Raw genomic sequence first — 57,671 nt, 5'->3', positions numbered from 1 at the left:
GACGACCTCGATGACCCGGACGGGCTCGCCGTTGAGCTCCAGGCGCAGGGTCTGGGCGATCACCCGCTCGGCGTGCTTGGCCGCGGCGTAGCCGCCCCCGCCCTCATAGGTGGTGTACCCGGCCACCGAGGAGACGACCACGACGTCCCCGCGCCCGGACGCGCGCAGGCCCGGCAGCAGGGCCTTGGTCAGTCGGACCGTGCCCAGGACGTTGACCTCGTACATCCACGACCACTTCGCCAGATCCGCCTCGGCGATGGTCTCGGTGCCGCGGGCACCACCGGCATTGTTGACCAGCGCGTGGACCGGCCCGGCGGTCTCGACGATACTGGCCACGTCCTCCTCGGAGGTGATGTCCGCGGCCAGCACGTCGCAACCGATCTCTTCGGCCAGGGCGTCCAGGCGGTCGCCGCGCCGGGCGACGGCCAGCACGGACCATCCGGCGCTCACCAGGTGGCGGGTAGCGGCGGCACCGATGCCGGTGCTCGCGCCGGTGACCACCGCGCGCAGACGCTCAGCGGATAGACCGGGAGAGGAAGTGGATTCGGTGGTGGTCGTCATAGGTCCCATTCCACCAGTCCGCCCCCCGCCGTGGGGGGCGGCAGCCGGGCCCAGCTGATCCTGGGTATGGCATACCCAGGATCAGCTGGGCCCCTCATACGGCCCCATGACCACGAGGGTGCTGGTGGACTGGTGGGGACCAATGTTGTCATCGTTCAGGAGCGACCATGCCCACCACAGCGCACGAGACGCCCCCCACCGCGCCCGAGCGGTCGCCGCTGCTCGAACGCCCCGATGCCCGCCCGGCCGGGGTGCGCGACGTTCTGCGCGACATCGCCCCGCAGTACGCCACCAACGGGGTGATCGGGCTGGTCTTCGCCGCTTCCGGGCCGATCGCGGTGACCCTGGCCGTGGGCGCGGCCGGGGGCCTCACCCAAGCCGAGCTCGCCTCGTGGGTGTGCGGGATCTTCCTCTCCGCCGGGGCCGCGACCGTGGTGATGTCCCTGCTCTACCGCCAGCCCCTGGGCTTCGCCTGGTCCATCCCCGGCACGGTGCTGCTGGGCCCGTCCCTACAGCACCTGTCCTTCCCCGAGGTGGTCGGGGCATTCTTCACCTCCGGGGTGCTCATCCTCGCCCTGGGTGCGACCGGGGTGGTGCGCCGGATCATGGCCGCGATCCCCATGCCCATCGTGATGGCCATGGTCGCGGCCGTGTTCCTGCGCTTCGGCACCGACATCGTGGCCTCCACCCAGGCCAACCCGGTGGTGGCCGGGCCCATGGTGGTCGCCTTTCTCGTGCTGACCGCAGTGCCCGCCCTGGGGCGGTACCTCCCGCCGGTGCTGGGCACCCTAGTGGCCGGGGTTATCGCCGTGGCGCTCAGCGGGCAGTTCGCGATGGAGGCCGGGGGCGGGCCGCTACTGGCCACCCCGGTGTTCACCACCCCGGAATTCACCTGGGCCGCGCAGCTGGAACTGGTGGTGCCGCTGGCCATCACCGTTCTGATCGTCCAGAACGGCCAAGGTGTGGCCGTGCTGCGCGCGGCCGGTCACCGTCCACCGGTCAACGTCTTCGCCATCGCCTCCGGGGCGTTCTCGGTGCTCAACGCCGGATTCGGGGCGGTCTCGGCGTGCGTGACCGGCCCCACCAACGCCCTGCTGACCTCGTCGGGGGACAAGCACCGCCAGTACACCGGTGCGGTGGTCTACGGGCTGCTGTCCCTGGTGTGTGCGCTGCTGGCCCCGGCCCTGACCCGGTTCATGCTCGCCACCCCCGAGGCCTTCGTGCTGGCCCTGGGCGGCATCGCGATGCTCAAGGCCCTCCAGCAGGCCTTCGTCACCGCGTTCTCCACGACCTTCACCCTCGGATCCCTGGTGACCTTCGTCGTCACCATCTCCGGGCTGGATCTCTTCAACATCCACGCCGCGTTCTGGGGCATCCTCATCGGCTACACCGTCTCCCGCCTGCTCGAACGACACGACCACTCCGCGTCACTGCAGCCTCTGTGACTGCGCAACTGCAGGAGAAGCGTCCCGGCTCGGAGGCAACACCCGCAACCTGCTCGACACCTCCAAAGCCCGCGGCATCAAGTCCCGCTCGCCTCGCGACGGCATCACGACCGATCCCGAGGCCGAGACCGAGCTCGGCGGGGCCACTGCCCAGGCCATGGTCACCATCATCTGCGCCTTCGCCCAGCTCGAGCGCGACCAGCTCTCGGAACGGACCAAGGCCTGGCATGGCAGCGGTCGCGGCCCACAGACGCCGAACGGGCCGCGGCGAGGCCATGGCCGAGCACCCCGCAGGTCAAGCGGGCGTGCGACGGCAAGGCGGCCCTTCACAAATGCGCATGGGCAGAGATGTTCCGCCACGGCAGGTTACCGCCAACGGCGAGCAGGGCGTGTATCCGGTAGTTCTCGAGGTTCCGGAAGCCGCGGGCGGCCTCCGGGATCGAGCAGGCCGGGAAGGCGGCGAGGGTCTCGGCGACGAGCTGGCGTCCCTGCGCGGGGCGGACGTGGTAGACGGCGCGCCACTTCTGGTAGCAGCGCCAGGCCAGGGACACCTCCTGGTGCGGGTCCCCGACCGCCGGCTCGGCGTTGAGCCGGGTGATCTGCTTGGCAGTGAGGTGCTCGACACCGATCTGCAGAGTCCGGCGGATCCCGTACAAGGGATCGCCGGCCCTTCCGCAGTGGCCCGGAGTGTCTTGGTGCACGCGGCGACGCACCTCATCGATGACCTGTCCGCTTAGCGTGACCACATGGAACGCCTCGAGCACGCTGCAGGACGAACACCCCACCAGGAACGGCACGGTCTCGATCACCAGGGCGAACAAGCGTGGTCCGCGTTCCACTGCGAGCACGTGGACATCGGGCAGGTCGAAGAGCGCGCACGCGGGCGTGCAGATAGCGTGAGACACGTCCAGGCCTTCATGGCTCAGGGTGCTCGGTCGCTACCCATCTTGGAGGCCTCGGCCTCCACCCAGACCACACCACACGCGCTCCGGGGCGTGCCCGAGCATTCCGCTACCCCTGATCATCTGTGAAGGGCGTGACCAGTTGTCGGGGGTGCCGCACAGGATGAACAAGCGCACGGCTGATGCGCCCCTTCCGTGCGCCCTGGCTGAGAGGGGACCATGGGAGAGCCCACGGTCCCCCAGAGTTCTTGCTCGGAAGACCCCTTGTCCCTGAGAGAAGCCATATGTTCACTGAGTTGAAGTCCACAGTAGGCCCCCAGGGTCTGGCCGATGTGAAGGCTCTGACGTTCGACGTCTTCGGGACCGTCGTGGATTATCGGAGCAGCATCGTGGCGGAGGGGCGCCGGCTGTCCGCAGCGCACGGCGTGGAGGTGAACTGGGGGGACTTCGCCGATGCGTGGCGTGCCGGGTACCGCCCGGCCATGGAACGGGCGATGCGGGATGACTCGTCGTGGGTCAACGTCGATGCGATCTATCGAGCCGTTCTGGACGATCTGCTGGAGCGGTACGGTGTGGTCGGGCTGACCGAGGAGCAGAAGGTCGAGTTCAACTTCGTCTGGCACCGGCTCCAGCCCTGGGGGGACTCCGTGCCGGGGCTGGAGAGGCTGCGTGCCCGGTACATCCTGGCCACGCTGTCCAACGGGAATGTCCGCTTGCTCGTCGACATGGCCCGGCACGCGAAGCTGCCGTGGGATCTGGTGCTCAGCTCCGAAATCGCTCGTGCCTACAAGCCGGATCCGCGGGCCTACCGGATGGCCCTGGACCTGCTGGACCTTCAGGCCGGGGAGGTCATGATGGTTGCCGCTCATCAGTACGACCTGCGGGCGGCGCACCAGCTGGGGTTCCGGACGGCGTTTGTCATGCGGCCGCTGGAGCACGGACCGCATGCCGTACCGGACCTCACGGCGGACGACTCCTTCGACGTGGTCGCCACGGACATCGTCGACCTGGCCCGCCAGCTCGGTCTCTGAGCATCCCTCCTGGTCCCTGACAGCCGCCGCGGCCCGGGAGGTCAGAACACCGTGCAACGCTATGGCGTCCGTGTGCACGCTGCGATGAGAACGACGATGGCTCCCTGGCGGGTCAGGGCGCCTGTCCCAGGGCTGTGCTGGCTGCGGCCGCTGCTTGTGCCACAACCGGACCCAGCCGGGGAACGTCGTCGGGGCCGACGCGCTGGGTGGGGAAGCCCAATCCCAGCACTCCGGCCAGCCGGCCGGAGTGATCGAAGACCGGGGCGCTGATGGACCCGACGTCTTCGTGGCGTTCCCCGAAGGCGGCGTAGTAGCCCTGATCGCGGGCCACGGCCGCCTGTGCCTCCAGCGTCTCCAGGCTGTCGGGGGTGGCCGGGGCGAACTTGGTCAGCGGCGCATCCCGGAGGGCCTCCCACGCCTCGGGGTCGTAGGCCAGGAAGATCTTCCCGGGAGCCCCGGCGTGGATGGGCATGACCTGCCCGACCCGGAAGGGTCGCATGACCACGTGGCGGGTCTCGGCGACGGCCACCACGGTGCGGAACGCCCCGTCCCTGATGTAGAAGCAGGCCGTCTCCCCGGTCTCGTCGCGCAGCTGTTGCAGGATCGGGCGCACCAGGCGCACGACGTCCAGACCCACGGTGCCCGGGGTGGCCCAACGTACGAGCCCGATCCCGATCCGGTACCTGTCGCCGTCGCGGTCCAGGAATCCCTCCCGCACCATGTTTTGGACCAGTCGCTGGCACGTGCTGGAGGGAAGGCCGGTCTTCTGGATGAGCTGCTGCAGGGTCGGCTCGGGTTCCTCGACCGAGAAGCAGTCGAGGATCTCCACCACCTTGTGCAGCACCAGGATGGGCGCCGCCCCCGCGGGCTGTTTTGTTGCCACTGTGCCTTCCTTGCTGAGCCGTACCGATGAGCGGCCCCCAGCCTAGTCAATGCCCGGTAAGGCCCCACCGCGGGGGGAGGACCCCCGGCTTCACAGGATGTGACGTGGTTGACACTCCCATTCTGCCACCCACATACTGGTTTGGCATCCCACGAAGTGGGTTTCTGCTTCATCACGCTGATCCACTGGAGTATCTGTGAGCCTGTCTGACATCACCTGCGAGACCGCCCCCGAGCCCAAGGCCGCCCGCACCTCCCGGGTGGGGCTGATCGTTCCCAGCTCCAACACCACGATGGAGACCGAGCTGCCCGAGCTCTTCCGCCGCCAGTCCGAGGCCACCGGGCAGCGCTACACCTTCCACTCCGCCCGGGCGGGGCTGAAGCAGGTCAATCGCGAGGAGCTGCTGGCCATGGTCGGCAAGGCCGGTGACTGCGCCCGGGCGGTCTCCGACGCCGACGTCGATGTCATCGCCTATGCCTGCCTGGTGGCTGTGATGGCCCAGGGCCCCGGCGCCCACACCGGCTCCGAAGAGGTCATCGCCTCCGCCGCCCGCGAGAACGGCCACCCGGCCGAGGTCACCAGCAGTGCCGGGGCGCTGGTGCGTACCCTGCAGGAGATGGGCGCGCGGAAGATCGCCATGGTCGCGCCCTACATGCTGCCGCTGACCCAGATGGTGCGCGAGTACATCGAAGGAGCCGGCATCGAGGTGCTCGACGCGATCAGCCTCGAGGTCGACGACAATCTGGCCGTGGGTGCGCTGGACCCGCACAAGCTCCCGGAGATCGCCCGGGACCTCAAGCGTGAGGGCGCCGACGCCATCATCCTCTCGGCCTGCGTGCAGATGCCGTCCCTGCCTGCCGTCCAGGTCGTCGAGGACGAGATGGGTCTGCCGGTGATCACCGCGGCCACGGCCACCACCTACGAGATCCTCAAGGCCCTGGGGCACACCCCCTCGATCACCGGCGCCGGCGGGCTGCTGGCCGGGGCCTACACCACCGCCGCGGCCGGGCGCGGATAACCAAGGGGAACCATGTCACTGTCACTCATCGCCTTTCTGATCCTGATCGCCGCCTTCGCCCTGGGCTCCTTCACCCGCGTCAACGCCGGCCTGGCCGCCACCGTCGCTGCCTTCGGGGTGGGCACCCTGGTTGCCGGGATGCCGATCAAGGACGTCATCGCCCAGTTCCCCTCGGGACTGTTCTTCATCCTGGTCGGTGCCACGCTGCTGTTCGGCATCGTGCGCGTGACCGGCACCATCGACCTGCTGGCCTACTGGGCCGAACGGCTGGCCGGGCAGCGCAGGCTCCTGGTGCCGGTGCTGATGTTCCTGCTCACCGCGGCCCTGGCCTCGGCCGGGGCGTTCACCCCGGCGGCCATCGCCATCGTCGCGCCGGTGGCTCTGGCTCTGGGCACCCGGTTCGGGATCAGCACCCTGGCCATGGGCCTGGTCATCGTCCAGGGCGCCAACGCCGGGGCGTTCTCCCCGGTCAACCCCTTCGGCGTGCTGGCCAACGTGATGCTCGACGAGGCCGGGGCCGGGGCGCAGGACACGCTGAAGCTCTACGTCTACTGCTTCGTTTTCAACGCCATCCTGGCCGTGCTCGCCTACGCCGCCGTCCAGGCGATCATGAACCGGCGCACCCCCCGGGCCAACGGCTCAGCACCGGCCCCGGCAGGAGGCTCCACCGCCGCCGAGCGTGTGACCGAGGAGGCCTGGAAGGACCCGGAGGAGGAGGCGGAGGCCGCCGGCTCCCAGACCGGGCTCCTGACCGCTGCGCCGCGGACGAAGACGGCCTCCACACTCCTGGTGGAGGGCCCCGTCAAGGTCGATGTCACTCCGATGCGTGTCCTCACCCTGGCCGGGCTGGCGGCTCTTCTGGTGCTCACCACCGCCTTCGGCCTGGACGTCGGGGTCGCCTCTCTGGTGATCGCCCTGGTGCTGATCTGCGTGAAGCCGTCCGTGCAGAAGCCGGCCGTGGAGTCCATGCCGTGGTCGGCGATCATCCTGGTCACCGGCATCGTCACCTACGTCGGGATGCTGGAGGCCATGGGGGCGCTGGAGGAGCTGCAGGCCGGTATCGCCAGCCTGGGCAACAGCTCCGTGGCCGCGCTGATCACCAGCTACGTGGTGGGCATCGTCTCGGCCTTCGCCTCCACCACCGGAACCCTCGGGGTGATCAGCCCGATCGTCACCCCGATCGCCGCCGACCCGCTGCTGAGCCCGATCGGGGTAGTCACCGCCATCGCCATCAGCTCCTCGGTGGTCGACGTCAGCCCGATGTCCACCAGCGGGGCGCTGCTGATGGCCAGCGCCCAGCCCAAGGACGAGCGGCTGTTCTTCCGGGCCCTGCTGCTGTGGGCCATCGCCATGATCGGGGTGGTGCCGCTGCTGGTGTGGTTCGTGTTCGTGCAACTGGGGATCGGCTGATCCACCGCATTGACGACCAGGGGCGCCCGGGATCATCCCGGGCGCCCCTGGGCCGTCGACGGGGTCAGGATGCCTGTCCGTCCTTGCCCTTGAAATGACCCGGCCAGTCCGCGGCCTTGATCCGACGGATCTCACGGATGGGACCTGTGGTGCCCCACTCGTTGCGGCCCAGCCGGGCCAGCGGCTCCAGCAGGTCCATCCGCGGATGGGGGCCCTCCAGCACCTCAGAAGACACCGCGGCATGGGTGACCTCCCCGAACACCAAGGTGCAATCGCCCATCGGCAGGATCCGGTGGAGCCGGCACTCCAGGGCCACCGGGGACTCCTTGACCCGTGGGGGCCCCACCGTGGCGCTGGGCTCCCGGGTCAGCCCGACCGCGTCGAACTCACTGACCTCGGCGGGGAAGTCGGTGCCGGTGGCATTGACCTCCTCGAACAACCAGGCAGGGGTGAGGTTCACGACGAACTCCCCCCGGGCCTGGACGTTGCGCAAGGAGTCCTTCTCCCCGACCGAGGTGAACTGGATGATCGGCGGGTTCACGGAGGCGACCGTGTAGAAGGAATGCGGGGCTAGGTTGTCCACGCCGGTCTCGGACGTGCTGGAAACCCAGGCGATCGGCCGCGGCACCACCACCGCCGTCAACAGCCGGTAGAAATCCCGCGACGACATCTCATGGGGATCGAAATCTGCTCGCATGATGAGTCCTCACATTCTCTGGGCAGTCCAATCCTTGTGCCGCCCTTCGCGGATGTTTCTCCTGGAACTGTACGACGAGCCCACCGAGCCCACCGAGCCCACCGAGCCCACCGAGCCCACCGAGCCCACCGAGCCCACCGAGCCCACCGGAGGGGCCTGAGGCTAATCAAGACGGTCACCGACGCTGGAGGGACCAGTCATTCCCCCCACACCCCCCGATCCCTCGTCCGGATCAGGCACTCTCGCACCGGGCTCATCACAGGACAGAAGGGCGTCCGGAGCGGAGTGCGCGCGGCGGGGGACGCACCTGATCCGGTCGATTTTGCAGGGGATGGGACCATTTACACTTCCTATAACTACTTGGAGTGCTGTGCCTCACACCGTCGAAGGAGGGACAAGATCGTGGCGGAGCCTCAGGACGCCCCTTCCTCCTCGAGGCTGCTGAGTTTTTCGACCGCCCAGATCCCGGCGAGCCACCGCATCGAGCACTGGGAGTCGCACAACGCCAAGGCGCTCATCGGCCTGGACATCCGCACCCTCGAGAATTCACCGCTGGTGGCCGAGGAAATCAATCTCCACTTCCCGGCTCTGCGCTTCGCCCGGGTGAAGGGCTCCTCCCAGATCGTGGAGCGGTCGGAGCGGATGATCGCTGAGCGTCCCACCGGTGATGTGGCGATGTTCTTCGCCCTGGGTGGGGAGGCCTTCTTCTACCACTCCACGGGAATGATCATGCTCAAGGCCGGCCAGGCGGTGCTCTACGACGCGGATCAGCCGTTCGTGCGCGGTTTCTCCTACGGCGTGCGTGAACTGGTGCTCACCGTTCCGCATGAGGAGTACGTGCGGCTGTCCCGTGGGAAGCCTTTGAAGGAACCGGTGGTCTTCGAGTTCGCCACCGGGGCGGGCACCCCCGGCAAGGACCCTGCCGCCACGAGCCTGGCCTCCCTGATCAACTCGGCCCTGCGCCGACCCCAGGAGGACCCCCACCGGGTGGAACAACAGGCCTTGGCCCTGGTGGAGCAGCTGCTGGTCCGGGCGATCGGCACAGACCACAGCTCGGCATACCGACGGGCTCTCCAGGAGATCGACCGCCGGTTCGCTGACGTCTCGCTGAACCGTGCTCAGGTCGCGGCAGCTGCGGGAGTGAGTGAACGTCAGCTCGCCCGGTTGTTCGCCGCTCGCGGGGAGACATTCGCCGAGCACCTGCTGGCTCACCGGCTGCAGGCGGCCGAAGCCCTGTTGGTCTCCGAACCTCATACGCCGGTCGCCCAGATCGCCCGCCGCTGCGGATTCGCCTCGCCGTCGCACTTCGCCCGGTCCTTCAAGGCCCGCACCGGCGTCACCCCCTCGGAGCTGCAACGCGCCACTGAGGCGTAGGCCGGGCCACATCAATTCTCCTGTCGTCTCAATGGGGTGGCGGGGGATATCGCGATGACCTCCAGGGGACACCGGCTGTCCCCCAGGGGACATGGCCTGGGCGCCGCGCATGTGAGTCAAGACACTTTTGGCATGACTTCAGCTCACCGCTTTCCGGCGCACGATCCAGGAGGATTCTGGGTCCCACCTCGATCGATGTCAGCCGGACAACGTGACCCAATGATCCCCGTGGTCATCGTCAGCCCAGTGATCTCGACGAGAAGCTAACGGCTTCACAGCCCTGGCCCACCCAGCTGATCACCGACAGCTTTCGGCTCGGCGCTCGAGTGCACGATCCCGCCGTTCCAGCCGTAGGCGCCCACAGGCACCGGCCGGAGATCATCTCACCCGCAACGACCCCCATGAAGGGCCTGTGGCGGCAGACCGGCTGCCTTTATCTCACCACTTCCACTACCCCGCACTGATGCGGGCAGTACGAGGAGGACGTATCCATGAGCGAGACCACGGCGACCGACCAGTCGGCGCCCATCGAGCAGGCTGTCGATCCCCGGGCGCTGCGCAACGCGTTCGGGAAGTTCGCCACCGGTGTCACCGTGGTGACCTGCCGGACTCCCGACGGCACCCCGCACGGGGCCACCGTCAACGCCTTCACCGCGGTGTCCCTGGACCCGCCGCTGGCCCAGGTCACCCTGATCCGCGGCAACAAGGCCTCCCAGTACCTGGAAGACGCCCCGTTCGCGATCAACATCATGGCCGCCGACCAGCTGGCGACCTGCCTGCACTTCGCCGGCAAGCCCATGAAGGACGCCCCCGCCTGGCGCTCCGAAGAGGGCATCCCCGTGCTGGAAGGCAACGCCGCGACCATCGAGTGCAAGCCCTGGAAGATCTACGACGGCGGGGACCACCTCATCGTCATCGGCGAGGTCGTGGCCCTGGAGATCAACGACGTCGACCCGCTGCTGTTCGTCTCGGGGAAGTTCCGCGAGGTCGGCCGTTTCTCCGGCGGCAGCCCCTGGGAGGCCTGCGGCGACAGCCTGGCCACCGGCTGGTTCGAGGGTGCCACCTCGTTCCCGTCCTTCTGACCCCTTGCCCTGCCTCTGACCCACCGCCGTCCGCGGGAGCCTTCCCGTCATCGGAAGCTGCTGCACCCCCGCCCCACCACCTCTCACCAGCACCGCACCACTCTCATCGAAGGAGACGAGACCATGACCACCACCCCGCAGACCGACCGCCAGACCCAGGCCGGCGACATGTCCGAGCGCACCACCCCGGCCAACCCCCAGCTGCCGATGACCGGCGACGAGTACATCGAGTCGATCAAGGACGGCCGGGAGGTCTACCTGCACGGTGAACGCGTGGAGGACGTCACCACCCACCCGGCCTTCCGCAACTCGGTGCGCATGGTCGCCCGCCTCTACGACGGCTTCCACGACCCCGCGACCTCCGACAAGCTCCTGTCGGACACCGACACCGGCTCCGGGGGCAAGACCCACCCCTTCTTCAAGGTCCCGCACTCGGTGGAGGACCTCAAGGAGTCGAAGACCGCGATCGAGACCTGGGCGCGGATGACCTACGGCTGGCTGGGCCGCTCCCCCGACTACAAGGCCGCCTTCCTGGGCACCCTCGGGTCGATGCCGGAGTTCTACTCCCCCTACCAGGAGAACGCTCAGCGCTGGTACAAGGAGTCCCAGGAGAAGGTCTCCTACTGGAACCACGCGATCATCAACCCGCCCGTGGACCGGCACCTGCCCCCGGACGAGGTCGCCGACGTGTTCATGAAGGTGGAGAAGGAGACCGACAACGGGGTGATCGTCTCCGGGGCGAAGGTGGTGGCCACCGGTTCGGCGATCACCAACTTCAACTTCATCTCCCACTACGGGCTGCCGATCAAGAAGCCCGAGTTCGCGATCATCTGCACCGTGCCCATGGACGCGCCGGGGATCAAGCTGATCTCGCGGACCTCCTACGCCCAGAACGCCGCGGTCACCGGCACCCCCTTCGACTACCCGCTGTCCTCGAGGCTGGACGAGAACGACGCGGTGTTCATCTTCGACAAGGTCCTGGTGCCCTGGGAGAACATCTTCGCCTACGGGGACCCGGAGCAGATCAACGGGTTCATGCCCCAGACCGGGTTCATCCAGCGCTTCACCTTCCAGGGCTGCATCCGCCTGGCCGTCAAACTCGACTTCATCGCCGGGCTGCTGCTGAAGGCCCTGGAGATCGGCGGCACCGCCGACTTCCGCGGCGTGCAGGCCCGGGCCGGGGAGGTCATCGGCTGGCGCAACCTGTTCTGGGCCCTGGTCGACGCGATGATGCTCAACCCCGACGAGGGTCCCAACGGGTCGGTGCTGCCGAAGATGGACTACGGGCTGGCCTACCGGATGTTCATGGCCCAGGGCTACCCGCGGATCAAGGAGATCATCGAACAGGACGTCGCCTCGGGGCTGATCTACCTTCCCTCCGGCTCCCTGGACTTCAAGAACGCCGAGATCCGCCCCTACCTGGACAAGTACGTGCGCGGCTCCAACGGCATCACCGCGGTGGAGCGGGTCAAGCTCATGAAGCTGCTCTGGGACGCGATCGGCTCCGAGTTCGGCGGCCGCCACGAGCTCTACGAGCGCAACTACTCCGGCAACCACGAGAACGTGCGCGTGGAGATGCTCATGAACGCCATGCACAACGGCACCACCGACACCATGCACGGAATGGTCGAGGACTGCATGGCCGAGTACGACCTCGACGGCTGGACCGTCCCGGACCTCTTCGACGGCTCCGACGTCAACGCCTACCTCCAGCGCGACCGCGACCGCACCACCGGCTTCGGCAACGCCGTCCGCGACCGCTGACCCGGCGTCACCCTGACTCCCTGCGGCCCCGGGACTTTCTGCCTGGGGCCGCGGGGCACCATCGAACGTCACGGCTGGCCCTTCTCATGACCTCCCCGTCGCGACGACAACACCTTTATCCAACGACAGACCACAAGGAGTGCGGAAACCATGACGAACACCCAGGCCGAGAGCTCGGCGGAAACCCGCAGGGAGAACGAGGGCACGGCTGTCGAGGCCGGCACCAAGGCCACCGAGCGGTTCACCGCCTCGGGCAAGCTGGCCAAGCTTCAGGTGCCCCAGGAGCGCGTGTCGCTGCTGGCCGGTGAGGCGATCAGGGCGATCAACGACATCGCGGTCAAGCACCAGGTCACCTACGAGGAGTACAACGCCCTGAAGGCGTGGCTGATCAAGGTCGGCACCGACGGGGAGTGGCCGCTGTTCCTGGACGTGTGGCTGGAGCACACCATCGAGGACATCAACTCCCAGGAGCGCCCCGGTGCCGTCGGCACCATCGAGGGCCCCTACTACGTGCCGAACTCTCCCGTGCTGCCCACCCCGGGCACCCTCCAGATGCGCGAGGACGAGCCGGGCACCCCGCTGCTGTTCAAGGGCCGGTTCACCGACACTGACGGCAACCCGATCCAGGGCGCGCAGGTGGAGATCTGGCACGCCGACGCCAACGGGTTCTACTCCCAGTACGCCCCGGAGCTGCCGGAGTGGCTGTTCCGCGGGACGGTGAAGGCCGACGAGAACGGCTACTTCGAGATCAACACCAAGCGCCCGGCCCCGTACCAGATCCCCACCGACGGGGCCTGCGGGCAGCTGATCAGTGCGGCCGGGTGGCACGCGTGGCGTCCGGCGCACATCCACATCAAGGTCTCGGCCCCGGGCTACCAGCTGGTGACCCAGCAGCTGTACTTCCCGGGGGATCCGCACAACGAGGACGACATCGCCTCGGCGGTCAAGCCCGAGCTGATGCTCGATCCCAAGCCGCGCACCGACGGCGGGGAGGGCGAGGAGGTCGTCTACGACTACGTCCTCGCCAAGGAGGGCCAGACCAAGTAGCGGCCGGCTCAGTCCGGAGCTCTCTCCGCTGCCGGATCTCGGCAAGTCGGTGCCGGCGGCTGTCCTCGGGATCCGTGCGCCCCGAGGGCAGCCATCAACCCGCCCAAATGTCCTGTTCGCCCACCCCAGCCTCACAACCCTCGCCCCCCGTCCCGCAATCCGACGAGAAAAGGCCTGCCCGCCCATGAAGATCGCGACCATCGAGGCGATCCCCTACTCGATCCCCTACGTCCATCCGCTGCACTTCGCCTCGGGCGCCGTCCACGAGGCCGACCACGTGCTGGTGCGCGTCACCACCGACGACGGGATCGTGGGCACGGCCGACACCCCGCCGCGGCCCTACACCTACGGCGAGACCCAGAAGTCCATCGTGGCGGTGGTGCAGGACATCTTCGCGCCCCAGCTGGTCGGCCTCGACGTCTTCGACCGCGAGAAGGCGCAGACCGTCATGGCCCGCACCGTCCACAACGAGACCGCCAAGGGGGCGGTGGACATCGCCCTGTGGGACGTCATCGGCCAGGCCCTCGGCCGGCCCGTGACCAAGCTGCTGGGCGGGTTCACCGACTCCATGCGGGTCTCCCACATGCTGGGCTTCAAGCCGGCCGCCGAGCTGCTGGACCTGGCCGTTCAGTTCCGCGAGACCTACGGCATCTCCACGTTCAAGCTCAAGACCGGCCGGCACCCGATCGGCCTCGACGTCGAGGCCGCCCGCGTGCTGCGCGAGGGTCTGGGCGAGGACGCCGAGATCTACATGGACGCCAACCGCGGCTGGTCCGCCAACGAGGCCATGGAGGTGCTGCGCCGCACCAATGACCTGGGCCTGCAGTTCCTCGAGGAGCCTGACGACGCCCGCGAGGTGCTCGGCCGGCGCCGGCTCGTGGAGAAGTCGATGATCCCCATCGCCGCCGACGAGTCGGCGCCGAACCTCGGGGAGGCCGCCCGGGAGATCCTCACCGGCGGGGCGAACCTGCTGGCGGTGAAGACCGCCCGCTCCGGGTTCACGGAGGCCGCGAAGATCGTCGGTCTGGCCGAGGGCATGGGCGTGGACGTCTACGTCGGCAACCAGATCGACACGCAGGTCGGCACCGTGGCCTCCGTGGTCTTCGGCGCCGCCTTCGCCCACACCTCCAAGCGGGCCGGGGAGCTGTCCAACTTCCTGGACATGGCCGACGACCTCCTCGCCGAGCCCGTGGTCATCGCCGAGGGCCGGATCCGCGTCCCCCAGGTGCCCGGCGTGGGCACCGCCGTGGACGAGGAGAAGCTCACCAAGTACCGCACCGACCGCTGATGTAAGAGGGCATGACGCCATTGACACGGGCCGGGACAGAGGCCGGATGCGGATGCCTGACCAGGTCCCGGCGGGAGAGGGAGGAAGCGGGGAGATCAGGTATCGCTGGTGGCGGTCTCGGGGCTGCTGGGGGCGTTGTGCGGTGGATTCCCGGTGAGGGGGTCGGGTCCGGTGGGGGGTGTGGCCGGGAGGGTAATGGTGAAGACCGTGCCCTCGCCCGGGGTGCTGTGGCAGGTGATGGTGCCGCCGTGCTGGTCGATGATGTCCTTGCTCAGGGCCAGTCCGATCCCCAGGCCCGGGATGGTGCTCATGCGGGCGGTGGGGCTGCGGTAGAACCGGTCGAAGACCTTTGTGGTGTCGGCGGGGTCCATGCCGGGTCCGTGGTCGATCACCTGGATCTGTGCGCCCTGGCCGGTGGAGGTGGCCACGACGAAGACGGTGCTGCCGGTAGGGGAGTACTTGATCGCGTTGGAGAACAGGTTGTCCAGCACCTGGCTGATGCGCACGGGGTCACCGTCGACCAGCAGGGACTCCGGTGCCGAGGTCTTGACGGTGATGCCGGCCTGGGCGGCGTGGGGCTGGGCGGCCGCGGTGGATTGTTCCAGCAGCGGCACGAGATCGAGGCGGACCCGGTGGATGCCGACGGTGGTGCGGTGGGTGTCCAGCAGGTCGGTGACCAGGTTCAGCAGCTGCTCGGTGTTGCGTTCGATTACTTCCAGCCCGGCGTGGACGTGGGCGGGCAGGTGCTCGTCCATGGCCAGCAACTCGGTGTAGCCGCGGATGGAGGTCAGCGGGGTGCGCAGCTCGTGGGAAATCCCGGCCACGAACTCGTCCTGGGCTCTCAGGGCCTCCACCAGGTCGGTGACGTCGTGGAAGGACAGTACGGTGCCCTCACGGATGAAGTGCTCGTCGGTCATCACGCGCGTGGAGACCGACAGCACCCGCTGGGCCGGAGGGGGGCCGATGCGGATGAGCTGGTTGGAGAACGCCTCCCCGGCCACGGCCCGGGATACCGGGCGCTGGTCCGGGGGCAGAGGATGATCGCCATTGGGGCCGAAGACCAGCAGCTCTGCCTCGGGGGCGTCCTCGAGGCCGGCGGGCACCCCCAGGAGGCGGATCCGGCGCTGCCGGCGGTTCATGAGGATGTCATGGCCGTGTCTGTCGATGGCCAGGACCCCGACGTCGACGGCGTCCAAGACGGTGTCCAGCAGCCGCTCCCGGCGGGCCCCGGCGGCCAGCAGCTGGCGCAACTGGGCGTCCTTGGCCTCCATGCTGTTGGTCAGCACCTGGGCCATGAGACCGATGGCCAGCATCATCACCGGGATCAACAACGGACCGGTCACAGCGGGGATGGTCACCGGTCCGGGGCGGAACACCAGTGGCGTCCACAGCATGGCCAGGGTCAAGAGCGCCCCCAGCGGGGCCGCGGTGCGGGGCAGCTGGGCGGAGGCGACCAGCCACAGCACCGGGAAGGCCGCCAGCAGCGGCACCCCCAGCATCTGCGGGAACACTCCTTCGAACAACAGCCCGATGGGCACGAAGTCCAGCACCGGCACCACCAGGAACGACCGGTAGGGCAACCGGTCCCAGGGCACGGCCGCGCACACCACGGTCAGGACCACCGTCAGCACCCCGGCCCACTGCACCAGCGGGTGGGCCAGCAGCGGGGCGTGGAAGACCGCCATGCTCAGATAGATCAGCACGGTGGTGAGGGTCTGCGGCAGCTGGCTCACCACGACCCGGCCCCGCAAGGACAGTTCGTGGAACTGGAGTCTGACGAGGCGGGGGAGGGCAACGACTGGGTCCACGGCGGGGCTCTTCCAACGGCGGGGGCACCACCCCGGGGACCAGGGGTGGCATCTGCAAATGCTAGTGCCTGCGGCCATCCCGTCCTGCCCTGACCTGCAGCGCAGCCCGCGTGGCCACAGGAGGGTCCAGGGCCCACCGTGGTGGCCCGACGCGGGGGCGAGCACCCCGGGCGGAGGGATCCACGTAAGCCCGGACCCCTTCCGGAGGCCGGGCGCAGGTGAGGGTGGGGCCTCACCGCTGTGGTGGGGGTTGCGCCCTGGTCGTGAGGAGCGGAAACACCCGTGCGCTGCATTCGGGTGGCCGTCCCCGGCGATCCACCACCTGTATCTGTATCCGCCCGCGGGTCCGTCACGGGCCCCCGAGGAGCATCCCTGTCCTTCGTGGGGTGGGGTGCGGTGGCCCTTGTGCGGACCAGGGAGAACTGGTGTGGCACATGCCATATTTACTGTGCGGTAGCATCGCGGGGTCCGGGGCCGCCGCCCCGGGCCGCAAGGCCGGGAGCTGGCTCCCTCGCGGGTTCCCGGCCTTGCACCTGGTCAGCGCATATCCTTCGCCCGGAGTGTCCCCGTTCCGCCGACCGGGGGTACTCCCGCCGATCTGCGGCCAGACGGGGGCCGAGCTCGCCGCCGACCCCCTGACCTCGGAAGCACCGCAGGGCTCAACGGGCCGATGCCTCAACCCGTCAGGCCGGGGCGATGAGTGCCCTGTTACCCGTGGTGGACGGTCAGGGGAGGATGTGTCGTAGCGCGGGTGGGGCGCCGATAGTCTTTCCCGGTGCCCGAATACCCCGCCCACTCCCACGTGTTCGTCGACGAATCCAAGGTCGGCGGCTACTACCTCGCCGCCAGCGTGGTCGCCGCCGGCGACGTGAGTGGTGCCCGGTACAGTGCGCGGACCGGGCGGCTCATAAGAGTGCCCAGGGAGTGGAAGCAGGGCCAGGGCAAGAGGGGTGGGGGTCGCTCAGCGCCTCCCACCCCTCTTGTCCATACACCGTCCTAACACCTGAAGTGAACGAGTCGCTCTGGGGCTGGCCCTTGAGGGCAGGGCGGGACGCTCCATGGCTTCGGACGTTGTGGCCCAGCGTTCTGCGGCGAGATGGCTCAGACGTCGTTTTCGTCCCAGTGGAGCAGCCACCGGATCACGGGCGCGCATGCCTGTTCTGCGTTGGCCTCCATGAGCAAGCCGTGTCCGTTGCCGTGGGTGCCCTCATCCGGTAGATGCATCCGCTCGGCGGACGCCCCTGCGTGCTGGAGAAAAGTCACCACCTCGTCGGCGAAGTCCGCGAAGGGCGAGGCACCACCGGTGACAATGAGCACCGCGGTGTTCTCGAGTCCGGGAATCCTCCGGGTCTCCGGTTCCGCTTCGCGGACCGCTTGCGCGCTCTCCAACGGCGGGTCGTAGGTGACGGGTGCGGCGGTGAGGCCCCACTCCAGTGCGCCCATGCCCGGGAATTCGACGAAGGCCGGGCCCATCGGCTCGACGCTCACGATGGCCTTCACGAGTTGGGGCCGTCGGTCGGCTGCCAGCCATCCCACCGGGCCACCGGCGGAATGGGTCACGAGAATGGCGGGACCGATCCGATCGAGCAGCCGCGACAGACGGTCGGCGTCGAGCTCCTGCGAGTACCCCAGGTCAGCGGGCAGCGGACCGAAGGCCGCGACCAGCTGGTCCAGGCCCTCGTCCCCGGGGTCGCGACCCCATGCCCATGCGGACTGCTCCTCGGCGCGCTCCGGCGGGGCGAACAGGCCCACGGCGGCCTCATAGCTGAACGGGGCCCCCATCTCACCGATGACCTCTGGGTGGTACGGGGAGCGGCCGTGGCCCGGACGATCGACCACATAGACGGGGAACCCGGCCTCCACGAACCGGTGGGCCCAGCCGGGCCGCCCGTCGACGGTGCCCAGCCAATCCGTGCCCTGGCCGCCCCCGCCGTGGACGAGCACGAGCGGACGCTTGCCGGTGAGCGGTTCTGGGGCCTCCCACTGGACGAACATGGGGCCGCGCTGGGCGGTGCCTGTGCTGGTGGCCACGGTGTCGCCGGGAACCCAGAACTGGCCGCGGCGGGACGTTACCGCCGGGATGGTCGTGTCCTGATGGGGAACGGGCATGAACTCTCCTCGAGATGCCGGAGGGACGGGACTGTCGTCGGTGCGGGCGGTCATGCGACGGCCGTTCCGGGGCCGAGGCGGTGCCAGGCGCGGTTGCAGTAGACCAGTGGGGTGGTCTCGTCGTCCGGGGAACGCAGGCACACCTCGAGCACGCGCACTGCAGTGACCGCGGAGCCGCCGACGTCGAGGGTGCCTGTGATCTCCCCCCGCATCCACGCTGCCGCTGCCAGCAGATACGGCTCGCCCGTGGGCAGCCGGGACCAGGTGGACGTGTCGGCGAACCGGTCGATGCCGCTGGTCGAGAACGTCCGGGCCAGTTCCAGCTGGTCGGCGTCCAGCAGATGAATCACCACCGTGCGCGCACGCCGGATCGCGGGTGCTGCGGAGGAGATCCCGGACAGGGAGAAGGCCACGGCCGGGGGGTCAATCGACACGGAGCACACGGAGGTCGCGGTGAGGCCGACGGGGCCGTCCCCGGCGTCGGCGGTGATGACGGCGACGCCGCCGGGGTGGTTGCGGAAGGCGGCTCGGAAGTCCGCCGACATCTCCGCCGCATCGGGACGGGGCGCGTTGTGCTGGGGAGTCTTGGGGATCGTCATCATGACATCGTCCAATCCGTGGTCGGGGCGGGCGCTCAGCCCGCCTGCTCCTGGGTATCAGTCGGGTTCTTGTCGACGAGATCGATGAAGACCCACTCGGCGTGGGGAGCCAGACCGGCGAGCTTCTTGCCGCACTTCTGCAGCACGACCGGGCCCGAGGTGACGTGCTGGGTGCCGGCGTGCATGTCCCGGAAGACCCGCTGGAGGTCCCCGGAGCGCAAGGCCGCCGTGGCCGCCCACTTGTAGACCGTCATGCAGACCTCGTGGACGGACCAGGTGGTGTTGTTGAGCATGAGCCGGGTGAGGGTCTCCTGCTCGGTGGACAGCAGCTCGCCTTGGTCCAGGGTCGCCTCGTTGTCCGCCCAGACCTCCATGGCCCAGGCGCGGGCGGCGCGCAGTTTGGCCTCCGCCTGGGCGTACTCGGCGTAGAACTGCTGGGTGTCCACCGAGGCGCCGGGGGTGCCCGTCTTCTTCTGCGCGAGGGCCTGCATCTCGTCGAGCAGGCGCCGTCCGAGGCCCAGTGCCCACCCGGTGTGGCAGATCCCGGACATGTTGGCCAGACCCATCCGGTAGATCGCCCCGCCGTTGAGCGGGTGCATGGTGGCGACGTCGTAGACGTGGGTATCGGGGACGAAGAGGTCCTCGGTGCTGTAGTCGATGCTGCCGGTGGCCTTCAGGCCCATGACGTCCCAGTTGTCGACGAGCGTGGCCTGCTCCTTGGGAAAGGTGAACACGTAGGCCTTGCCGGCCTCCTCATCGAGGGCGGCGGTGTGGATGTGGGAGGCCTGGTGCATGCCGGAGGCGAAGGACCATTGGCCGGTGATGCGGTACCCGCCCTCGACCCTGCGAGCCTTGCCGAGACGGGTGCCCTGCCCGGCGATCAGGGAGTACTGCCCGTCGGGGAAGAGGTCATCGGCGGCCTCCTTGCCGAGGTAGGCGGCCGTGGTGCCGGAGATCATCTGCAGCGCCATGAGCGCCCAGCCGGTGGAGGCGTCGGCGTAGGAGACCTTGGCGAGGGTCTCGATCACCTGGCGCGGGGAGAACTCGTAGCCGCCCAGGTTCTTCGGAATGCCGATGCGGAACACACCGGTCTCGTGCATGGCCTGGACGACCTCGTCCGTGAGCCGGCCCTGTTCCTCGTTGCGGGCGGCGCTGTCCTTCATCAGGGGCAAGATCTCGTCCAGGCGTCCCATGAGGGCGTCGAACTGGTCGCTCACGTGCAGGCCTGCGGACTGTTCAACCAGTGTGTCGGTCATGATGTTGGATCCCTTCGAAAGGAGTTGTGTGGCTGTCAGCGGGTGCTCGAAAGGGGCTCTGTGCCCTGCGTTGCTTCCACGGTAGGTGTGACTGGGGTCACATACATCCCGCAACAGTGCAGGTAGGTGTCGATCCCGTGCAGTGTCTTGGGCCGAGGCTCAGGGCTCGGTGGGAGGGGCCGTGCGGCGTCGGAGATAGCGGCGGATCATGCGGATGGAGTCGTCGTTGAAGTGGTGGTCGGGGTCGTCGTAGACAGTGAGCTCCACGGTGCAGCCCAGGGAGCGGAACGCGGTGCTGGTCGCCTCCACCCGGTGCAGGGGGACCCAGGCGTCATCCTGGGCCGTGAACAGCTCCACCACGAGGTCCGACAGGCCGCGTCCGGGCGAGGCCACCCAGGTCCGTTCGGTGGGGCCGAGGTAGCCGCCGGTGTGCAGGACGGCCCCGGCCAGGTGCGGCTGGTCGCGCAACAAGTACTCGGAGAGCAGGCAGGCGCCCTGGGAGAAGCCCAGCACCACCACCGGTGGCCCTTCCTGGGCGAGCAACGATGCCAGCTGCTCCCGGACTGTCGCCAGCGCGTCGTTCAGGGCCGGCTGGTTGTCCTCCGGCGGGGCGAGGAAGCTCTGCGGGTACCAGCTGGCCTCATGGGCAGCCGGCAGGATCCACGCGACGCCGGGCAGGCCAACACGGTCCGCGACCTCGGCCATGAAGGCGGGGGACTGGCCCCGCCCATGGATGGCGTAGACCACCAGGGCCGCCGACTCCAGGGGTGTCCCATGGTGGACGGGCTCGTGGGTCAGGTGCATGTTGGGCGGCACAGTACCTCCTGTCATTCAAGTGTCGTCCCGGCGCGGGAGCGACCCTGGCGGCGCGCCCCTGGCGGGGGCACGCCGCCGGGCGCGGTGGGTTTCAGTCCTCGTCGACGCTGACGGGCTCGAGCTGGGCCATGATCTTCTCCCGCTCGTGCTCGAACTGCGGGGGCAGCATGAACGCCCGCCCCAGCTCCTCGGGGGACTCGTCGCAGTCCCAGCCGCCGTCGTCGTGGGTGACGGCGAGTTCGAACAGCGCCCCGCCGGGGGTGCGCACGTAGTGGGACTTGAAGTAGGTCCGGTCCTTGAGCTCGGAGATGTCGGTGTAGCCGGCTCCCTCGATGTTGAACTTCACCTCTTCCTGGTTGGCCAGGGTGTCGAGGTTCCAGGCGAAGTGGTGGTAGGTGCCGGCTCCGTAGCGCCAGGTGCCCTGGGCGTCGGTGCGGTTGCCGGTGAGCTCGATGAAGTTGCCGTAGTCGTCCTTGCCGACCTGGAACCGGGCGCGGTCGCCTTCCTCGGAGATCTCCCCGCGGGAGAAGAACGCCTCGTTGCCGAAGTCGACCATCCGGTCGGCGTCGTAGACGTGGATGCCCACCCCGTGGATGCCGTGGATGGCCGCCTCTGCCGGCACACCGTGGCCGGTGAAGCCCCGGCGGGGATCCTTGGCGGTGCCCACCAGCTGGTACTCCAGCCCGCACGGGTGGAGGAAGGCCACCCGCCGCTCCCCGAAGATCTCCACCTGCACGTTCTCCACCCCGTAGGAGGTCAGGCGCTTGGACCAGAAATCCAAGGAGCCCTCGGGCACTGCCAGCAGCACCTCGCGGGCCTGGTTGGTGCCGCGGCTGCCGTAGAGCCCGGCCTGGGCCCACGGGAAGGTGGTCACCACCGAGGAGGGATCGCCATCGGCGTTGGAGTAGTAGAAGTGGTAGATCGGGGTCGCCCCGTCGTAGAGCACGGTCTTCTTGATGAAGCGCATGCCGAGGACCTTGGTGTGGAAGTCCACGTCCTCCTGCGCCCCGCCCACGGAGAGGGTCACGTGATGGGAGCCGACGAGATAAGTCATGGGGATGTCGTCCTTGTCGAGTAGACGTTCTGGGGACCACAGCTGCCCCCGCAAATCTGCGCCAGCCGCTGATCGGCGGGGTCCGTGTGGTGTGACCCAGACGCTAGCTGTGCTGTGGATCACACACATCTCGCCCGGGCGCACCGGATTGTCGATGCCGTGCAGTGCGTCCTCGTCGGCATCCGGGGTGAAGCGGTCACGCGCGCCGTGCGCGGAAACGACAAAGCGGTGCGCTCCCGCGAGGTAAATGTGTCCTGTGTCACACCTATGCTGTGGACCTGCCGAGAGCCGGTAATGAGTGAGGGAGCATCCATGAGCGCAGCCAGCACGCCCGACGCCCTGAGGCGGAGGGTGCCCCGAGTGCAGGACTTCGCCCCCCTGGTCCGCTTCCGCGGCCCCGCCCTGCGACGGGAGGAGCGCCTGCGTCGGGCCGCCGACATCTGGGACCTGCGCGCCATGGCCAAGCGCCGGACGCCGCGGGCACCGTTCGATTACGTTGACGGGGCGGCCGATGCTGAGATCTCACTCGCCCGGGCTCGCGCGGCGTTCAGGGACCTCGAGTTCCGCCCCGGGGTACTGCGCGACGTCCAGGAGATCGATCTCTGCGCCCCGATTTTCGGTCGAACGGCGCGGATGCCCGTGGGGATCGCCCCGACCGGGTTCACCAGGATGATGCAGTCGGAAGGGGAGTATGCCGGCGCGCGCGCGGCGGCCGAGTACGGCATCCCCTTCACCCTCTCCACCATGGGCACGGCCTCCCTGGAGGATGTGGCCGCAGTGGCTCCCGAAGGCGACAACTGGTTCCAGCTGTACCTGTGGACCGACAGGGAACGGTCGACGGAGCTTGTGCACCGCGCCGCTGCCGCCGGCTATCGGACGCTGGCCGTCACCGTGGACACCGCCGTGGGCGGCGACAGGCTGCGTGATGTCCGCAACGGCATGAGCATCCCGCCGGCCCTGGGGCTGTCAACCATCCTGGATGCATCCCTGCGACCAGAGTGGTGGTTCGACTTCCTCACCCGGGAGCCGCTCAGCTTCGCGTCTCTCTCCCGATTTTCCGGGACCGTCTCCGAGCTGATGAGCTCGATGTTCGACCCCACGCTCACCCTGGAGGACCTCGACTGGTTGCGGCAGCAGTGGCCCGGAAAGCTGGTGGTGAAGGGGATCCAGTCCGTCGACGACGCCGTGCGTGCCGTGGACCACGGAGCGGACGGCATCGTTCTCAGCAACCACGGAGGCCGACAGCTGGACCGGGCACCCGTTCCGCTCCAACTGCTGCCCGAGGTGGCCGAGCGGCTCGGTGGAAGCACGACCATCATCCTCGACACGGGCATCATGCATGGCGGGGACGTCGTGGCAGCCCTCGCGCTGGGCGCGGATTTCACCCTTGTGGGCCGGGCTTACCTCTATGGGCTCATGGCCGGGGGTCTCGAGGGCGTCCGGCGCACCCTGGAGCTCCTCGAGGGGCAGATGCGCCGGACCATGTCGCTGATGGGTGTTCGGACCCTGGACGAGCTGACGCCCGAGCACATCCGGCTCGACGCCGCTCGAGTGCGCGCCGCCGTGCCGGCCATCCGGTTGTAGGAGGTGTTCTTCACAGGACATGCACCCGTCACAGACGGAAGCGGACGTTGACATGCGCACCACCTCTCCGCAAGGTGGAGTGACACAAAACACACTATCTACATAGTTATCGAGCAGATCCGGGCGGCAAGCCGTCCGGCGGGGGTGGAGTACATCGTGGTACGGACAAAGGATCCTGTGGCGGAGTCCGCCGTCGGAGGCGCTTCGTGGCGTTTCCTGGTGACTGGCTCCTTGTTGCCGTTCGAGATGGATTTGTCGCGGCGGGAGGAATTCTCGGGCACAATTCGCAGCAGCAGGCTGTCTGAGCTGAGCTTCATTGAGATGGCGTGCCAGATGCACGCCGCCCACCGTTCCGTGGTGCACGTGTCCGAGGTCGAGCGGCCCGAGCTGGTGGTCTCCTTCCAGCGCTCGGGCACGCTCCATCTCGAGCAGGACGGCCGGCGGACGAAAATCTCCCCGGGGCAGTTCGCCGTCTACGACTCCTCCCGGCCTGTTGCGCTGGTGGGTTCCGATGACTACCGCTCGTTGTGCATCAAGTTTCCCATGGCCCACTGCCGGGACGGCGCGGACAGCGTCCGTGAGATCACGGCGACGTCCTTCGACGGGGGCCGAGGTCTCGGACCGGCGGTCTGGGGCATGCTCGAGAACCTGGGGGCCGGTGTCCGCACGGGGCCCCCCAGGAACCCGGGCCGAGTCGCCCACAACGTCATCGGCCTGGTCGAGCAGATGCTCCACGAGCAGCTGGACCACCGCGAGGCGGGTGAGGCGTCCGAGGTGCTCCTGAACAAGTGCCTGCGCTACATCGACGACCACCTGGGGGATCCCGAGCTGAGTCCCCAGCAGGTGGCCGCCGCCAACTTCATCTCCACCCGATACCTCCACGTCCTCTTTCAGCGGACCGACACCACCGTGGCCTCCCACATCCGGGAGGTGCGCCTTCAGCGCGTCCGCGAGGACCTCGCCGACCTCCGCTATCACACCGCGTCCGTCGACAGCATCGCCCGGCGTTGGGGTTTCACGAACATCTCCCACTTCGGCCAGACGTTCAAGAAAGCCACCGGAGAGACCCCCGCCGGCTATCGGCGCAGCATGCTGTCCGGTGGGGGTCTCGGGTAGCTCGGCTCGCCCGATCAGGGCACGCTCACCATGACCTTCATCGTCCCGGCGTCGGAGCGCTGGGCAAGATCGAATGCCTCGGCGACGCGATGGAGCGGCAGGACGTGGGAGATCAGGGAGGCGACTGCGTCTGGGCGAGAGTGCACAAGTCGGACGGCCGCGGCGAAGTCAGCACGGGCGGCGCAGCTGGAACCCACCACCGTGATCTCCTTCTCCGGGAGGATCCCGGGGGAGAAGGGAGCCGAACGGCCGGTGAGCCCGACCGCCACTACCGTCCCGGTCGGGGCCACGAGCTCGGCGGCAAGCTGCAGGACGGAGGGGACGCCCGTGGTGTCGACCACGATGTCCGGGCCGACGCCCTCGCCCCACCCGCGGATCCGGGTGATGGTGTCCGGAGCCTCCGGGTCCAGTGCCAGGACGGCACCCAGCCGTTCGGCGGTGGCCCACCGGTCCGGTTTGGGGTCAAGGACTGCGACCGTCGCACCCCATGTGGTGGCGGCGAGGAGCGCTGCTTGACCGATCGGCCCGCCGCCGAGCACGAGCAGGTGCACACCCTCTGCGCGGCCTTCCCGCAGACCGGCCTGGGACAGAGCGTGGATCGCCACGGACATCGGTTCCACGAAGGCGGCGGACTCGGGCGGCAGGTCCTGCACAGGGAAGACCGATGAGGCCGAGGCGAGCACCCGGGTCGCCATCCCGCCGTCGCGGTGCACGCCCAGGATGCGGATGGCGCTGCACGCATTTTCCTTGCCCCGCAGACAGGGGTAGCAGCGCCCGCACGTCTCCAGCGGCCACACCGCCACGAGCGCGCCGGGGCGCAGCCGCTCATCGGTCACGTCGGGGCCGATCGACTCGATGATCCCGGAGACCTCGTGGCCGGGGATCCGGGGATACCAGTCGCTCTCCCCGGTCAGTGCGCCGATGTCGCCGTGGAAGTAATGGATGTCCGACCCACAGATGCCCACGGCCGTGGGGCGCAGAGCCACCCATCCCGGCGGCGGCTCCTGTACGGGGGAAGAGGCGCCTTCGGCAGGGCCTGTGGTGACGATCCCGGGTTCGGTGATGACTGCCGCCTGCACGATCATGACGGGCCTCTTTTCCTGGATGTTCCATGCTGCTCGGGATGGGCTGGAGCGGATCTTCGTCCGTGGTGTTGGGGGAGGGGAGTGGCGGGGCGGGCAGTCAGGGCACGGGCCCCGACTGCCCGCCCGGGGCCGTCTCAGTACTGGGAGGCGTTCTCACGGGTGATCGGTGTGCCCGGGACCTCGACGTGGTTCGTCTCGGGGCGGGAACCGTCGGTGAAGTAGGTGTCCATGGAGGTGACCACCTTGCCGATGATCGTGGGCCAGTCCTGCAGGACGGTCGCGACGAAGGGGCCGTCCTTCTTGATCTCCTCGATCGCGAAGTCGTCGCCGTTCATGCTGGCGACAACGACGTCCTGGGCGCCGGCCGACTCGATCGCCTGGGTGGCGCCCAGGCCGGCGGCATCGAAGCCTGCCCAGACACCCTCCGGCGCATCCTGGCCCGGGTGGGCTTGGAGATAGTCCTGCACGTAGGTCAGGGCCTCCTCCTGGGCGGCGGCTGGAGATTGGATCTGGTGGTTGCCCACTACCTCGAAGCCGTTCTCCGCGAAGAGCTGCTCGGCGACGACCGTGCGGGCTCGGATGCCCGGGTGGGAGTCCCAGCCGATGAGCAGGACCTGGCCGCCGTCGGGGTTGGCTTCGATGATCGCCTGGGCGCTGTCTGTGGCGAGCTGAGTGTTGTCGCTGGTCACGTTGAGCGTGTACTGGTCCCAGGGCTCGACCCCGGCGTCGATGGCGAAGACGGGGATGTCCGCCTCGTTGGCGGCCCTGATGCCGAGGCTGGCCTTCTCCTGGGAGGTGTAGCCCATGACGATGGCGTCCACGTCGCGGGAGATGGCGTCCTGGACCTGGGCGTTGAGCTTGTTGTAGTCGTTGGCGCTGTCCGAGACGGAGACCTCCCACCCCTTCTCGGTGGCCTGGTCCTCGAACATGTCCACGCCCAGCTTTACGGCGGGAGTGGCGTAGGAGGCCGTAAAGACTGCGACCTGCGGCGTGTCGCCGCTGTCGGCTGCCGATTCCGCGGCGTCGCCGCCGCAGCCGGTGAGGGTGAGCGTCCCCGTGAGGGCCGTGGCGGCGAGGGCGAACATCTTGTTGATGCGCATGGGTGGTGTTCCTCTGCTGGTGGTGGATGGTGGGCCTGGACCGTGGTCGATCAGGGGTTGAAAGTCTCGGCGTTGTCCTCGGTGACGAGGACGCCGGGCTTCTCCTCGAAATTGGTCCCGGGATCTGTGCCGGCGAAGTCGGCCTCCATGACCTCGGCGAGACGGCCCACGATGGCGTCCCAGTCCTGGAAGACGGTGGCGGTGAAGGGCCCGTCCTTCTTGATCTCCGCCACGGCCTGGTCGGTGGCGTCGATACCGGTGACGGGCACCTCGGTGCGACCGGCTGAGTTCAGCGACTGGACCACACCCATGGCCGCGGCGTCCCAGCCGGCCCACACGCCGTCGAGGTCGTCCTGGTCCTGGTGGGCCTGGAGGAAGTCGTTGGTGAAGTTCAGCGCTTCGCCCTGGGACGAGGCCGGCTCGCGCACCTGCTTGACGTCCACGATCTGCGCGCCGGCCGCCTCCAGGTACTCGATCGCTTCGGCAGTGCGCAGCCGGATCCCCGGGTGGGGGTCGTGCCCGATGACCAGCACCTTGCCGGGCCCGCCCATGGCGTCGAGGAGCGCCTGGGCGCTGATCTCGGCCAGTTGTCCGGAATCGCTGGTGACGTTGAGCGTGACTCCCTCCATCGGCGCGGTGCCACCGTCGATCACGTACACAGGAACCTCGGCATCGTTGGCGGCCTTGAGGCCCACAGTGATCTGCTCGGGGGTCGGGAAGCCGAGGACGATGGCGTCGACCTTCCGCAGGGCTGCGTCCTGCATCAGCGAGTTGACCTGGTTGAAATCGAAGTCCGTGTCCGAGACGGTGACCTTCCAGCCCTTGCCGGTGCCGAGCTCTTCGAAGGCGTCGATCGCGTACTTGGCCGCAGGAGTGCCGTATGAACCGGTGATGACGGCCACCTCCGGCTGCTCCGGTGTGCCGCCCCCGGACGTGGCACTCTCTGCGTTCGAGCCGCTGCAACCGGTGAGGAGCAGGGCTGCGAGGAGCCCCAGGGCGGCGATGAGTCTTTTCACAGGATTGTCCCCTTGTGTCGCTGGTTGGTGCGTGTGGTGGTGGGTGCCTGTCGGGCAGTCAGGAAGTGCGCTTGTGGCTGAGCCGGGAGAAGGCGACGGCGGCGACGATGATCAGCCCGGTCAGGAACTGCTGGACGTAGGTGCTCACACCGAGGATGTTCAAGCCGTTGCTGAGCACACCGAGGATGCCGACGCCGACCAGCGTCCCCACGATGTTGGCGACTCCCTCGCGGGAGACCGTCATGCCGAGGAAGACGGCGGCGATGGCGAGCAGCATGTATGGATCCCCGCTCGTGGCGGTCGCGCTGGCCAGGCGACTGGTCAGTACGAGGCCGGCCAGGGAGGAACCGAGCCCGGCCACGACGAAGGCGGTGAACCGCATGCGGTCGACGTTCACGCCGCTGAGTTTGGCGACCTCGTCGTTGCCGCCCACGGCGTGCCAGCGTCGTCCAAGGGTGGTGGAGTGCAGGACGAACCACACGATCAAAGCCACTCCGACGGCGACGAAGACGGGAACCGGGAGGCCGAGCCACCGGCCCTGGCCCAGCCCGAGGAAGCCCTCCGGAAGGCCGTACAGGGTGGTGCCATCCGTGACGATGAAGGCCATGCCCGAGACCGAAGTCATGGTCGCCAGCGTGGCCACGAAGGGTGAGAGCTTCAGATAGGCCACCAGATAGCCGTTGACGGCACCCACCAGCACGCCCACGGCCAGCGCGGCCGCCACGGCGGTGAGCGTGTTGGCTCCGTTGACCATGAGCTGGGCGACCACCGCCCCGGACAGGGAGGCGGTGGCGCCGACCGAGAGGTCGAAGCCGCCGACCACCATCACCACGGTCTGTACCGCCGCGATGATGGCCAGGATCGCCACCTGCTCCAGTACGTTGCGCATGTTCCCCAGGCTCAGGAAGGTCTCGGGGCGCAGCACGCCGAAAGCCGCCAGCAATAGCAGGAAGCCCAGGACAGTTCCCCCGGATTTGAGGAGTTGCAGTGCCGAGGCTGAGTGCCGGGACACATGGCTGGTACGGGCGGATGCGGTTGCGCGCGGGACGTTCTCGTCCAGCGGTGTTTTCTGAGCGGTGCTCATCGATCTGCCCTTCCGTAGCAGTAGCGGAGAAGTTGTTCCTCATCGGCCCCGTCGGCCGGCACCTCGCCGGAGACGCGGCCCTCGTGCATGAGTACGATGCGGTCCGCCAGCCCGATCAGCTCCGGAAGCTCGGAACTGACCACGACCACAGCCGTGCCCCTGGCGGCCAGCGACCGAATCAGTCCGTAGATCTCGGCCTTGGTCCCCACATCGATGCCTCGGGTCGGTTCGTCCAGAAGCAGCACGTCGGGGCTCCTGGCTAAGAACTTGGCGAGCACGACCTTCTGCTGGTTGCCGCCTGAGAGCTGGCCCACGGCCTGCTGGGGTCCGCGGCACTTGATCTTGAGATCCCCGATGGATCGGCGGGCCAGGGAATTGACCCGCGACGCGCTAGTCAGACCCCACCGGCTGACGGTCCTGAGGTTGCCCACGGCGATGTTCTCCGCGATGGACTGGGACAGAACCACGCCCTGACTCCTGCGTTCCTCCGGCACCAGGGCGATGCCCTGCTGGAGCGCCGCGCCCACCGAGCGGTGCTCTATGGTGCGACCCGCCACACGGACCTCGCCCCCGCTCCGGCGCTGTGCCCCGGCGAGGATGCGGAGCAACTCGCTGCGGCCGGAACCGGCCAGGCCCCCGACGCCGAGGACCTCGCCGGCCCGGACCTGCAGGGAGACATCTTGCACGCGCCGGCCGGTGAGACCTTCGACCTCCAGCACGGGCTCGCCCGTGGCGCTGGCCCGGGCGGGATACAGTTCGTCCGTGCTGCGTCCCACCATGGTGGAGATGACCTCGTTGATGCTTGTCGCCTCGATGTCGGAAGTGGACACGACCTGGCCGTTGCGCATGATCGTGGCCCGGTCGCAGAGGGCGAAGACCTCCTCGAGGCGGTGTGAGACGTAGAGGACCGCCACGCCCTCCTCGCGCAGAGTGCGCAGCACCCGGAAAAGATCCTGGATCTCGTGGTCGGTGAGTGAGGCGGTGGGTTCATCCAGGATCAGCACACGTGCTCGGACCGCAATGGCCCGGGCCACGGCGACCATGGTCTGCTGGACGGGGGTCAGCCGCCCGGCCATCTTGGTGACGGGGATGTGCTGCTGATTCAGGCGCTCCAGTTGTTCCCGGGCGGTCCGATGCAGGCGCGCCCGGTCGACGATGCCGCCCCGGGTGGGCATGTCGTTGCCCAGCAGGATGTTCTCGGCGACGGTGATGCTGGGGACGATGGACAGCTCCTGATAGAGCGCCACCACCCCGGCGTGGTGGGCATCGCTGACGGTCCTCATGTCGATGGGCCGCCCGTCGAGCAGAATGCGCCCGCCGTCGGGGGCGTAGACCCCGGTGAGGACCTTGATCAGGGTGCTCTTCCCCGCCCCGTTCTCCCCGAGCAGGGCGTGGATCTCGCCTGGGCGAATCTGAAGGTCCACGCCGTCGAGGGCGAAGACGCCGTCGAAGTGCTTGCTGATGGCCTGTGCCTCAAGAACGTGGCCGTTCGTGTGCTCCATGGTGGTGTGGCTCCGATCCCGTCGGTCCGTGGTGGCAGAAGTCAGTGGGCGTGGGACAGGGCCAGCGCGCCGCCGTCGACGGCGTACGCGCCACCGGTCATGAAGCTGGACGCTTTGGAGGTCAGCAGCAGCACGAGTCCTTTGAGCTCCTCGGGCTCCGCCATGCGGCCCAACGGAATCGTTTTCGCCCACTGGGCATCCAGGGCGGGATCTTCCAGGGCTCCCTCACCAGCGATGTTGGTGCGGAACGGACCAGGGGCCACGGCGTTGACACGGATGCCGCGCGGAGCCAGTTCGAGGGCCGCCTGTCGGACGATGTTGAGCACCGCGGCTTTGCTCCCGACGTAGGCGTAACCGACCATGGGGTCCGCCCGCAGCCCAGCCGTGGAGGCGGTCACCAGGATCCGACCGCCGTTCGAAATCTCCTCGGCGGCGACGCGCAAGGTGTTGAACGCACCGTGGAGGTTGACGTCGATGACAGCACCCCAATCCCCGGGGCTGGTGCCGACCAGCGTGCCACCTGCCTCGGGGAAGCCCGGGCCCCGGGAGATTCCGGCGTTGACACACACCACATCCAGGTTGCCGAAGTGTTCCTTGACCCGCCGCACGGCCGCCGAGATGGACCCTGGGTCGGTCACGTCCGCGGCAACCGGCAGGCACGACCCGCCGTCCGCGGTGATCTGCTGCGCCACGGCCTGCAGGCGGTCGACGCTGATGTCCACCAGGCCGACGGAGGCCCCGGCCTCGGCCAGAGCCTCGGCCATGGCCCGGCCGAGGCCGCTGCCGGCGCCCGTGACGACGGCCGTGTCGCCGGTGAGGTCGAAGAGGGACAGCACGTTGTTCCGGGGAGTGGGCGTTGCGTGAGACGAAGGCATGGGCGTATCCGATCCATGTCATGTGGAGTGGGACGGGGCAGGCCACCCGACTGCGAGAGGGCCTGGCACCCGAGGTGCCGCGCCCTCGCCGGTCCGGCCTTGGTAGCTTGTTTCCGACAGTAGTAGTGACCCGGATCACACTTCTGTCGGATGGACGCACCGGGTTGTCGGGGGAACGCACAGCCCCGTGGACGCGAATAGGTCCCGCCGTCGAAGCGACGGCGGGACCTGCAAACCACGACTGGAAAGACTTCAGGAGGCGACACCGCTCACCATTTGACCTCCGGGTTGACCGGGTGCGGGGGCATGCGGCCCTCGGCGATCGCGACCGCGTTGAGCGCGCTCAGCCGGGACATCTCCCGGCGCACGGAGACCGTGGCGCTGCCCACGTGCGGCAGCAGGACGGTGTTGGCCAGCTCCGCCAGCCCCGGGGCCAGGCGCGGCTCGTCCTCGTAGACGTCCAGCCCCGCGCCCGCGATCCGGCCCGCCCGCAGCGCCTCCACCAGGGCGGCCTCGTCCACGACCGGGCCCCGTGCCGTGTTGATCAGGATCGCCTCCGGCTTCATCCGGGCCAGCACCTGCGCGTCCACGAGGTGGCGGGTGGAGGCCGCCAGCGGCACGTGCAGGGACAGGAAGTCGCTGCGCGCCACGAGCTCCTCCCACGGCACCTGCCGCACCCGGCCGGCGAACTCCCCGAGCTCCTCGTCGCCGACCGGCCGGTCCCCGGGCGGGCGGGGGGCGAACAGGACCTCCATCCCGAAGCCCAGCGCCCGCCGGGCGGTGGCCCGGGCGATCCGCCCGAACCCGGCCAGGCCCAGCACGGCCCCGGACACGTCCCGGCCGAGCAGCAGCTCCGGCTCCCAGCCGGCGAAGCGCCCCTCGCGCACCATGCGGTCGCCCTCCACCACCCGCCGGGCGGTGGCCAGGACCAGGGCCATGGCGACGTCGGCCGTCGCGTCGGTGAGCACGCCGGGGGTGTTGCCCACGAGGATCCCCCGGTCGGTGGCGGCGGCGACGTCGATGTTGTTGTACCCGACGGCGAAGTTGGAGACGCCCCTGACCCTCGCGGCGGCGAGCAGGTCGGCGTCGACGACGTCGCGCAGCTGGGTGAGCACCACGTCGAAGTCCCCGGAGGCGCACAGCCGGCGCAGGGTGTCGTGGTCCGGGGGCTGCGGCAGGACGGTCACGGCCCCCGAGGCCGCCAGCAGGGACGGTCCGGGCTCCGGGACGGGCATGGTGACGAGATAACGGGGTGCCGCATTCACGTGTCCCTCACGTCCCGGCCGGGGCGAGGAGGACGTCGAAGCGCACCCGGCTCCATGGCCGGTCCTTGAGGTCGCGGCCGTCCGGGGTGGGGGAGCCGGCGGGCTGGTCCTGGAACTGCTTGATCAGGGAGTCCTTGACCCCGAAGACGGAGTCGCCGATCTCGATCTGCGGATCGCCCGCCGCGAAGATGTGGGTCACCAGACTCCGATGGTTCTCGGCGGTGACCATGAAGTGCAGATGCGCCGCCCGCACCGGGGACCTGTTCGTGGCCGAAAGCATCGCCCCGACCGGCCCGTCGTGGGGGATCGGGTAGGGGGTGGGCTTGAGCCCCCAGAACCGGTAGGTCCCGTGCTCGTCGGTGAACAGGTGGGCGCGGGCGGTGGTTCGTCCGTCGTCGTACTGGACGTCGTAGAACCCGTCCTCGTCGGCCTCCCACACCTCGATCCGTGCGTTGGGGATCGGGGTGCCGTGTGTATCGGTGACGGTGCCCTCCACCCAGCAGGGCTGCCCGGCCGCCCCGAAGGACATGTCCCCGCCGTTGGGGATTTCCGGGGCATCTTCGACGAAGAAGGGGCCGAAGACTGTTGCCTCGGTGGCCTCCCCGGCGACGGGGTTGCTCACGGTGATGGTCTGCATGGAGGCGCCGAGCACGTCGGAGAGCAGGATGAACTCCTGGCGCTTGTCGTCGGTGATGTTCCCGGTGGAGGTGAGGAAGGCGATGCCGGCCTCCCACTCGGCCTCGGTCAGGCGCGTCTCGCGGATAAAGGCATGCAGGTGCTGGGTGAGGGCTTGCATGATCTCCTTCAACCGCGGATCTGGGGTGTCCTCGAAGGAAGCGATCACCTTTTCGGTGAGGGCCTGCTCCCGGCGGTTCTGTTCGGTGCTGACGGTGCCGGTGGTGGAGGTGGTGGTCTCACTCATGGACTGCTCCTGATCGGTGTGAAAGGTCAGTGTGTGGTCGGCGCGGGCACCGGATGGTATGGGTGGGTGGGAACGCTCCCGTGCAGGGCGTGGGTGAGCAGGACGGTGAGGTTTTCCTCCGTCACCGCCACGGGGTTCGAAGCCGGAGCCACAGCCGTCACTCGTTTCACGGCCTCGGGGATCCCGCCCTCGGTGAATCCCGCCTCGGCCAGGGCGGTGGGGGCGTTGAGGTCCCGCCGCAGGCGGTTCAACGCGGACACGGCGGCCGCAGCCGGACACTGCGGCTCGGCCACGGGCAGGCCGTTGAGCATCGCCGCTGCGGCCGCGTGCCTGTCCTCCCCAACTGAACCCTGAAGATGACCCAGTGCGGTGGCCAGGCGCCCGGCGAGTTCTGGGACGGCCGGGGCGTTGAACGCCAGCACATAGGGCAGCACCGTGGCGTGGGTCTGCGCGTGGGGCAGGTCAAAGGTTCCCCCCAGGACGTGGCAAATCTTGTGATGCAGCCCAGAGCCCGCGGAGGCGAAGGCGACCGCAGCCAGGTAACACCCGTAGAGCGCCTGCTCGCGGGCCTGAAGGTTCTCAGGGTCGGTGACGATCCCGCGCAGGGCCACGGCGAGGGATCGGGCGCCCTCCAACGCCATCGTCTGGTTGATGGGGTCGGCTCCCGGCGCCCACAGGGAGTCGACGCAGTGGGCCAAGGCGTTGAGCCCGGAGGCCACCGTGAGTTCCACGGGCAACGTGAGCACCAGATCGGCGTCGTAGACCACGGCGGCCGGCAGCACCCGGGCGTCAACCCCGGTCGTCTTCTGGGCGGCCTCGGTCAAACCCCACACGTTCGTGGCTTCGGAGCCGGCATAGGTGGTGGGGACGGCGATGATCGGCAGACCGGTGGTGAGGGCCACCGCCTTGGCCAGGCCCGTGGTGGAACCGCCGCCGACGCTGACCAGCAGATCGGCGCCGTGCCCGATGGCCGCGGTGCGGGCCTGCTGAGCCTTTTCCACGGGGACGTGCGGGGCGACGTCGTCGTGGAGCAAGGCCACAGGAAGGCCTGCGGTGATGCGCTCGGCCAGCTCCCGCTCCGCCTGAGCGGCTATAACCATGACACGGCGGGCTGAGAGGCGCTGCACCTCCGCAGCGAGGTGCTCGGCGGCCAGGCCGGCTCCGAAGAGCACGCGCTGGCCGAGGGTCTCGTGGGTGAAGGTCAGAGGCATGTCGGTCCTTCCGGGACGGGAGCGGGGCAAGGTCGGCTCAAAATTGAGGTGAGGGCGTCGACAAGGGCGGTCTCGGGGTCCTCGGCGAGATCCATGGAGCGCCAACCGACGTGTTTATCCGGGCGCACCAGGACAACGCCGTCCTCGGAAACCTCCCGCAGCCGCTCCCAGTCGAAGTAAAGGTCGGTGACCTCCTGGCCGGGGCCGATCACCACCGCCCGCAGCTCGACGCAAAGCCGCTCGCTGACGCGCTGGGCGGCGTCGGCCCACGCCTGGCCGGTGATGCCGGTGAACAAGGTGAAGCCCGTGCCCAGGGCGAGGTCGTGAGTGGAGTGCTTGTGGCAGGCATCGCCCACCCAGGCATGGGGCAACCGGGAACCGGGCACTGTGGAGGGCTGGTAGTACAGTTCAGGGTCGCGATCCGGGGCTGGGCGCGGGGACCCGTCAGAGAAGACTGCCGTGGACTCGTAGAACTGGCCGAGCTCTACACCGTGAGCGTTGAACTCATAGTCCTTGATTTCCATGGCCGCCCGGATGGCGGCGCGCTTGGCGGCGCCCTGCGGGGTGTTGGCCTTCCGTTCCTCCATCCGTTCGACCATCTCAGCCTCCGTCCTCGCATCGGCGACACCGAGGGCTTCGAACAACTGACCGAATTCGCGCCCGGACCTATTGGCGCGCCGCACGATCTGCTCGGCCACGGGGGCGCGCTCCACTGAGTACGTCTCGAGCAGTTCCTGGCCGGCACCCCACTTGAGGACGGCCGCGATCTTCCAAGCGAGGTTGTACGAATCTTGGATTGAGGTGTTAGAACCAAGCCCGTTGCTCGGCGGGTGCTTGTGCACGGCGTCGCCGGCGCAGAACACCCGGCCTTCTTGCAGCCGGGTGGCGTACTGTTCGTTGTTGCCCCACAGGGACGTCCCGGTGATCTCGACTTCCAAGTCGGGAAGGCCCAGGAGGTTGCGTACGATGCGGGTGGCCTCTGCCTCGTCGACAACCGGTGGCTCCTCGGCGATGTCGTATCCCCACACGATCAGCCACTCATTCCACGGCCGCACCATACGCACCAGCCCCGCACCGATGCCGCCCACGTTGGAGCCGGGCTGGATCACCCAATACAGCACCGAGGGCCGGTGGCCGACGAGATCAGCGATGTCAGCCTTGAAGGTGATGTTCATGGACCCGGCGATGTCCATCGCACCCTCCATGGGAAGGTCGATGTCCGCAGCGACCTTGGAGCGGGCGCCGTCGGCGCCGATAAGGTACTTCGCGCGGATCGTGTACTCACGCCCGGTGAGCCGGTCCAAGACGGTGGCGGTGACGCCGTCGTCGTCCTGAGCGTGGGAGACATACTCGGTGGAAAAGCGGGTCTGGGTGCCCCGAACGGTGGCGTTCTTCACCAAGATCGGTTCGAGATAGGTCTGGGGGATGTCGCAGTTGAGGGAGGCAGAGGCAAGCTCGTAGTCCGCGTGGCGGGCCGGGTGAGTGCCCCAGGTGAGAATCCGGCCGATTTCCTCCCCGGCAATCGAGGTGCAGAACACCGTGTCGCCGATCATCTCGTGCGGTGTGGCCTCGGCCAGCACCTGATCTTCGATGCCGAGATCCCGGAAGATCTCCATGGTGCGCTGGTTGGTAATGTGCGCCCGTGGGGTGTTCGCCGTCCACCGGTACTTGGTGATCATCGTGTTGGCCACGCCCAGGGAGGACAGGAACAGGGCAGCAGAAGCTCCTGCCGGGCCCGAGCCAACAATCAGCACGTCTGTCTCGACCATGCCGGTGTCCGGGACCGCTGTCTCCGCAAGCCCATCGTTGAAAGCGGCCATTTTCGTCCTCTCTCCACCTATCGCGGACCCACTTGGTCCGCAGATCGCTCCCGAGTGTGGCATCGATCACTGCCCTCACGCCCTCGGAGATAGAGCAGTGCACGCAGACCGCGGAACACTGCGCGGAGACGACAAGGCGGGGCCGATGCACCGAGAGACGACACCTTGACCTGACCTGGCTTGCCCGTAGGGCGGCCTGGAAAGATGTTGCTGTGCCTGCTCCTTATCCCCAAAAGTTTCGTAACGACGTCGTCCGCGTGGCCCGCAGCCGCGAAGACGGTGTGACGCTCGCGCAGATTGCCAAGGACTTCGGCATCCACGAGATGACCCTGTCGAAGTGGATGCACCAGGCCGACGTCGAGGACGCTGAGAAGCCCAGGAGCACCAGAGCCGAGTCGGCCGAAAACCGTGAGCTGAAGAAGCGGATCCGTCTGCTCGAGCAGGAGAACGAGGTCCTGCGCCGGGCGGCAGCCTACTTGTAAGAGGGCATGACGTTACTGACGCGGGCCCGGGGTGAGCGGGTGGGCGTTGACCGCCACCGACAGCTCCCCGGGCAGCTCGTCGAGGTACTTCGACGTGGTGTGCACCGTGGTGTGGCCCAGCAGTTGGGCGACGACCTTCACGTCCCAGCCCTCGGCCAGCATCAGGGTCGCCGCGGTGTGGCGCAGCCCGTGCGGGACCACCGCCCGCGCACGGGCCGGATCGGCCGCCCTGGTGCGCTTCACGGCCCTCTCCAGTAGCCGTTCGATGTCGCGCACCGCCAGGCGTTTACCCGTGGGGGAGAGCAGCAGCGGGGCCGGGGCTCCGGTGCCCAGACGGGTGCGGTAGGCCACGATCAACTCCTCCAGCCAGGGTGGGAGGGGTACGGTGCGCCAGGTGCGGCCCTTGCCGTAGATCTGCACCGACGCCGAGGCGGTGGGCGTGGCGCGGGTGAGGTGGTCGGCGTCGGCGGCCACGATCTCCCCGGCCCGCAGACCCAGGACCCCCATCAGCCCCAAGGCGATGGCGTCGCGGTCGTGGTGCGGATTGGACTTCGCGTCTCCGGGCCCGTGGGCCAGCAGGGCCTTAGCCTGCTCGAGGTCCAGAGAGGTGCGCTCCACCCGCAGCTTCCCCTCGTCCTTGGGCTCCATCTCGGAGGTGCGCATCGGGGAGACGGTGGCCCAGGACTGCTCCACGCAGTAGGCAAAGAACCGCGAGAGGGTCCGGCGCATCCGCAGGGTCGAGCCCGGAGCCTTGGCGCCGGCATCGGTGGCGGCCATCCGCTTCCGCGGGTCCGCCACCTGCTCACCGGGGGCGGGTTTGATGCGGTGGTCGGCGGTGTTCACGTAGGCCAGCAGCGCCTCGTCGACGTGGGCGCCGGTGACCGACTCGGTGGTGTGCTCACCGGCTGCCGGGAGGAGTTCGAGGAAGCGGTGCAGGTCCACGGTGTAGTTGGTCACGGTGGCCGGTGACAGCCGGCGGATCGCCGCCCTGCGCCGACAGGACTCCAGGTAGCGGCCCACCGCCTCGTGAAGCGGGATCACGGTTGGTGTCGGCGGCAAGGCCACGTGCAGCACTCCTTCGCGCGAGGGGCGATCACCACGCCTTGGTCAGCTCAAGATCAGGCCGCGGGTGAGCGCCGCGGTTGCCGGGCCGCCCGGACGACCCTGCACACAGCGGAGAGCTCCACCGCGTCCTCGGTCACGATAGGGCTTAAGGCGACCAGGGGAGGGATATCTGCGCGAGCATGGCGTGTCGTTTTATTTGCCTACTACGACACGGCTGCGAAGCGTGTCGCCATGCGGTCTCTCAAACCCGGATGAGGAGTGCTTCGTCGGCTCAGCCGGCTTCATGGGTGGACAGGGACCACCCGGCAAACTGCGGGTCGTCGGCCAGGGCCGGACACATACCGACAACTGCCGCCAACCCGTCACGCTGCAACCGTAGTGATCGATCCCGCCCTCGGTTGTTTGATGCTCGAAGTCACGGCGGGGTCAGTGCCCGTGCTGAGGCAGTATTGCCGGCGCTCACCCTGGCCGGGATGCCACCTATGCCGCAGACACCAGGGACCGAGACCAACAAGGGGTTTCAACAGTCCTTCCGGGGCCCTCCCTGGCGTGCGCTGCTGGGCGGTGAGGTTTTCTCTCGATGCTCCGTGGCTGGGGTGGTTCGTGTTGCGTAGACCGACCGGCTACCGGCACTGGTCACCGGAGGTCTTGGGGCCGATCATGAGCAGTGCCCGGACGGCCTGACCGTCCTCGGCCAGTACGAGGGTGAAGCCAAGACGGCGCAGCAGGGCCAGGGCACCCGCGTTGGCGACGGTGGTGTCTGCCTGGACTTGAGTCGCCCCCAGTGTGGCGGCCTGGCGCAGGGTGGCATCCATGGCGGCTCGCCCCACGCCGCGGCCACGAGCGCTCCGCGTCAGCCAGATGCCCATCTCCAGGAGGCCGTGCTCATCAGTGTGCTTGAGGCGCACCGAGCCCACGACCTGCTCGTCGAGGACCACGGCCCAGGTCGCCTCTCCGGCCGGTCCGGCCGGCCCGGGGCGACGGGCGCGGTGGAAGTCACGCAGCCATGCGACTCGGGCTGATGTCCATGCCGGGCCGACCGTCAGCGGCGGAGTCACCTCATCAGCCCCAGCGTCAGTGATCGCGGCATGAACGAGTAGCGCCAAGACGGTGTCATCCACGGCGACCAGCGCAACAGAAGATGTCTCTTCCCCGGCCACGGCAGCGATCCTATCCACCCGCCTCAGGGGGCAAACGGCAAGCTTAGGGTCCCGGGTTTCTTGCTGTCCCCGAGGTCGCTCTGGCGCCTCTGCTGCGACAGCGTCAGCTCGTGGATGTCGAAGTCCCTGACGGTCTGCGCCGGCGTCACGCCGTGCTGACGGGAACGGGCCGCCAGCACGATGTCGTCACGGGAATCTTGGGGCAGGGTGCGGGCACAGCACCATCCTTCCAGGCCATCCTGGGCGCAAGCCAGATCAAGCTGTCACCGATCAGTGCATCCGTCCCATGCGCGGAGGCGCTCAGTCGGGCGGAGACGCTTATCGAGTCGTCCGGCCTCTCTAAGATCAGGTCCGGGTGAACGAAGCACTGGCCGTTCCCGCACGGCCGGCACGGCAACGGTCCGTACCCAGTGCTTACGAAGTTGTGACCGAGGACGGTCGGGAAGGGAGAGCCGATGCTGCGCATTCTGATCCCGTACCTGTCCTGGTGGGTACGTCTGGGCTACCGCCTCGGCCACGGTGCAGCGCACCGGGTCCTGCGCCTGGTCCCGATGCCGCCGCTGGTGCGGCACCAGCTGGCCGGGACCGTGGCGCTGATCCCCTACCTGTGGGTCGTGTGGGGCTTCACCATGGCTTTCGACTTCACCTGGCGGGCGGATGTGATCGCCGGCCTGATCACCGCAGGCATGTTGCTGGTCGTGCACCGGGTGGAGGTGAATCGTGCGGGCATCGGACGTTGAGCGCTTCTACTCCCACGTCCTCAAGGGCCCGAAGCCGGGGTCGTGCTGGTTGTGGCTGGGGGCGATCAGTGACGACGGCTATGGCCGGTTCTGGATCGGCACCGCCGGTGGTCAGCGGGCGGTGGCTGCCCACCGCTTCGCCCTGGCCACTGTCCACGGCGGGCTGGGCGCGATCGAGGGGTTGACCGCCCTGCACTGGTGCGACGTCCCGCTGTGCGTGCGCGCCTCCCGGGAGCCCACCACGCACCTGCTGCTGGGTACGGCGGAGGAGAACATGGCCGATAGGGCGCGGAAGAGGCGGATGCCTTCCCCCAACGCGGTGAAGTGGCGCAGACTGTCCCGGGCTGAACGGTCGGCCCGCTCCCGGGGCCTGCGCGATGCGCTCAAGACCCACGGCTGGGACGAGGACCTGGTACGCGAACTGGTGCACGGCATCGACCCGGACCACCCGACCCTGTTCTAGGGCCTGCCCTGCGAATCACGGCGCGTAGGGCAAGGCCTGCCCGTCGTGGCCTTCGCCGAGTCAAACGCCATCGGCGCTTGAGCTCCCAGCAGTAATCACGCACGACCGTTTCTACTGCAGGCCATGACCTGGAACCTCATGGACCGAAGCCTTCTGCGGGGACTTCCACGCGGACAGGCCAGCGGCCGGTGACCTGGTGGAAATCAATCGCCCGCAGCAAGGGCGACATGTCGTAGGCACTGGCATTGATGCTGAACTTCACGCCGTGAACGGACTTGACCGTCAAGAACTGCTGCCCTCTCAGCACCCCCACGCTGTAGTGGACGATATCGCTGTAGGCAATGACGTGCTCGGTGCCGAGCACGCTGCGGAAGGCCACCTCGTAGTCCCGAGCAGCCACGTAAAAGTTGCGGTACATCACCACGAAGACCATCCCGCCCACGAAGATCGCCACCGAGGCAATGCGGGCGCCCAGAGGTGAGCCGGGCGTGAAGAAGGACAACAGCCCCATGAGCAGCCCCACGCACAGGAGAAGCCAGCCGAAGATCGGCAGCACCTTGGGCATCCGCACCCGCTCCGGGTACTCCTTGGACCGGTTGGGGTGCTTGCGCGCCCACCAGGCCACCGCGGCAATCGCCAGGGTGATGAACGCGGTGAGGAGGAGCTTCAGGATGAGCGCAGTCGACATGCCCCCAGCGTACGGTCGTCTTCACGCCTGCTAACGGATGGTAGGGCTCCCCTCACTACGTCCTGTGTGACCCGCGGCGATGCGACGACGTGATGCGCAGGACAGGTCCCAGGACTGCACCGGCACGGTGGGGGCGCTAGACGCTCACGGGTTCGGGCTGAGCGGTCGGTGCCTGATCGCCGGGCACCTGCGCGTCACCGGTGGTGCTTTCTCCGGCACTGCCCGGGGTCCGCGCGGAGGTCTCTGTGAGGAGGGTGCGCACCTCGGCCGCAGAGAGCTCGAGCCGCTGGCCGATCTCGGTCACTCCGGCACGCTCACCCTTCATGGCCGCCACTACCTGTGCCTGCGCGTGCCTGGCCTTCGCGGCGTCCTGGGCGGCCTTGGCCCGGATCTCTGCCATGCGCTGCTCGGCGCTGTGCATGATCTGCTCGGCCTCCTCGGCGGCGAGGAAGAACTCCTCCCCCAGCTCGAGCAGGCGCTGCTGGCGGGCCATCGACTCCGCCGCGGCCCGGCGGGCCCGCTCCCTGGCCTCGGTCTTGGTCGCACTCCTGCGCGGCGCCATCCCTCACCCCTTCCGTGTTGTGAACATGTTCATCACCATTGAAGCACTCCTCCCCCGCCGGCGGCGAGGCGACCGGCCGGACAAGCGGACCTCGCGGTACTCGGTCTGGGACTGGTCGCGCCTGCACCCAGCACGGCACTGCTCACCTCTGCTGCGCGGCTCACCAGGGGTGTCCGCCGGCTGGGCACAGCCGCGACCGGGGAATGGGCGCCCACAGGGCGACAGTGCTGTGAGGTTTCGCCCCGGCCGTGGACCGCCTCCGGGATAAAGCCCCGGTCCCTCCCGCCGGACCCACAGCCGGTGCGAAAGCTCGTGACGGTTGTCCACCCGGAACCCCACGCGTGGACAAGCCGGTGCGGTGGTACCCAGTCGACCTGCCGTGTGGGCAGCTGATGCTCCTTCTGCTGTCCTCGTTCCTCGGACCACTCAGTGGCATCACCTGCCCACACTTGGCAGGTCTCGTGGGCACCACCGCGTCACCTTCGTGACGGACGAGTCCGGGTTCTCGGCCCGCTCTTTCGCTGACGCTCAGTCGACGGCCCTGCGACCCTTGTGGACTGTCACACCTCTTGCATCATTGATAAACGAGGATGAACATGTTCACATTGCGTGTGTGATGACCGTCCACAAGCTCAGTGCCGGGGACGGGTATGCCTACTACACCTCCGAGGTGGCCTCGGCCGACGAGCTGCGGTCCGGGGACCGGGAGCTGGGCGACTACTACACCGTGGCGGGCATGCCCCCGGGCCAGTGGGTCGCCCACTCGACCGAGCTGCTGGGGGTCTCCGGTGAGGTGAGCGAGGCGCAGATGGCCGCCCTGTTCGGGGAGGGCCTCCACCCCGACGCCGACCGCATCCTCGCCGACGGCGGGAACCAAGCGGACGTGGCGCTGGGGCAGAAGTACCGCCGGTACACCACCGCCGACACGGAACTGATCCGCCGTCTGAACGAGGAGATCGCCCGGCACGAACGCACCACCGGGGCGGCCCCGTCGAAGGAGCAGGCGCGGGAGATCCGGGGCCGGGTCGCCGGCCAGCTCTTCCGTGAGACGCACGGGCGCGACGCCCGGGATGCTGGGGAGCTGGGCCGGTTCATCACCGCCCAGACGACCCCGAAGCAGCAGACCGTGGCCGGGTACGACCTGGTGTTCTCCCCCGCCAAGTCGCTCTCGCTGCTGTGGGCCCTGGGCGGGGAGGAGGCCCGGAAAGCGGTGGAGGCGGCACATGCCGAGGCCATCGCCGAGACCCTGTCCTTCCTCGAAACCCACGCGACCTACACCCGGCGCGGGCGCAACGGGGTGCGCCAGATCGACGTCGAAGGCGGGTTGGTGGCGACCCAGTTCCGCCACTACGACTCCCGCACCGGGGACCCGCACCTGCACGACCACGTGGTGATCGCCAACAAGGTCAAAGGGGTGGACGGGAAGTGGTCGGCCCTGGACGGGCGCACCCTGTACCGGATGGGGGTGGCGGCGTCTGAGACCTACAACGCCAAGGTCATGGAGAAGATCTGCGCGACTCTGGATGTGGCCGCGGTGCCCCGGCAGGCCGGTGGGGATGAGCCGATCTTCGAGATCGCCGGGATCGATCTGGACGCCATCCACCACGCCTCCTCCCGCCGCACCGACATCACCGGCACCCTCCACCGGCTGGAGGCGGAGTTCACCCAGGCGCACGGCTACGCCCCGAGTCCGAAGCAGAAGATCGCCCTGGCCCAGCAGGCGACGCTGGAGTCGCGGCCGGCGAAGAAGTCCGCCCGGCGGCTGTCCGAACTGGTGAGTGAGTGGTCGGGCGAGTACGCCGATCAGGTGGGCATGCAGGTCGGTGAGGACCTGCTTGAGCGCGTCCGTGCAGCCGCGGCAGGTGCTCCCCAGGGACTCAGTCCTGATCGGATCGATGTGGCCGAGCACGCCCGGTTGGTCGTCCACGAGCTCTCCCAGAAGCGGGCCACCTGGAGTGTGAACCACGTCCACGCCCAGACCCGCCGGCACCTGAAAGAAGCCCTGATCGGGCACATCGTGCCCGACGACCTCGTGGCCCGTGTGGTCCGTGAGGCCACCACCGCCCACAGCCTGTCGGTCACCCCGCAGGCTGATGTGCCGCGCCTGGCGGAGTTCACCCGTGCCGACGGCACCAGCCAGTTCGTGCGCACCGACGCCGCCCTCTACACCTCCCGGGAGGTGCTGAACGCCGAGCACCGGGTGCTCGCCGCCGCCCAGCGCACCGTCATCCCCGCCGTCTCCACCGAGCGGTTCGAAGAGGTGCTGACGACTCACACCGGCCCGCTCAGCGACGGCCAGGTGGCCCTGGCCCGGGCGTTCGCCACCGAGGAGAAGCTGCTGGCCCTGGGCATCGGGCCGGCCGGTGCCGGCAAGACCACCAGCCTCTCCCTGGCCGCCAATGCCGTCCGTGCCAGCGGCGGAAACGTGGTGGGACTCGCCCCCACGGCGGCCGCGGCTGCGGTCATGTCGTCTGACATCGGAGCCGACGCCACCACCATCGATGCCTTCCTGATCGCCCACCGCCGGCACTCCCCCGGCGCCTTCTCCCTGGGCCCGGGGGACGTGGTGATCCTCGACGAGGTGGGCATGGTCACCACCCCCAAACTCGCCGAACTGGTGAGGGTGGCGGCCCGTCATGGCGCGGTGGTGCGCGCCATCGGGGACGACCGACAGCTCGGTGCCATCGGCTCCGGCGGGGCGCTGCGCCTGCTCGACGCCCAGGTGGGAGCGACCCGGCTGGAGGCCGTCCACCGCTTCCGCACCCGGGGCGAAGCAGCCGCTTCCCTGGTGCTGCGTGAGCCCCCGGCGGCCGGTGCCGACACCCCCTGGGCCTGGTACACCGAGCACCGCCGGATCGTCGCCGGGGACCATGAGGCCATGACGGATGCCGCGCTGCGCGCCTGGATCACCGACACGCAGGCTGGGAAACGGTCCCTGCTGATCGCCACCGACAACGCCACCGTCACCGAGCTCAACGCCCGGGCCCAGGCCGCCCGGATCGCCACCGGCGACCTGGACGCTACGGGCTCATCCGTGGTGCTCCGGGACGGTCTGACGGCGCATGCCGGGGACGTGGTGGTGACCCGCCGCAACGACCGTACCCTGGCGCTGAACGGCGGGAAGGACTTCGTGAAGAACAACGATGTCTGGACCGTCCACAGCATCAACGCCGGCAAGGGTGAAGGGCGGGAGAGGGTGACGCTGCGCCACAGGATCCACGGCGGGAAGATCACCCTCGATGCCGACTACCTGCACCGCCACGGGCAGCTCGGCTACGCCGCCACCGTCCACCGTGCCCAGGGCGCGACCGTGGACACCGCCCACGCCATTCTCGACGCGGCGACCGATCGGGCCGCCGCCTATGTGGCGGCCACCCGTGGCCGGGACACCAACCAGCTCTACCTCGCGCTGGCCGAGGGTGAGACCCGCGACGAGGTGCTGGAGACCATCGCCGCCGCCTACGACCGCAACCTCTCGGCCCACGAGACCGTGGCCGTCGAGGCCGCCCGCACCGGTGACGTCGCCACCCTGGCCGAGGTGTATCGCGAGACCCATGAGGCCGCCTGGCATGCGAAGACCAAGGCCCTTGCCGTGGAGGCGCTGGGCGCCGAAACGGCCGCGCAGCTCACCAGGTCGGATGCGTGGGGGGCCGTGGCCACCCACCTGCGGGAAGCTCAGGAGGCCGGCATGGACCCGGCCGCCCTGCTCTGCCGGGCAGCCGCCCAGCGTGGGTTCGGGGACGCCGCGGACCCGGCCGCGGTGCTGGCCTGGCGGCTGGAACACCAGATCGAATCGGCCCAGCGCATCCTCGACACCACCGACCGCCGCCCCCTGGGCGCGGTGACCGATGCGCACCTGGAAACGCTGGCCGACCGCACCCGCACACTCCAGAACCAGGTGCTCGAGGACCCGCAGTGGTCGGAGCACCCGTTCGCCCTCATGCCTTCCGAGCAACTGGCCGAGACCCGTCGGCTCGGTCTGGCCCAGCTCGAGGCCATGCCCCCGGAACGCTGGGCCTCGACCACCGCCGCGAAGCTGGACTGGATGACCCGCACCATGGGTGCCGAACAGGACCGCCGGGCACAGCTCTCCCCGGCGCAAGCAGCGGTGGAGCAGATCGCCCGCGGGGAACGACCCCGCACCGACACTGTGGTCACCATCGGGGAGGCCATTGCCGCCGAGCAGCGCCTCCGCGCCGTCACCGCCAAGACCACTCCCCCTGCCCCGGTGCGTGATGGGCGCAGGGTGAGTGAAGACCTGGCCCCCACCCCGCTCATGGCCGACCCCCAGGTGCCGGCCCAGTACCGGGAGCAACTGGAGGTGCTGCGCACCCGCCTGGAGCAGCGCGTCATGGTCCGCGGTGCCGAGCTGGCCGAGGCCCGTCCGGAGTGGACAGCATCCCTGGGGCCGGTGCCATCGAAGCCGGCCAAGGCGGCCGAGTGGCACCAGGTTACGGCCGAGGTCGAGGCCTACCGCAACCGCTACAACATCGCCGCCCACGAGACCGCGCTGATCCCCACCACTCACCAGGTCGATCCGGTGGCGGTGGCGCTGATCGCCCGGGCCACCGCCCTGCACAAGCACTCCACACTCACCATCGCAGCACCCCAGACGTCCGAGCAGATCTGCCGGACGGTTGATGAGGTACACGTGGTCGAGCGGGTGCGCACCACCCCGGCGCCGGCCCAGGAAGCCATTGAGGAGTTGCGGGCCACCCGGGCACAGGCCGCTGACCCGCTGCCGGCTCCGCAGGCGAGGGAGGCCGCCGTCACCGGCGCCGCCACGACCGCCACCGCCCAGACGCCCGAGCGGCCGCTGAGCACCGAGGAAGCCGTCGCCCGCGCCGTGGCCCGCCACCGCGCCACAACCCAGCAGACCGGTCCGGCCACCGGCACGCCCACCCCACAAGAGCCGACCTCGCCCGGGCCGACGCCGAAGATAAAGGAGCCCGAGGTGTCCGAGAGCAACGCGCCGTCCCGCCAGCAGGCCTCAGGCCCTTCCTGGCGCGCTCAGCACGCCCAGGTCGCCCGGCGCATCAAGGCCGCCGAACGAACCGAGCAGAAGTCCAGCCGTCAGGAGGACAGCGTCGCAGCAACCCGCCGGGCCGTCGGCAGCGCCCGCCGCGACAGCGGCCGCAGTCTCTGAGCGCCATATCGACCACAATTAGTAGTGCTCTGCGAGGTCGGTTGCTGCTCTCGCTCCAAGGGCGAGCAACTCTCTGAGCCGCCGTGGGACACCAACGACCCGCGCCTCAGGGGCCAGGAGGGGCTACCGGCGGACCTCGCCTAGCTGCGGGGCGATGGCGCGGAGCTGGGCGAGGTATCCGTGAGCATCCAGCTCAGCCAGGGCCGCCGGTGTGCGTGCGGCCGGTATCCGGCTCAGGGTGGCGAGTTCCTCAGTGCTGGGGGTGTGGTCCCACGGCTGGGCGAGGTGGTTGAGGATGACGCGGGCGTCAGCGGTGAGCTCGACGTCAGCGGCAGCCAGGTCGCAGAGCCGGCGGAGCTGGTCGAGGCCGTGCTTGTCGAAGGGCCGTGGTCGCCTCGTCACAGTGGGCCCTCCTAGGGGTGCGGTGGCGTCTTGTCATGGTGACTGTGCATGAAATGCAGGCCCCTGTCTTGTGACACCTGGCTACGGGCCAGACTTGCCCGCGCCATGGCGAGGACGGACGAAGGCCCCTTCGAGATGCCTTACCCGCCAAGGAGTGAAAGTCGCCCCGGTGTCCCACTCCCCAGCTTGCATCGATAGTTATTCACTCGGTGGCTACTGTGAAACATTGCCGTCGAGCTCGGTTGCGCTCCGGCGGTGCGGTTCAGCCCCCGGCCGCTCCGACCTTTCAACTGTGAACAGGATGAAGGCATGACCCTCTCTGCCCCCGGGGCTCTGGCAGTCGAGCTCCGCCCCCACTCTCCCACCCAATGGATAGCCACCTACTATCCCATGGTGGACACCCCTGCGGGCCGATGGGCCGACGTCACATGGGCCCTGCACCAGTGCGTGATGCCTACCACCACCGAGAAGCCTCTCGAGCCGGCCCGATGGCTGGATCTGCGCAGTCCCGATCCCGGCCATCTCTGCTACGCCAGCCACCAGGGGTGGGCTCCCCAGTTGGCCGCCGGTTACACAGCAGCCCTGGCCATCTACGACGCCGAGGCCACCGTGGAGCCCCTTTCGCAAGAGGAGGCGCAGCGGATGCGCACCGGCACGGTCGTCGTCCCGGCCGGACAACTGTCGGAATGGGTGCTCGACGACCTCCAGGACGAAACCTCAGCAACCTGCAGCTGATCACGCGGGCACCGCGCCGTAAGCACCGGAACTGCCGCTCCTGGCCCGGCCCCGGATGCAGGTATGAGGGGATCCCTCGGTGCCGGCCGCCCCCTCAGCCTGCCCGGGCTGACGGAGCAGTTCCCGCCAGCGGCATCGACGCCCGGCGCTATAGACCCCCGTACAGTGACGCCCATGACAGAGCCGCTGTACGAGCACATGGCCTCCGCCCAGGCCGCTGACACCCTGGACGAGTTCCTCACCGCACGCTCCCCAGCACTGCAGCAGCTGCGCTCCATGATGACCGCACGCGGTCTCAGCCCCGATGTACTGCTCGAGGCGACGGTTGAGTCGGTCGCACCGGTCTGGGAGTGGATTTCTACCCGGGCCGCTGAGCTCGGCGTCGATCCCCGGTCCTTGGAGGAGGACCCCACCCGTTCCACCTGGCCCAGCTGGGCCCGCCACGGGATGCTCGTGGACCCGCATCCACCGGCGGAGACCCTGGCCCTGGTCGACGGCTTCACCTCCTACCTCGCCCAGATCATCACCGCCGCGGTCCCTGACGTGCAGTGGCTGGTCGGAGAGCACCGCCTCGACGACTACCCGATGCGCAACTATCCCGTCCTGGCAGCCGGCGGACACCAGATCTTTCTGCCCGCGATCCCGCTCTACAGCGCCTATCAGTCCGCCCACGGCCGCGACCCGATGAGTGGGACCGAGATGCTGCACCACACCCGCCGCACCATCTCAGCGCTGCGCGGGCAGGGCCCGGTGGCCGAAGGCGCCGAGGAGCCGCTGGTCACCGTGGTCGCCGAGGTCGACTGCTTCGACGTCGGGCTGCGCGCCGACCTCCCCGAACAGCACCCGCAGGTAGTGGAGCGGCTGATCACCGAGCTCACCGACCGCGACGGCGTCGTCTCCGTCCACCGCTACGGACCCGCCGCGCTGGTCGTCGATGCCCCGCACTGGGACGAGACCCGGCTGAAACTGTGGCTGACCCTGTGGCTGCAGCGCCACCTCCACATCGACCGCTGAGTACGATCACGCTCCATCGCCTTCACCAGTCGGTCATCGACCCGCACGGCACCGACCACCCCGGGCAACACTCACGGGCCCGGGCCCAGGGCACCGGCGCGTCAGCGAGCCTTCGACACTGCGACCGACCGGTCGAGGGCTCCGGCAGAGGGCTCCCCGGTGCACCACGGTGCCGGTGGTCGGAGCCGGGGCAGGTCGGGAACCGCGTCGAGGCCGGGGCGGGCCTGTACCCTGGCTGACATGGGGGTTCAGAGGCCGCCGGGGGTGTTCACCACCTGCGATGCGACGGCGGGCCTGGCCGTTTTCCAAGAAGTCTTCGGGCTGCGGGCGACGCCGGCAGAAGCCGACGGGCCGTTCTACTTGTCGTTGTCCGGGGCCGGTGAGGGTCCCATGCGGTTCGGGCGGATGCGCCTGGGCGGTGCGGCGGTCCTCGAGGCCGAGCACGACCCCCGCGTGGTACGGGTGGGGCAGGTGCTCAACGGCACCGGAGGCGCCACCGGCATCCGGAGCCGGTTCCCACCACGAGGCCCGTTCCTGTTCTCTCCAGGTCTGCTGCCCGGCCACTGGCAGGACCTGGACCTGCTCACCGTGGGCCTGGACGTCACCGCCGTGGAGGACCACGCCCGTCAGTTGCTGGGCGTGGAGGCGTTCCACCTCGAGTTCACCGGCACCCGTCCGGTCTCGGCGGTCATGGCCCGGTACTGGCTCAGTGCGGTGACCCATCTGCACCGCGGTTTGCTGCCCAACAACGAGGTGATGAGCAACCCCTTGTTGCGTGCCGAGGCGGTCCGGTCACTGACCACCGCCCTGCTGCACACCTTCCCCAGCACCTTCCTGGCCCCACCCGCCACGGACAGTCCTTCACCGGCGCCGGGAGGCGTCCGGGGAGCCGCGGCGTTCATCGACGCCCACCTGGATGAGGACCTCACGGTGGCCCAGATCGCCGCCGCTTCCGGGCTGAGCATTCGGGGTCTGCAGGCAGCCTTCCGCCGTGAGCTGGACACCACCCCGATGGCCTACCTGCACGCTGCCCGCCTGGAAGCCGCCCATCGGGACCTGCAGGCCGGGGACCCCAGGACCGGGGTGACGGTGGCGGCCATCGTTGCCCGGTGGCAGATCCCCCACCGGGGACGCTTCGCCGCCGCCTACCGCCGGCGGTACGGGCAGGACCCTGCCGCCACCCTGCGCAGCTGATCGGTCTCCGGTGCACGACCACCGGTGCCCCCGCCGACCCGGGCCTGGGCGGGGCGGGCACCACTGGCTAGCCTGGTGGACATGACGTCCACTGCGCGGAGCCGACCCTGCCGGGGTAAGACTCCAGTGGCCTCTTGTCGGCTCCTCCACAGCACAGGAGAAGGTCCGTGAACCGCCCAGCGCCGATCCACCTGCACTTCGCCACCACCGAGCCCGAGGTGGGCAATGAGGCCTTGCAGCAGGTCTACGCCCGGGCCCGCATGGGCCGGGTGACCGACCCGCGCTCGTTCCGCTACAGCCAGGACATCCACGGGGACGCCGACCTGACCCTGGGCCGGATGCACTTCCACGGCACCGTCGCCGGGCACATGATCCAGGAACAGGCCTTCTCGGTGATCGCCCCAGCCGCCGGATCCCTCCGCTGGCAGATCGATGACCGGGCGGGCACGGGCCCCAACGCGTTCCTGCTCCAGCCCGGACAGCACTACTACGGGGAGTCCGAGCACCTGAGCGTGGACTCAGCCAACCTCGGCTCGGGCGCCCTGGAGGAGATCGCCCGCACCGTCTACGGCGACGAGCACCTCACGATCGGCTTCACCGCCCCGCACCCGGTCTCGGCGGCCATGGGCGCCTACTGGCAGGCCACCTACTGGTTCGTGCACGAGGCCCTCACCGACCCCGCCACCGCCGAGATCCCCCTGCTGCGGGCTGACCTGCTGCGCCGGCTGGCCGTGGCCACCCTGGAGGCCTTCCCCCTGGCTGGAGACCCCCAGGCGCGCCGGGCCTCTGTGGCGACCCGGCAGGCGGCCTACACGCAGGCCGTGGAGTTCATTCACGCCACCTTGTCACTGCCGATCACCCTCGAGGACGTCGCCCGCCACGCCGGGGTATCTACCATCGAACTCACCCGAGCCTTCCGCACCCACACCGGCACCACAGCCGGCGCCTATCTGCGCGGGCTGCGCCTGGCCGCCGCCCACCGAGATCTGGTGGGTGCCAATCCGGCCGGCGGGGACACCGTCAAGGACATCGCCGCCCGCTGGGGCTTCGCCCACCCCGGGGACTTCGCCCGCCGCCACCGCCAGGCCTACGGCGTCACCCCCTCCCACACCCTGCGCCACTAGGACGTAGCTCCCCACAGACCCTTGAGCCAGTGGGCAGGCCGCACCATCCCCACCATCAACCATGGTCGAGTCTCGCGGGGCTGTCGCAGGAACGGCTCTGTCGCAGCCTCTAATGCCTGATGGCCCGGCGTTGGGGGGCCCGCAGACCTACCTCCGGTGCTGATGGGGCCGCAGACTCTTTATTGGGGTGAACCAACCGAGCCGTTGCACGCGGCCTGGGAGACGGAAGGGGTGGCCATCATGGGGGGAAGTTACCGGTGGATCCCGGCGGGAGTGACGCTGCTGACGGCGGGACTGGTCGGCTGCGGTTCTTCCACTTCCCCTGATCCTTCGGCCCGGGTGGTGGAGCTGCCTCAGGGTGGGGAGAACGTGGACTTCGACGACACCGTCTACACCGCTGACCTGGACCGGGTGCTGATCCCGGCCCGGAGCGAGGGCATCTACCTCGTGGACCCGGCCACGGCCCAGGCCACCCGGGTGGACTATCCGGGGGCCGTGGATTCGGTGGATGCCGGGGACGGTGGGCTCTTCGCCCTGGATCGTTCCGGGCGCGTCATCCACGTCCTGGACCCCGAGGGGCAGCTGAAGTCCTCGGTGGCCACCGGCGGCGGTCCCGACTACCTCCGCTACGTGGCGGCCGAGAAGGAGCTGTGGATCAGCGAGCCCGGGGTGGAAGGCATCGAGGTCTTCACCCTCCAGGACAGTCTCGAGCTGGCTCCTCGGCGGAGCGGGTTCATCCCGGTGCCCGGCGGGGTGGAAGGCCTGACCTTCTCCGCCGACGGGTCCCGGGCCTACACCCACGCCGGGAACGACCTGGTGGTCCTCGACGTCCCGGCCCATCGGGAAGCGGCCCGCTGGCCCACCGGGTGCAACGGCACCCACGGCTCCCCCCGCATCGACCAGGACGGCACCTTCGTGCTGGCCAGCTGCGCCAAGGACGGGAAGGTCACCCTGTTGGATGCCGCCGACGGCCACCAGCTCGGCGCCTACGAGGTGGGGGGTGGGGAATCGTTGCCGGGCCACTCCGCCGAGCAGGACTACTTCTACGTGCGCAGCGACCCCGGCTCCACGCTGGCCGTCCTGGACGCCTCCCGGGAGAGTCTTCAGGAGGTGCGCACAGTGAAGGTGCCCGAGGTCGGCCACTGCCTCGGCGCCCAGGGCAACCACTACTGGACCTGCGACGCCGCCGCCGGTGGCGTGCTGCTCTTCCAGGACGGGTGAAACATCCGGCCTGCCCTGGGGTGCGGGGCGGGCGGTGGCCGGGTACCGGGGAGTGTGTCGGTACCTGACGGTAGATGACGGCTTCGCACGAAGCGGTGCCGAGGCCTTGGGGGAAGGGGTGTAACCGTGGTTGCATGACCACCATGTCGAACCTCGAACAAGACAACCGGCCCGGGGAGTGGGTGCTGCTGACCTACCGCCTGCCCCGGGAGCCCTCCACGCCACGCCTGGCGCTGTGGCGCAAGCTCAAGCGCCTGGGCGTGGCCCAGCTGGCCGACGGACTGGTCGCCCTGCCCGCTGATGCCCGCACGCGGGAGCAGCTGGAGTGGGCCGCCGGGGACGTCGAGCAGGCCGGAGGCACGGCCGGGGTCTGGGTGGCACGCCCAGCCACCCTGGCCCAGGAGCAGGCGGTGGCCGCCCCGATGAACGCTGCCCGGGCCGCCGAGTACGCCGAGGTCACCCAGGCAGCCCACCAGGCGCTGACGCTCACCCCGGCGGAGCGGGGGCAGGTGCTGCAGAGACTGCGCCGGCAGATGCGCCAGGTCGAACGCCGCGACTTCTTCCGCCCGCCCGAGCGCGAGGTGGCCCGCCAGGCCGTGCGCGAGCTCGCCCAGCCGGCCACCGACCACATGGAGGTGTCCTCATGAGGTGGGCGACCCGGGCGGGGGTGCACATCGACCGGGCGGCCTGTGCCTGGCTGATCCGCCGCCACCTCGACCCGGATCCCGAGTTCGTCTTCGTGGCCGGCCCCGACCAGGTGCCGGCCGATGCCACCGCCTTCGACATGCGCGGGGTGGAGCTGGGTCACCACGGGCCTGACTGCACCTTCGAGACCCTCCTGCGCCGGTGGGAGCTGGCCGATCCGGTGCTGTGGCGCATCGCCGCCATCGTGCACGAGGCCGATCTGGAGGACGAGCTCTACGACGCCCCCGAAGCACCCGGCTTCGACCTCCTCCTGCGCGCCCTCTCCATCGCCCACGACGACGAGACCGTGCTGGCCATGACGGGTCCGATCTTCGACGCCGTCTACGACTACATCCGCCGCAGCGTCCTCACCGGAAGGACCACCCCATGAACCCCACACCACCGCCCCACGACCACCCCACCGCCGACCCGCAGACCCCTGAGACGCAGACCACCGAGACGCAGGCCACCACGGCCACTCCCACGACTCCTGCTACTCGCGCCGGGGACCTGATCCCCCTGGGCGAGGCCACCCGGGCGTGGTTCGCGATCTCACTGCAGACCTTCGGTGGGCCGGCCGGTCAGATCGCCGTGATGCAACGCAGTTTGGTCGACGAGCACCGCTGGATCGGGGAGCGCCGCTTCCTGCACGCCCTGTCCTACTGCACCCTGCTGCCCGGGCCCGAGGCCCAGCAACTGGCGATCTACATCGGCTGGCTGCTCAATGGCACCGTCGGCGGGCTGATCGCCGGCACCCTGTTCGTCCTGCCCGGTGTGGTGGCCCTGCTGGTGCTCTCGGGGATCTACGTCGCCTTCGGGGAGACGGCCGTTGTCGTCGCCCTGTTCGCCGGCCTGGCCCCGGCGGTGCTGGCCATCGTCGCCCAGGCCGTGCTCAAGGTCGCCCGGCGCGCCCTGCACCACCCCGCGCTGGTGGCCCTCGCGGTGGCCTCGTTCCTGGCCCTGGCCGTCTTCGACGTGCCCTTCCCCGTGGTCGTGGCCGCAGCCGCCGCCATCGGGTGGGGAATCGGCCGGGTGCGTCCGGCGGTGATGGCAGCCCCGGCCAAGAAGGACACCGCCGACGGGCCGGCACCCTTGATTTCCGACGACGCCCTGCATCAGTCCCGTCCCTCCACCCGCCGTGCCCTGCTCGTCCTGGGGGTCGGGGTCCCGCTGTGGCTGGCCCCCGTAGGGGCGGCCGCCCTGCTGACGGGCCCGGAGAGCGTGTTCACGCAGCAGGGCCTGTTCTTCTCCGGCACCGCCCTGGTCACCTTCGGCGGGGCCTACGCGGTGCTGGCCTACGTCGCCCAGCAAGCCGTCCAGACGTACGGGTGGCTGGCGCCCGGGGAGATGGTCCGCGGCCTCGCCCTGGCCGAGACCACCCCGGGGCCGCTGATCATGGTGGTGCAGTTCGTCGCCTTCCTCGGGGCCTTCCGCGACCCCGGGACCCTGGATCCGTGGGTGGCGGCGGTGATCGCCTCGCTGCTGACGACCTGGGTGACGTTCGTGCCCTGCTTCCTGTTCATCTTCCTCGGCGCCCCCTACGTGGAACGCCTGCGCGGCAACCGGTCCCTGTCGGCGGCGCTGAACGGGATCACCGCCGCGGTGGTGGGGGTGATCGCCAACCTCGCCGTCTACTTCGCCGTCCACACCCTCTTCGCCACCACCACTGCCCTGGCCTGGGGACCGGTCCACCTGGACCTCCCCCAGCCGAGCAGCCTCCAGCCTGGGGCGGTCCTGATCGCTGTGGCGGCCCTGGTGATGATCTTCAGGCTGAGGTGGAGCGTGCTCCGTACCCTCGGGGTGTGTGCCCTGGCCGGGCTGCTGCTGGGGCTCGTCGGCTTATTCCTCTGACACAGCTGTACGCACTGCCAGGATGGTGCAGGTGAGTGGCCGGGGGCCTTGGGAAGGAAGCTCCCCGGCCACTTCGGAGACAGTGCAGGAATGCCTGTCCTGGGAGGGGCACAGTGCCTGTGGGGAAGGGACGGTGCTGTGCCCCTGGCCTAGGAGGTCACCAGCTCCACTCGGCGGGGGGCCGCTGGGTGGTGAGGGTGCGGCGGGCGCCTTTGGCGACGTGGGCGGTGCCGCAGTCCCCGAAGGGGCCGTGAGGGGAGAACAGGACGGCGGCGTGGCGGTCGAAGTGGTCCACCCACCACGAGGACATGCTGTTCTCCTCCATCGCCACCAGCCACTGGGCGTGCAGGGTGGCCAGGCGGTCCACGGCCTCGGTGTGCGCCCACCACTGCGGGCACCAGTGCCTGTTGGAGGAGCGGTCCACGGACTCCAGCCGGGAGAGGAACTCCTGCACCCAGGCCACGAACTCCTCCTGCGTGGGGCCCTCCACGGTCTCCGGGTTCTGGCCAGCTGATTGGCTCATGAGCGGTGTCCTTCCGTGATGCGTTCCAGGACCGGGGTGATGCGGGCTGTCAGGGTCTTGTCCTCGAACCAGCGCACGGTGGCCACGATCGTGGCCCCGCCGGTGGAGGTCTTCACCCAGGCGTGCCCGGCCGGCAGTTCGGAGAGCGTGGAGACGGGCATGATGTCGCGCTGCTGTGTCTGCACCGAGCGGGAGGCGACCCCGCGGGAGGTGGAGGTGCTGCGCACTTTCGCCTCGTACTGCCCGATGAGCTTGCGCAGGGACTCCAGGAACTCCGCATCATCGGAGCCGCCGCCGTAGACCTTCACCGCGGCCGCCGACCAGAGGGTGTCCCAGCCGGTGCGTTGAAGCATGTCCACGCCTTGGCCCCGGGTTTGGAAGTAGGCGGAGACGACGATGCCCATGGACCCGAAGTAGGAGTACCACTCGGGCAGCTGCTTGAGCTTGACCACGTTGCCGACCTCATCCAGCTCCGCCACCAGCGGCACGGGCAGGCGTCCCCCGGCACGGCGGGCGGTGTGCTGGGCGGCGATGACCACCGCAAAGACCAAGGTGGAGACAAAGGCGGCCCCGGAGCCGGCGGCGTCCTGGGTGAGCAGGATCAGGGTGTCGGTGCTGGTGACGAACCGGTGCGGGTCGAACACCGGGACACCGGGGGTCGGGGTGGTCCAGGCCAGCAGCTCGTCGTGGACCAGGGCCGAGGCCATGCGCTGGGCACTGGCGGCCACCGACCCGCGAGTGTCCTCCGGCTGACGCCCCATCCCCTGCAGTGCTGCAGCCGGGCCGGTGTGGCCGGCCCGGGCCAGGGCCTGGGCCGGTTCCAGAAAGTCCGCCGCCGACACCCATCCCAGCACTTCCGCCAGCGATCTCCCGCCTTTCGCCGCCGCTAGCAGGCACCAGGAGAGGTAGTCGCGGCCCTGGGAGTCGAACTGCGGGTCACCCTTCCCACCGGCCGCCCCGGCAGCCGAGGCGGTCTCGAAGATGGCGGCCACCTCCCCGGCCGACACCGTGTCGGTGACCGTTGAGAGCAGGTCGAAGACCATCGCCGGGCGGGTGCTGTCCCGCCAGATCCGCTGCGGGTCGAACAGCCACACGGTGGCCCCGGCCCCGGTGCGGGCGGCGATCACCTCGGCCACCCCGTCGACCTTGTTCGAGGTCATCAGAAACGCCCCGGGGGATTCGGCGGCGTGGCGGATGACCTGGGAGGTGGTCTTGCCCCGTCCGGTGCCCCACACGTGCGCCGAGCACTCCCGCCACCCCTGGTAGACCGGGTCCTTGCCCACCAGCCCGATCGTCAGCCCCGGCCCGATGCCCTCAGCGTCCGGGTGGAGCCGATGGGCCTCGGCAGAACGTGCCGGGCCCATCGCCGGGGTGATCCGCCCCGGTGGGCTCATCCTGCGGGCGGCCTCCTGGGTCCTCGACGGTGTGCGGGACCCCCACACCATCACCCCCACCAGGGCGGCGACCGCTTCGGCTGCGACCAGCCAGGTGGCGGAGGCCGGCCAGTCCACCGACCCGGTGGCCAGCTCGACACCTAAGGTGAAGGGGTTCCACGACAGATCCCCGGCCACCGGGGTGAGCACCTCCCCGAGGTGGACCAGGGCCACGGCGATCATCACGGCGGCGAACAGGATCAGGGTGCCGATGAAGGTCCGGTTCTGGTCGTTGGTGTTCATGCGTTCACTCTTGCTTGGGCTCCGGCCCAGGCGGCGTTGGTGTCGTGGACCCGCAGTTCCCCGGCGGTGAGGTTGGTCTGGAACGGCACCCCGGGGGCTTCCCCGGTTTTGAGCAGGAACCTGCCCCGGCCTGGGGGTGGGGAGGTGCGGCCGGTCTGGGGGTTGACCGAGCCCTCGGCGGACCAGGCCACCAGCAGCGCCTTCTCCTGGTCGGAGA

49 protein-coding genes and 2 pseudogenes (1 of these 51 running past the window's edge) are annotated in these 57,671 nt (G+C 69.2%); 23 read left to right on the top strand and 28 right to left on the bottom strand.

Features of this window, described 5'->3' with window-relative positions:
- Nucleotides 1-561, bottom strand: the 5' portion of a protein-coding gene (locus IEW07_RS11880) for an SDR family oxidoreductase (RefSeq protein WP_188537502.1). 222 nt of this gene lie to the left of the window's left edge; the window shows 561 of its 783 coding nt (coding positions 1-561); the start codon lies at nt 559-561; its stop codon lies beyond the left edge, outside the window.
- Nucleotides 562-728: 167 nt separating this feature from the next.
- Here IEW07_RS11880 and IEW07_RS11875 point away from each other — a divergent pair, with 167 nt between their 5' ends.
- On the top strand, nt 729-2,006 hold the full coding sequence (locus tag IEW07_RS11875) for a benzoate/H(+) symporter BenE family transporter (protein ID WP_188537500.1): 1,278 nt from the start codon (nt 729-731) through the stop codon (nt 2,004-2,006).
- A gap of 326 nt (nt 2,007-2,332) precedes the next feature.
- On the opposite strand, the gene IEW07_RS11870 is transcribed toward IEW07_RS11875, so the two are convergent.
- Nucleotides 2,333-2,911 carry a transposase gene (locus IEW07_RS11870; protein WP_188537498.1) on the bottom strand — a complete coding sequence of 193 codons (579 nt, stop codon included), beginning with the start codon at nt 2,909-2,911 and terminating at the stop codon, nt 2,333-2,335.
- 281 nt (nt 2,912-3,192) lie between these two features.
- Here IEW07_RS11870 and IEW07_RS11865 point away from each other — a divergent pair, with 281 nt between their 5' ends.
- The gene (locus IEW07_RS11865; RefSeq protein ID WP_188537496.1) at nt 3,193-3,939 is read left to right on the top strand and encodes a haloacid dehalogenase type II; all 747 of its coding nucleotides are present in this window, start codon (nt 3,193-3,195) and stop codon (nt 3,937-3,939) included.
- A gap of 112 nt (nt 3,940-4,051) precedes the next feature.
- Here IEW07_RS11865 and IEW07_RS11860 read toward each other — a convergent pair whose 3' ends face one another.
- Complete coding sequence (locus tag IEW07_RS11860) at nt 4,052-4,822, bottom strand: IclR family transcriptional regulator (RefSeq protein ID WP_188537494.1); 771 nt, start codon at nt 4,820-4,822, stop codon at nt 4,052-4,054.
- Nucleotides 4,823-5,018: 196 nt separating this feature from the next.
- On the opposite strand from IEW07_RS11860, the gene IEW07_RS11855 reads away from it, so the two are divergent.
- Together IEW07_RS11855 and IEW07_RS11850 are read left to right on the top strand one after the other, a co-directional pair.
- A complete protein-coding gene (locus IEW07_RS11855; RefSeq protein WP_229741809.1) occupies nt 5,019-5,840 on the top strand; it encodes a maleate cis-trans isomerase family protein in 822 nt (273 codons plus the stop codon).
- Between the two features lie 12 nt (nt 5,841-5,852).
- Nucleotides 5,853-7,250, top strand: coding sequence for an SLC13 family permease (locus IEW07_RS11850; protein WP_188537492.1), 1,398 nt, complete (start codon nt 5,853-5,855; stop codon nt 7,248-7,250).
- 64 nt (nt 7,251-7,314) lie between these two features.
- On the opposite strand, the gene IEW07_RS11845 is transcribed toward IEW07_RS11850, so the two are convergent.
- Nucleotides 7,315-7,947, bottom strand: coding sequence for a flavin reductase family protein (locus IEW07_RS11845; protein WP_188537490.1), 633 nt, complete (start codon nt 7,945-7,947; stop codon nt 7,315-7,317).
- A gap of 402 nt (nt 7,948-8,349) precedes the next feature.
- On the opposite strand from IEW07_RS11845, the gene IEW07_RS11840 reads away from it, so the two are divergent.
- The 5 genes from IEW07_RS11840 (at nt 8,350) to IEW07_RS11820 (ending at nt 14,502) form a co-directional block, all read left to right on the top strand.
- Nucleotides 8,350-9,321, top strand: coding sequence for a helix-turn-helix domain-containing protein (locus IEW07_RS11840; RefSeq protein ID WP_229741808.1), 972 nt, complete (start codon nt 8,350-8,352; stop codon nt 9,319-9,321).
- A gap of 491 nt (nt 9,322-9,812) precedes the next feature.
- A complete protein-coding gene (locus IEW07_RS11835) occupies nt 9,813-10,403 on the top strand; it encodes a flavin reductase family protein (protein ID WP_188537486.1) in 591 nt (196 codons plus the stop codon).
- Nucleotides 10,404-10,526: 123 nt separating this feature from the next.
- On the top strand, nt 10,527-12,167 hold the full coding sequence (locus tag IEW07_RS11830; RefSeq protein ID WP_188537484.1) for a 4-hydroxyphenylacetate 3-hydroxylase family protein: 1,641 nt from the start codon (nt 10,527-10,529) through the stop codon (nt 12,165-12,167).
- Nucleotides 12,168-12,317: 150 nt separating this feature from the next.
- The gene (catA, locus tag IEW07_RS11825) at nt 12,318-13,214 is read left to right on the top strand and encodes a catechol 1,2-dioxygenase (RefSeq protein WP_188537482.1); all 897 of its coding nucleotides are present in this window, start codon (nt 12,318-12,320) and stop codon (nt 13,212-13,214) included.
- 184 nt (nt 13,215-13,398) lie between these two features.
- Nucleotides 13,399-14,502, top strand: coding sequence for a mandelate racemase/muconate lactonizing enzyme family protein (locus IEW07_RS11820; RefSeq protein ID WP_188537479.1), 1,104 nt, complete (start codon nt 13,399-13,401; stop codon nt 14,500-14,502).
- Nucleotides 14,503-14,597: 95 nt separating this feature from the next.
- Here the strand turns inward: IEW07_RS11820 and IEW07_RS11815 are convergent, their stop codons facing one another.
- The 6 genes from IEW07_RS11815 to IEW07_RS11790 all read right to left on the bottom strand — a co-directional run bounded on the left by IEW07_RS11815 (nt 14,598) and on the right by IEW07_RS11790 (nt 22,144).
- Nucleotides 14,598-16,310 carry a sensor histidine kinase gene (locus tag IEW07_RS11815; RefSeq protein WP_188537477.1) on the bottom strand — a complete coding sequence of 571 codons (1,713 nt, stop codon included), beginning with the start codon at nt 16,308-16,310 and terminating at the stop codon, nt 14,598-14,600.
- Between the two features lie 1,101 nt (nt 16,311-17,411).
- Complete coding sequence (locus IEW07_RS11810; RefSeq protein ID WP_188537475.1) at nt 17,412-18,419, bottom strand: alpha/beta fold hydrolase; 1,008 nt, start codon at nt 18,417-18,419, stop codon at nt 17,412-17,414.
- A 50-nt stretch (nt 18,420-18,469) separates the two neighbouring features.
- Nucleotides 18,470-19,018, bottom strand: coding sequence for a flavin reductase family protein (locus IEW07_RS11805; RefSeq protein WP_229741807.1), 549 nt, complete (start codon nt 19,016-19,018; stop codon nt 18,470-18,472).
- Nucleotides 19,019-19,053: 35 nt separating this feature from the next.
- The gene (locus IEW07_RS11800) at nt 19,054-20,274 is read right to left on the bottom strand and encodes an acyl-CoA dehydrogenase family protein (protein ID WP_188537471.1); all 1,221 of its coding nucleotides are present in this window, start codon (nt 20,272-20,274) and stop codon (nt 19,054-19,056) included.
- Between the two features lie 159 nt (nt 20,275-20,433).
- Nucleotides 20,434-21,090, bottom strand: coding sequence for an alpha/beta hydrolase (locus IEW07_RS11795; RefSeq protein WP_229741806.1), 657 nt, complete (start codon nt 21,088-21,090; stop codon nt 20,434-20,436).
- Between the two features lie 91 nt (nt 21,091-21,181).
- Nucleotides 21,182-22,144 carry a VOC family protein gene (locus tag IEW07_RS11790; protein WP_188537467.1) on the bottom strand — a complete coding sequence of 321 codons (963 nt, stop codon included), beginning with the start codon at nt 22,142-22,144 and terminating at the stop codon, nt 21,182-21,184.
- A gap of 294 nt (nt 22,145-22,438) precedes the next feature.
- Between IEW07_RS11790 and IEW07_RS11785 the strand changes: the two genes are divergently transcribed.
- Entirely contained in the window at nt 22,439-23,728 is a 1,290-nt protein-coding gene (locus IEW07_RS11785; protein ID WP_308738230.1) for an alpha-hydroxy acid oxidase, read from the top strand.
- Between the two features lie 144 nt (nt 23,729-23,872).
- Complete coding sequence (locus IEW07_RS11780) at nt 23,873-24,844, top strand: AraC-like ligand-binding domain-containing protein (protein ID WP_308738229.1); 972 nt, start codon at nt 23,873-23,875, stop codon at nt 24,842-24,844.
- 14 nt (nt 24,845-24,858) lie between these two features.
- Here IEW07_RS11780 and IEW07_RS11775 read toward each other — a convergent pair whose 3' ends face one another.
- From IEW07_RS11775 to IEW07_RS11730, 10 genes are all read right to left on the bottom strand, one after another.
- Nucleotides 24,859-25,830, bottom strand: a complete 972-nt coding sequence (locus IEW07_RS11775; protein ID WP_188537460.1) for a zinc-dependent alcohol dehydrogenase — start codon at nt 25,828-25,830, stop codon at nt 24,859-24,861.
- Between the two features lie 233 nt (nt 25,831-26,063).
- Nucleotides 26,064-27,029 carry a sugar ABC transporter substrate-binding protein gene (locus IEW07_RS11770; RefSeq protein ID WP_188537458.1) on the bottom strand — a complete coding sequence of 322 codons (966 nt, stop codon included), beginning with the start codon at nt 27,027-27,029 and terminating at the stop codon, nt 26,064-26,066.
- 50 nt (nt 27,030-27,079) lie between these two features.
- A complete protein-coding gene (locus IEW07_RS11765) occupies nt 27,080-28,045 on the bottom strand; it encodes a sugar ABC transporter substrate-binding protein (RefSeq protein WP_188537456.1) in 966 nt (321 codons plus the stop codon).
- Between the two features lie 58 nt (nt 28,046-28,103).
- Nucleotides 28,104-29,129 (bottom strand): ABC transporter permease, encoded by a 1,026-nt coding sequence (locus tag IEW07_RS11760; RefSeq protein WP_188537454.1) that lies wholly within the window; start codon nt 29,127-29,129, stop codon nt 28,104-28,106.
- The gene (locus IEW07_RS11755; RefSeq protein WP_188537452.1) at nt 29,126-30,631 is read right to left on the bottom strand and encodes a sugar ABC transporter ATP-binding protein; all 1,506 of its coding nucleotides are present in this window, start codon (nt 30,629-30,631) and stop codon (nt 29,126-29,128) included. The genes IEW07_RS11760 and IEW07_RS11755 overlap by 4 nt, the downstream gene beginning before the upstream one ends.
- Nucleotides 30,632-30,672: 41 nt before the next feature.
- Entirely contained in the window at nt 30,673-31,506 is an 834-nt protein-coding gene (locus IEW07_RS11750; protein ID WP_229741805.1) for an SDR family NAD(P)-dependent oxidoreductase, read from the bottom strand.
- A gap of 269 nt (nt 31,507-31,775) precedes the next feature.
- On the bottom strand, nt 31,776-32,741 hold the full coding sequence (locus IEW07_RS11745) for a 2-hydroxyacid dehydrogenase (RefSeq protein WP_188537450.1): 966 nt from the start codon (nt 32,739-32,741) through the stop codon (nt 31,776-31,778).
- A 37-nt stretch (nt 32,742-32,778) separates the two neighbouring features.
- On the bottom strand, nt 32,779-33,693 hold the full coding sequence (locus IEW07_RS11740) for a hydroxyquinol 1,2-dioxygenase (protein ID WP_188537448.1): 915 nt from the start codon (nt 33,691-33,693) through the stop codon (nt 32,779-32,781).
- A 26-nt stretch (nt 33,694-33,719) separates the two neighbouring features.
- Complete coding sequence (locus IEW07_RS11735) at nt 33,720-34,904, bottom strand: maleylacetate reductase (RefSeq protein WP_188537446.1); 1,185 nt, start codon at nt 34,902-34,904, stop codon at nt 33,720-33,722.
- Nucleotides 34,895-36,724, bottom strand: a complete 1,830-nt coding sequence (locus tag IEW07_RS11730; RefSeq protein ID WP_188537444.1) for an FAD-dependent oxidoreductase — start codon at nt 36,722-36,724, stop codon at nt 34,895-34,897. Before IEW07_RS11730 ends, IEW07_RS11735 begins: the two co-directional genes overlap by 10 nt.
- 212 nt (nt 36,725-36,936) lie before the next feature.
- On the opposite strand from IEW07_RS11730, the pseudogene IEW07_RS11725 reads away from it, so the two are divergent.
- Nucleotides 36,937-37,203: pseudogene (locus IEW07_RS11725) on the top strand (transposase); the annotation flags it as partial.
- Nucleotides 37,204-37,218: 15 nt separating this feature from the next.
- Here the strand turns inward: IEW07_RS11725 and IEW07_RS11720 are convergent.
- On the bottom strand, nt 37,219-38,247 hold the full coding sequence (locus IEW07_RS11720; RefSeq protein ID WP_229741804.1) for a tyrosine-type recombinase/integrase: 1,029 nt from the start codon (nt 38,245-38,247) through the stop codon (nt 37,219-37,221).
- 647 nt (nt 38,248-38,894) lie between these two features.
- A complete protein-coding gene (locus IEW07_RS11715; RefSeq protein WP_229741816.1) occupies nt 38,895-39,329 on the bottom strand; it encodes a GNAT family N-acetyltransferase in 435 nt (144 codons plus the stop codon).
- Nucleotides 39,330-39,886: 557 nt separating this feature from the next.
- Here IEW07_RS11715 and IEW07_RS11710 point away from each other — a divergent pair.
- Nucleotides 39,887-40,171 carry a hypothetical protein gene (locus tag IEW07_RS11710; protein WP_188537438.1) on the top strand — a complete coding sequence of 95 codons (285 nt, stop codon included), beginning with the start codon at nt 39,887-39,889 and terminating at the stop codon, nt 40,169-40,171.
- Nucleotides 40,152-40,634, top strand: coding sequence for a hypothetical protein (locus IEW07_RS11705; RefSeq protein ID WP_188537436.1), 483 nt, complete (start codon nt 40,152-40,154; stop codon nt 40,632-40,634). Before IEW07_RS11710 ends, IEW07_RS11705 begins: the two co-directional genes overlap by 20 nt.
- A gap of 136 nt (nt 40,635-40,770) precedes the next feature.
- On the opposite strand, the gene IEW07_RS11700 is transcribed toward IEW07_RS11705, so the two are convergent.
- Both IEW07_RS11700 and IEW07_RS11695 read right to left on the bottom strand, forming a co-directional pair.
- The gene (locus tag IEW07_RS11700) at nt 40,771-41,322 is read right to left on the bottom strand and encodes a hypothetical protein (RefSeq protein ID WP_229741803.1); all 552 of its coding nucleotides are present in this window, start codon (nt 41,320-41,322) and stop codon (nt 40,771-40,773) included.
- Between the two features lie 136 nt (nt 41,323-41,458).
- On the bottom strand, nt 41,459-41,884 hold the full coding sequence (locus tag IEW07_RS11695; protein ID WP_188537434.1) for a hypothetical protein: 426 nt from the start codon (nt 41,882-41,884) through the stop codon (nt 41,459-41,461).
- 616 nt (nt 41,885-42,500) lie between these two features.
- Between IEW07_RS11695 and mobF the strand changes: the two genes are divergently transcribed.
- Entirely contained in the window at nt 42,501-47,030 is a 4,530-nt protein-coding gene (mobF, locus tag IEW07_RS11690) for a MobF family relaxase (RefSeq protein ID WP_188537432.1), read from the top strand.
- A 123-nt stretch (nt 47,031-47,153) separates the two neighbouring features.
- Here mobF and IEW07_RS11685 read toward each other — a convergent pair whose 3' ends face one another.
- The gene (locus tag IEW07_RS11685; protein WP_188537430.1) at nt 47,154-47,432 is read right to left on the bottom strand and encodes a hypothetical protein; all 279 of its coding nucleotides are present in this window, start codon (nt 47,430-47,432) and stop codon (nt 47,154-47,156) included.
- Between the two features lie 450 nt (nt 47,433-47,882).
- On the opposite strand from IEW07_RS11685, the gene IEW07_RS11680 reads away from it, so the two are divergent.
- The 8 genes from IEW07_RS11680 (at nt 47,883) to chrA (ending at nt 55,255) form a co-directional block, all read left to right on the top strand.
- Entirely contained in the window at nt 47,883-48,167 is a 285-nt protein-coding gene (locus IEW07_RS11680) for a hypothetical protein (RefSeq protein WP_229741802.1), read from the top strand.
- A gap of 174 nt (nt 48,168-48,341) precedes the next feature.
- Entirely contained in the window at nt 48,342-49,181 is an 840-nt protein-coding gene (locus IEW07_RS11675) for a hypothetical protein (protein ID WP_188537426.1), read from the top strand.
- A gap of 240 nt (nt 49,182-49,421) precedes the next feature.
- Nucleotides 49,422-50,375, top strand: coding sequence for a helix-turn-helix transcriptional regulator (locus IEW07_RS11670; protein WP_188537424.1), 954 nt, complete (start codon nt 49,422-49,424; stop codon nt 50,373-50,375).
- Between the two features lie 167 nt (nt 50,376-50,542).
- Nucleotides 50,543-51,499, top strand: coding sequence for a helix-turn-helix transcriptional regulator (locus tag IEW07_RS11665; protein WP_188537422.1), 957 nt, complete (start codon nt 50,543-50,545; stop codon nt 51,497-51,499).
- Between the two features lie 342 nt (nt 51,500-51,841).
- Nucleotides 51,842-52,720, top strand: coding sequence for a YncE family protein (locus IEW07_RS11660; RefSeq protein ID WP_188537420.1), 879 nt, complete (start codon nt 51,842-51,844; stop codon nt 52,718-52,720).
- Nucleotides 52,721-52,854: 134 nt separating this feature from the next.
- Nucleotides 52,855-53,367 (top strand): Chromate resistance protein ChrB, encoded by a 513-nt coding sequence (locus tag IEW07_RS11655; protein WP_229741801.1) that lies wholly within the window; start codon nt 52,855-52,857, stop codon nt 53,365-53,367.
- Nucleotides 53,364-53,795: a chromate resistance protein ChrB domain-containing protein gene (locus IEW07_RS11650; RefSeq protein WP_188537418.1), complete on the top strand. Its 432-nt coding sequence runs from the start codon at nt 53,364-53,366 to the stop codon at nt 53,793-53,795. Before IEW07_RS11655 ends, IEW07_RS11650 begins: the two co-directional genes overlap by 4 nt.
- Nucleotides 53,792-55,255: a chromate efflux transporter gene (chrA, locus tag IEW07_RS11645; RefSeq protein WP_188537416.1), complete on the top strand. Its 1,464-nt coding sequence runs from the start codon at nt 53,792-53,794 to the stop codon at nt 55,253-55,255. Before IEW07_RS11650 ends, chrA begins: the two co-directional genes overlap by 4 nt.
- 157 nt (nt 55,256-55,412) lie before the next feature.
- Here chrA and IEW07_RS11640 read toward each other — a convergent pair whose 3' ends face one another.
- From IEW07_RS11640 to IEW07_RS11630, 3 genes and pseudogenes are all read right to left on the bottom strand, one after another.
- Nucleotides 55,413-55,778, bottom strand: coding sequence for a DUF4913 domain-containing protein (locus IEW07_RS11640; protein ID WP_188537414.1), 366 nt, complete (start codon nt 55,776-55,778; stop codon nt 55,413-55,415).
- Complete coding sequence (locus IEW07_RS11635; protein ID WP_188537412.1) at nt 55,775-57,454, bottom strand: type IV secretory system conjugative DNA transfer family protein; 1,680 nt, start codon at nt 57,452-57,454, stop codon at nt 55,775-55,777. The genes IEW07_RS11640 and IEW07_RS11635 overlap by 4 nt, the downstream gene beginning before the upstream one ends.
- Nucleotides 57,451-57,671 (bottom strand): annotated as a pseudogene (locus IEW07_RS11630) (hypothetical protein); the annotation flags it as partial. The gene IEW07_RS11635 and the pseudogene IEW07_RS11630, both read right to left, overlap by 4 nt.

This window comes from Kocuria dechangensis (assembly GCF_014636775.1).
GTDB classification, from domain to species: Bacteria; Actinomycetota; Actinomycetes; order Actinomycetales; family Micrococcaceae; genus Kocuria; species Kocuria dechangensis.
Note: the sequence above shows the minus strand (reverse complement) of the source record. Positions and strands in the feature narration are given on the sequence as shown.

Excerpts from the sequence above, each read along its gene's own strand:
- IEW07_RS11790 (WP_188537467.1), bottom strand. The coding sequence starts at position 22,144 with ATGACTTATCTCGTCGGCTCCCATCACGTGACCCTCTCCGTGGGCGGG.
- IEW07_RS11640 (WP_188537414.1), bottom strand. The coding sequence starts at position 55,778 with ATGAGCCAATCAGCTGGCCAGAACCCGGAGACCGTGGAGGGCCCCACG.
- IEW07_RS11875 (WP_188537500.1), top strand. The coding sequence starts at position 729 with ATGCCCACCACAGCGCACGAGACGCCCCCCACCGCGCCCGAGCGGTCG.
- IEW07_RS11785 (WP_308738230.1), top strand. The coding sequence starts at position 22,439 with ATGAGTGAGGGAGCATCCATGAGCGCAGCCAGCACGCCCGACGCCCTG.
- IEW07_RS11760 (WP_188537454.1), bottom strand. The coding sequence starts at position 29,129 with ATGAGCACCGCTCAGAAAACACCGCTGGACGAGAACGTCCCGCGCGCA.
- IEW07_RS11810 (WP_188537475.1), bottom strand. The coding sequence starts at position 18,419 with ATGCCCGTTCCCCATCAGGACACGACCATCCCGGCGGTAACGTCCCGC.
- IEW07_RS11770 (WP_188537458.1), bottom strand. The coding sequence starts at position 27,029 with ATGCGCATCAACAAGATGTTCGCCCTCGCCGCCACGGCCCTCACGGGG.
- IEW07_RS11675 (WP_188537426.1), top strand. The coding sequence starts at position 48,342 with ATGACAGAGCCGCTGTACGAGCACATGGCCTCCGCCCAGGCCGCTGAC.
- IEW07_RS11865 (WP_188537496.1), top strand. The coding sequence starts at position 3,193 with ATGTTCACTGAGTTGAAGTCCACAGTAGGCCCCCAGGGTCTGGCCGAT.
- IEW07_RS11655 (WP_229741801.1), top strand. The coding sequence starts at position 52,855 with ATGACCACCATGTCGAACCTCGAACAAGACAACCGGCCCGGGGAGTGG.
- IEW07_RS11670 (WP_188537424.1), top strand. The coding sequence starts at position 49,422 with ATGGGGGTTCAGAGGCCGCCGGGGGTGTTCACCACCTGCGATGCGACG.
- IEW07_RS11830 (WP_188537484.1), top strand. The coding sequence starts at position 10,527 with ATGACCACCACCCCGCAGACCGACCGCCAGACCCAGGCCGGCGACATG.
- chrA (WP_188537416.1), top strand. The coding sequence starts at position 53,792 with ATGAACCCCACACCACCGCCCCACGACCACCCCACCGCCGACCCGCAG.
- IEW07_RS11635 (WP_188537412.1), bottom strand. The coding sequence starts at position 57,454 with ATGAACACCAACGACCAGAACCGGACCTTCATCGGCACCCTGATCCTG.
- IEW07_RS11800 (WP_188537471.1), bottom strand. The coding sequence starts at position 20,274 with ATGACCGACACACTGGTTGAACAGTCCGCAGGCCTGCACGTGAGCGAC.
- IEW07_RS11700 (WP_229741803.1), bottom strand. The coding sequence starts at position 41,322 with ATGTCGACTGCGCTCATCCTGAAGCTCCTCCTCACCGCGTTCATCACC.
- IEW07_RS11695 (WP_188537434.1), bottom strand. The coding sequence starts at position 41,884 with ATGGCGCCGCGCAGGAGTGCGACCAAGACCGAGGCCAGGGAGCGGGCC.
- IEW07_RS11805 (WP_229741807.1), bottom strand. The coding sequence starts at position 19,018 with ATGACGATCCCCAAGACTCCCCAGCACAACGCGCCCCGTCCCGATGCG.
- catA (WP_188537482.1), top strand. The coding sequence starts at position 12,318 with ATGACGAACACCCAGGCCGAGAGCTCGGCGGAAACCCGCAGGGAGAAC.
- IEW07_RS11740 (WP_188537448.1), bottom strand. The coding sequence starts at position 33,693 with ATGAGTGAGACCACCACCTCCACCACCGGCACCGTCAGCACCGAACAG.
- IEW07_RS11850 (WP_188537492.1), top strand. The coding sequence starts at position 5,853 with ATGTCACTGTCACTCATCGCCTTTCTGATCCTGATCGCCGCCTTCGCC.
- IEW07_RS11845 (WP_188537490.1), bottom strand. The coding sequence starts at position 7,947 with ATGCGAGCAGATTTCGATCCCCATGAGATGTCGTCGCGGGATTTCTAC.
- IEW07_RS11710 (WP_188537438.1), top strand. The coding sequence starts at position 39,887 with ATGCTGCGCATTCTGATCCCGTACCTGTCCTGGTGGGTACGTCTGGGC.
- IEW07_RS11745 (WP_188537450.1), bottom strand. The coding sequence starts at position 32,741 with ATGCCCGTCCCGGAGCCCGGACCGTCCCTGCTGGCGGCCTCGGGGGCC.
- IEW07_RS11820 (WP_188537479.1), top strand. The coding sequence starts at position 13,399 with ATGAAGATCGCGACCATCGAGGCGATCCCCTACTCGATCCCCTACGTC.
- IEW07_RS11835 (WP_188537486.1), top strand. The coding sequence starts at position 9,813 with ATGAGCGAGACCACGGCGACCGACCAGTCGGCGCCCATCGAGCAGGCT.
- IEW07_RS11680 (WP_229741802.1), top strand. The coding sequence starts at position 47,883 with ATGCCTACCACCACCGAGAAGCCTCTCGAGCCGGCCCGATGGCTGGAT.
- IEW07_RS11735 (WP_188537446.1), bottom strand. The coding sequence starts at position 34,904 with ATGCCTCTGACCTTCACCCACGAGACCCTCGGCCAGCGCGTGCTCTTC.
- IEW07_RS11730 (WP_188537444.1), bottom strand. The coding sequence starts at position 36,724 with ATGGCCGCTTTCAACGATGGGCTTGCGGAGACAGCGGTCCCGGACACC.
- mobF (WP_188537432.1), top strand. The coding sequence starts at position 42,501 with ATGACCGTCCACAAGCTCAGTGCCGGGGACGGGTATGCCTACTACACC.
- IEW07_RS11750 (WP_229741805.1), bottom strand. The coding sequence starts at position 31,506 with ATGCCTTCGTCTCACGCAACGCCCACTCCCCGGAACAACGTGCTGTCC.
- IEW07_RS11755 (WP_188537452.1), bottom strand. The coding sequence starts at position 30,631 with ATGGAGCACACGAACGGCCACGTTCTTGAGGCACAGGCCATCAGCAAG.
- IEW07_RS11650 (WP_188537418.1), top strand. The coding sequence starts at position 53,364 with ATGAGGTGGGCGACCCGGGCGGGGGTGCACATCGACCGGGCGGCCTGT.